This window comes from Treponema sp. JC4 (assembly GCF_000260795.1).
Lineage (GTDB): Bacteria > Spirochaetota > Spirochaetia > Treponematales > Treponemataceae > Treponema_D.
On sequence record NZ_AJGU01000017.1, the window covers coordinates 1 to 50,268 of the forward strand.

Annotated in this window: 44 protein-coding genes and 1 rRNA gene; 34 read left to right on the forward strand and 11 right to left on the reverse strand. The window is 39.3% G+C overall.

Going from position 1 to position 50,268, the window contains the following annotated elements; all coding sequences use genetic code 11:
* Positions 1-15 precede the first annotated feature (15 nt).
* Positions 16-126, forward strand: a 5S ribosomal RNA gene (gene rrf, locus MSI_RS07990).
* 713 nt (positions 127-839) lie between these two features.
* Here rrf and MSI_RS07995 read toward each other — a convergent pair.
* On the reverse strand, positions 840-1,538 hold the full coding sequence (locus tag MSI_RS07995) for a hypothetical protein (RefSeq protein ID WP_009105623.1): 699 nt from the start codon (positions 1,536-1,538) through the stop codon (positions 840-842).
* 320 nt (positions 1,539-1,858) lie between these two features.
* Here MSI_RS07995 and rplU point away from each other — a divergent pair, with 320 nt between their 5' ends.
* From rplU to rsfS, 7 genes are all read left to right on the forward strand, one after another.
* On the forward strand, positions 1,859-2,173 hold the full coding sequence (gene rplU, locus MSI_RS08005) for a 50S ribosomal protein L21 (protein WP_009105625.1): 315 nt from the start codon (positions 1,859-1,861) through the stop codon (positions 2,171-2,173).
* 15 nt (positions 2,174-2,188) lie between these two features.
* Complete coding sequence (locus MSI_RS08010; protein ID WP_009105626.1) at positions 2,189-2,443, forward strand: 50S ribosomal protein L27; 255 nt, start codon at positions 2,189-2,191, stop codon at positions 2,441-2,443.
* 101 nt (positions 2,444-2,544) lie between these two features.
* Complete coding sequence (gene obgE / locus MSI_RS08015) at positions 2,545-3,672, forward strand: GTPase ObgE (RefSeq protein ID WP_009105629.1); 1,128 nt, start codon at positions 2,545-2,547, stop codon at positions 3,670-3,672.
* A 24-nt stretch (positions 3,673-3,696) separates the two neighbouring features.
* On the forward strand, positions 3,697-4,380 hold the full coding sequence (nadD, locus tag MSI_RS08020) for a nicotinate (nicotinamide) nucleotide adenylyltransferase (protein WP_009105631.1): 684 nt from the start codon (positions 3,697-3,699) through the stop codon (positions 4,378-4,380).
* A 4-nt stretch (positions 4,381-4,384) separates the two neighbouring features.
* The gene (gene yqeK, locus MSI_RS08025; protein ID WP_009105633.1) at positions 4,385-4,969 is read left to right on the forward strand and encodes a bis(5'-nucleosyl)-tetraphosphatase (symmetrical) YqeK; all 585 of its coding nucleotides are present in this window, start codon (positions 4,385-4,387) and stop codon (positions 4,967-4,969) included.
* Positions 4,969-6,177: an LCP family protein gene (locus MSI_RS08030; RefSeq protein WP_009105636.1), complete on the forward strand. Its 1,209-nt coding sequence runs from the start codon at positions 4,969-4,971 to the stop codon at positions 6,175-6,177. The genes yqeK and MSI_RS08030 overlap by 1 nt, the downstream gene beginning before the upstream one ends.
* Positions 6,178-6,205: 28 nt before the next feature.
* Positions 6,206-6,562 carry a ribosome silencing factor gene (gene rsfS, locus MSI_RS08035; protein WP_009105638.1) on the forward strand — a complete coding sequence of 119 codons (357 nt, stop codon included), beginning with the start codon at positions 6,206-6,208 and terminating at the stop codon, positions 6,560-6,562.
* Positions 6,563-6,667: 105 nt separating this feature from the next.
* Here rsfS and MSI_RS08040 read toward each other — a convergent pair whose 3' ends face one another.
* Positions 6,668-6,961, reverse strand: coding sequence for a hypothetical protein (locus MSI_RS08040; protein WP_039924580.1), 294 nt, complete (start codon positions 6,959-6,961; stop codon positions 6,668-6,670).
* A gap of 142 nt (positions 6,962-7,103) precedes the next feature.
* Here MSI_RS08040 and MSI_RS08045 point away from each other — a divergent pair, with 142 nt between their 5' ends.
* Complete coding sequence (locus tag MSI_RS08045; RefSeq protein WP_009105642.1) at positions 7,104-8,927, forward strand: hybrid sensor histidine kinase/response regulator; 1,824 nt, start codon at positions 7,104-7,106, stop codon at positions 8,925-8,927.
* A gap of 84 nt (positions 8,928-9,011) precedes the next feature.
* A complete protein-coding gene (locus MSI_RS08050) occupies positions 9,012-10,883 on the forward strand; it encodes an alpha-amylase family glycosyl hydrolase (RefSeq protein ID WP_009105644.1) in 1,872 nt (623 codons plus the stop codon).
* Here the strand turns inward: MSI_RS08050 and MSI_RS14515 are convergent.
* Positions 10,870-11,268, reverse strand: coding sequence for a hypothetical protein (locus MSI_RS14515; RefSeq protein ID WP_009105646.1), 399 nt, complete (start codon positions 11,266-11,268; stop codon positions 10,870-10,872). The two genes, MSI_RS08050 and MSI_RS14515, sit on opposite strands and share 14 nt — an antisense overlap.
* 416 nt (positions 11,269-11,684) lie before the next feature.
* Here MSI_RS14515 and MSI_RS08060 point away from each other — a divergent pair, with 416 nt between their 5' ends.
* The 6 genes from MSI_RS08060 to MSI_RS08085 all read left to right on the forward strand — a co-directional run bounded on the left by MSI_RS08060 (position 11,685) and on the right by MSI_RS08085 (position 24,288).
* A complete protein-coding gene (locus MSI_RS08060) occupies positions 11,685-11,933 on the forward strand; it encodes an OadG family protein (protein ID WP_009105648.1) in 249 nt (82 codons plus the stop codon).
* Positions 11,934-11,952: 19 nt separating this feature from the next.
* Positions 11,953-14,052, forward strand: a complete 2,100-nt coding sequence (gene oadA, locus MSI_RS08065; protein WP_009105651.1) for a sodium-extruding oxaloacetate decarboxylase subunit alpha — start codon at positions 11,953-11,955, stop codon at positions 14,050-14,052.
* A 94-nt stretch (positions 14,053-14,146) separates the two neighbouring features.
* Entirely contained in the window at positions 14,147-15,583 is a 1,437-nt protein-coding gene (locus tag MSI_RS08070) for a sodium ion-translocating decarboxylase subunit beta (RefSeq protein ID WP_009105653.1), read from the forward strand.
* Positions 15,584-15,795: 212 nt separating this feature from the next.
* On the forward strand, positions 15,796-17,958 hold the full coding sequence (locus MSI_RS08075; protein ID WP_369759194.1) for an HD domain-containing phosphohydrolase: 2,163 nt from the start codon (positions 15,796-15,798) through the stop codon (positions 17,956-17,958).
* 36 nt (positions 17,959-17,994) lie between these two features.
* The gene (locus MSI_RS08080) at positions 17,995-22,014 is read left to right on the forward strand and encodes an ATP-binding protein (RefSeq protein ID WP_009105657.1); all 4,020 of its coding nucleotides are present in this window, start codon (positions 17,995-17,997) and stop codon (positions 22,012-22,014) included.
* A complete protein-coding gene (locus tag MSI_RS08085; protein WP_009105658.1) occupies positions 22,015-24,288 on the forward strand; it encodes an HD domain-containing phosphohydrolase in 2,274 nt (757 codons plus the stop codon).
* Between the two features lie 87 nt (positions 24,289-24,375).
* Here MSI_RS08085 and MSI_RS08090 read toward each other — a convergent pair whose 3' ends face one another.
* The 4 genes from MSI_RS08090 to MSI_RS08105 form a co-directional block, all read right to left on the reverse strand.
* The gene (locus MSI_RS08090; protein WP_009105660.1) at positions 24,376-25,203 is read right to left on the reverse strand and encodes a hypothetical protein; all 828 of its coding nucleotides are present in this window, start codon (positions 25,201-25,203) and stop codon (positions 24,376-24,378) included.
* Between the two features lies 1 nt (position 25,204).
* The gene (locus tag MSI_RS08095; RefSeq protein WP_009105662.1) at positions 25,205-25,441 is read right to left on the reverse strand and encodes a type II toxin-antitoxin system MqsA family antitoxin; all 237 of its coding nucleotides are present in this window, start codon (positions 25,439-25,441) and stop codon (positions 25,205-25,207) included.
* Positions 25,438-25,758, reverse strand: a complete 321-nt coding sequence (locus MSI_RS08100) for a DUF4258 domain-containing protein (RefSeq protein WP_009105665.1) — start codon at positions 25,756-25,758, stop codon at positions 25,438-25,440. The genes MSI_RS08095 and MSI_RS08100 overlap by 4 nt, the downstream gene beginning before the upstream one ends.
* A gap of 87 nt (positions 25,759-25,845) precedes the next feature.
* Positions 25,846-26,163 carry a helix-turn-helix domain-containing protein gene (locus MSI_RS08105; protein WP_009105666.1) on the reverse strand — a complete coding sequence of 106 codons (318 nt, stop codon included), beginning with the start codon at positions 26,161-26,163 and terminating at the stop codon, positions 25,846-25,848.
* Between the two features lie 144 nt (positions 26,164-26,307).
* Between MSI_RS08105 and MSI_RS08110 the strand changes: the two genes are divergently transcribed.
* The 6 genes from MSI_RS08110 (at position 26,308) to MSI_RS08135 (ending at position 32,892) form a co-directional block, all read left to right on the forward strand.
* Complete coding sequence (locus MSI_RS08110) at positions 26,308-27,636, forward strand: hypothetical protein (protein ID WP_009105669.1); 1,329 nt, start codon at positions 26,308-26,310, stop codon at positions 27,634-27,636.
* 167 nt (positions 27,637-27,803) lie between these two features.
* Positions 27,804-29,219 carry an argininosuccinate lyase gene (argH, locus tag MSI_RS08115; RefSeq protein WP_009105671.1) on the forward strand — a complete coding sequence of 472 codons (1,416 nt, stop codon included), beginning with the start codon at positions 27,804-27,806 and terminating at the stop codon, positions 29,217-29,219.
* A 34-nt stretch (positions 29,220-29,253) separates the two neighbouring features.
* Positions 29,254-30,057 (forward strand): amino acid ABC transporter substrate-binding protein, encoded by an 804-nt coding sequence (locus MSI_RS08120; RefSeq protein WP_009105673.1) that lies wholly within the window; start codon positions 29,254-29,256, stop codon positions 30,055-30,057.
* A gap of 17 nt (positions 30,058-30,074) precedes the next feature.
* A complete protein-coding gene (locus MSI_RS08125; RefSeq protein WP_009105675.1) occupies positions 30,075-30,752 on the forward strand; it encodes an amino acid ABC transporter permease in 678 nt (225 codons plus the stop codon).
* A 38-nt stretch (positions 30,753-30,790) separates the two neighbouring features.
* A complete protein-coding gene (locus tag MSI_RS08130) occupies positions 30,791-31,549 on the forward strand; it encodes an amino acid ABC transporter ATP-binding protein (RefSeq protein ID WP_009105677.1) in 759 nt (252 codons plus the stop codon).
* A 74-nt stretch (positions 31,550-31,623) separates the two neighbouring features.
* Positions 31,624-32,892, forward strand: coding sequence for an acyltransferase family protein (locus MSI_RS08135; protein ID WP_009105679.1), 1,269 nt, complete (start codon positions 31,624-31,626; stop codon positions 32,890-32,892).
* 19 nt (positions 32,893-32,911) lie between these two features.
* Here the strand turns inward: MSI_RS08135 and MSI_RS14010 are convergent, their stop codons facing one another.
* From MSI_RS14010 to MSI_RS08150, 3 genes are read right to left on the reverse strand one after another with little or no spacing between them, the layout of a single operon-like run.
* Entirely contained in the window at positions 32,912-33,736 is an 825-nt protein-coding gene (locus tag MSI_RS14010; RefSeq protein ID WP_009105681.1) for a FecR domain-containing protein, read from the reverse strand.
* A 23-nt stretch (positions 33,737-33,759) separates the two neighbouring features.
* Positions 33,760-34,956, reverse strand: coding sequence for a hypothetical protein (locus MSI_RS08145; RefSeq protein ID WP_009105683.1), 1,197 nt, complete (start codon positions 34,954-34,956; stop codon positions 33,760-33,762).
* Entirely contained in the window at positions 34,953-35,429 is a 477-nt protein-coding gene (locus MSI_RS08150; RefSeq protein ID WP_009105685.1) for a hypothetical protein, read from the reverse strand. Before MSI_RS08150 ends, MSI_RS08145 begins: the two co-directional genes overlap by 4 nt.
* 53 nt (positions 35,430-35,482) lie before the next feature.
* Between MSI_RS08150 and MSI_RS08155 the strand changes: the two genes are divergently transcribed.
* The 12 genes from MSI_RS08155 to MSI_RS08210 all read left to right on the forward strand — a co-directional run bounded on the left by MSI_RS08155 (position 35,483) and on the right by MSI_RS08210 (position 48,556).
* Positions 35,483-38,278: a CHASE2 domain-containing protein gene (locus MSI_RS08155; protein WP_009105687.1), complete on the forward strand. Its 2,796-nt coding sequence runs from the start codon at positions 35,483-35,485 to the stop codon at positions 38,276-38,278.
* 44 nt (positions 38,279-38,322) lie between these two features.
* On the forward strand, positions 38,323-39,228 hold the full coding sequence (locus MSI_RS08160; RefSeq protein WP_009105689.1) for a tyrosine-type recombinase/integrase: 906 nt from the start codon (positions 38,323-38,325) through the stop codon (positions 39,226-39,228).
* A 51-nt stretch (positions 39,229-39,279) separates the two neighbouring features.
* Entirely contained in the window at positions 39,280-39,825 is a 546-nt protein-coding gene (gene hslV / locus MSI_RS08165) for an ATP-dependent protease subunit HslV (protein ID WP_009105692.1), read from the forward strand.
* A gap of 8 nt (positions 39,826-39,833) precedes the next feature.
* Entirely contained in the window at positions 39,834-41,204 is a 1,371-nt protein-coding gene (hslU, locus tag MSI_RS08170; RefSeq protein ID WP_009105693.1) for an ATP-dependent protease ATPase subunit HslU, read from the forward strand.
* A gap of 137 nt (positions 41,205-41,341) precedes the next feature.
* Positions 41,342-41,758: a flagellar basal body rod protein FlgB gene (flgB, locus tag MSI_RS08175; protein WP_009105696.1), complete on the forward strand. Its 417-nt coding sequence runs from the start codon at positions 41,342-41,344 to the stop codon at positions 41,756-41,758.
* Positions 41,759-41,793: 35 nt separating this feature from the next.
* A complete protein-coding gene (flgC, locus tag MSI_RS08180) occupies positions 41,794-42,252 on the forward strand; it encodes a flagellar basal body rod protein FlgC (protein ID WP_009105698.1) in 459 nt (152 codons plus the stop codon).
* A gap of 30 nt (positions 42,253-42,282) precedes the next feature.
* A complete protein-coding gene (fliE, locus tag MSI_RS08185) occupies positions 42,283-42,678 on the forward strand; it encodes a flagellar hook-basal body complex protein FliE (protein ID WP_009105700.1) in 396 nt (131 codons plus the stop codon).
* Between the two features lie 223 nt (positions 42,679-42,901).
* Positions 42,902-44,611 (forward strand): flagellar basal-body MS-ring/collar protein FliF, encoded by a 1,710-nt coding sequence (gene fliF, locus MSI_RS08190; RefSeq protein ID WP_009105703.1) that lies wholly within the window; start codon positions 42,902-42,904, stop codon positions 44,609-44,611.
* Between the two features lie 12 nt (positions 44,612-44,623).
* A complete protein-coding gene (gene fliG / locus MSI_RS08195; RefSeq protein WP_009105706.1) occupies positions 44,624-45,718 on the forward strand; it encodes a flagellar motor switch protein FliG in 1,095 nt (364 codons plus the stop codon).
* A 35-nt stretch (positions 45,719-45,753) separates the two neighbouring features.
* Entirely contained in the window at positions 45,754-46,686 is a 933-nt protein-coding gene (gene fliH, locus MSI_RS08200) for a flagellar assembly protein FliH (protein WP_009105708.1), read from the forward strand.
* An 18-nt stretch (positions 46,687-46,704) separates the two neighbouring features.
* Complete coding sequence (locus tag MSI_RS08205) at positions 46,705-48,135, forward strand: FliI/YscN family ATPase (protein ID WP_009105711.1); 1,431 nt, start codon at positions 46,705-46,707, stop codon at positions 48,133-48,135.
* On the forward strand, positions 48,122-48,556 hold the full coding sequence (locus MSI_RS08210) for a hypothetical protein (protein WP_009105713.1): 435 nt from the start codon (positions 48,122-48,124) through the stop codon (positions 48,554-48,556). The genes MSI_RS08205 and MSI_RS08210 overlap by 14 nt, the downstream gene beginning before the upstream one ends.
* A gap of 134 nt (positions 48,557-48,690) precedes the next feature.
* Here MSI_RS08210 and MSI_RS08215 read toward each other — a convergent pair.
* Positions 48,691-50,268 (reverse strand): nucleoside kinase (locus MSI_RS08215; protein ID WP_039924585.1); only part of this gene is annotated, 1,578 nt, incomplete at its 5' end.

Below are 50,268 nucleotides of genomic sequence, written 5' to 3' on the forward strand. Positions count from 1 at the left end.
AAACTGGATTAAAATACTGGTGGCCATAGTGGAGAGGCAATACCCGTTCCCATACCGAACACGGAAGTCAAGCTCTCTTACGCCGATGATACTGCTCTTCAGCGGGAAAGTAGGTAGCTGCCAGTTTTTTTATTTAACTTGCTTTTTTCAAGGCTCCCTAAAACTTGGGAGTTTTTTCTTTTTAACCCGCTGAAGAGCAGTGTAGGACCCCTAGAGCGCCGGAGGCGCGAGCGCTCACAAGCGGCCGTAGGCCGATTGTGAGTAAGCAGACGCATAGCGGCTGCGACGCCTAAAACACGAAGTGTTTTAGGGTAAGTAAATGCGAAGCATTTACGACGAAAGTAAGTAGGGAGTTTGAACTCCAATGTGTAAATTAATTCTCCAGACCTCGCTACCAGTGAGGCAAAAAGCTTACATTTCTTAAGTTTCGTTTACATTTTAAATCTTCTAAAGGGGAAATTATCTCTCTCATTTTTAACTTCCCCCGGCGGGAGAAACGGAGGACTTGTTCGGGAGCGTAGCGGACGAATGAGCGTCAGCGAACCCGTAGTTGCGACTGGGAACGGCGACTCGCCCGTATTTTTGTTTAATATGTAAGTGAAGTTTCGAGTCGCCTGGCTTCGGTAGAACCGAAGCCGTATAGCAGAAATAAGTTGTAGAAACTCGCCTATATTTTGCTTAATTATGAAAGTTGTGTTACGAGTCGCCTGACTTCAGCAGAGCTGAAGTCGTATAGTGCCAGGTAAATGTAATAACTCGCCTAAAATCTCTATAGAAACAAAAAAAAGTCGCCCTTGTGTAAGGACGACTTGTAGTGTTAGAAAAATATTTCTAATTTGTTAGCGGTCGAATCCGCGGTCACCGAAGTTCAAGCATAAACCTGCGTAAATCTTGAAATCAGCCGCACCAGCGCCAAAACCCTGACTTTCTTCGTTTGTTCCATATGTTGTTTTGTATGTGCTTCTTGCAGTTCCAAAACCAGCTCCAAGATCAACCATAAAACCATAATCAATACCAAGGTGGAAGCCATCAACATTCAAAATCCAGGAACGTCCGCCAATATTAAGGTTAATATTGAAGAGATCGAACTCTGTAAACTTCTGTTTAGTTTCATTATCTGCTTCAAAATAGTAAAGATTAAATCCAAGTGCAGGACGAATGTACAAAGAGAAAGGATTTGCAAAAGTAATACGGAAAACTGGTCCGATACCTGCTCCCAGATTAAATCCAGAACCTGTTACAGTGTTAGTAATACCACTAAATTTTGCTTCTGTTTTACTAAAGAAATCCATGTTTACATAGATTCCTAAACCTGCATCAAACTTGCCTGCTCCACTTCCAAAATAGAAGTTTGCATCAGTTTCTGAACCAAAAGCAAAAGGTGCTGTTAATGTACCTTCATTATCATCTGTTACATCGTACATTTTATAGGCAATCGTTTTGCCTAAATTACCATAAAGGTTTTCGTCCAACTCAATATTTGCAAAAGCACATACTGAAGCAAACATCAATCCTACTGCCAGCAAAATTTTTTTCATAATTTACTCCTTTTTATACTAAAGTTTAGTATAAAAATATTATAACATAGGTTTATATTTATATCCATAAAAAAATTATTGTTATTTTCTGACAGATTAAATCGAAAAATTCTTTTATATCTCCATATAAAGTATTGAATAAAGACGACTTTTTTGATAATATTTTTGCTACACATGAACATAGAAGTTTTGCCGGCGTTTAATCCCCGTTTTATGCTGCTTAATTGCTTGTTTATGCCAGTCGTTGTATTGACGGATTTATGTTTCCTCAGATCCTCTGCAATCGATGAATAATTTGTAATCATTAATTGAGGTATTTTATGTACGCAACTATTGAATTTAAAGGAAAGCAGTACAAAGCAGAGAAAGGTGTTGTGCTTACAGTTGATAAGCTTGACGCTGAAAAAGGTGCAAAACTTGACATTGATACAGTTCTTTTGGTAAGCGACGGTGACAAAATTAGTGTTGGCGCTCCTTACGTAAAAGGTGCAAAAGTAAAGGTTGTTGTTGAAGATTCTTTCCGCGACAAGAAAGTTTTGGTATTCAAATACAAATCAAAGAAAGACTATCACCGTACAATCGGTCACAGACAGCAGTACACAAAAGTACGTGTTGAAGACATTGTTATTGCATAATTAAAGGAGACTACAATGGGAAGAACTAGAGGCGGAAGCGGTGCCAAGAACGGCCGCGATTCAAATCCAAAATCTTTGGGTGTAAAAAAATATGCAGGTGAATTTGTAACAGCTGGTTCAATTATCTTGACTCAGCGCGGAACAAAAATATATCCTGGCAACAATGTAAAGAAAGCAGGAAACGACAGCTTGTTTGCAGTTGCTGACGGTACTGTTGTTTACCACGAGCGTATGAATCACAAATACGTTTCTGTAAAAGCTGCTGAGTAGTTTACATAAATATGTTTGAAGAGCCCGGTGTTTGAGTTGCCGGGCTTTTTTGTTTTTATTTTTAGGGGTGGTCGGGCCAATCCGGCTGTGTAGGTATTTTTATGATTAATTTTGCTGATGAGGCGCTGATTGAAGTTCGTTCTGGTAATGGCGGTAACGGTTGTGTTGCTTTTCGCCGTGAAAAGTATATTCCGCATGGTGGTCCTAACGGCGGCGACGGCGGTAAGGGCGGAGATGTTATTTTTACTGTAAAACGCAATATGCGAACTCTTTCTAATATCCGCCACAAGCATTGTTTTAAGGCTAAAAACGGTGGAGACGGTCAGGGCTGGAACCGCTTTGGTGCAGACGGAGAAGACTGTATTATTCCTGTTCCTCCAGGAACTACTATCCGTGATGCTGAGACCGGGGAATTTATTTACGACTTTACCGGTAAGGAAGAAAACGAATCTTTTGTTTTTTTGAAAGGCGGTAACGGCGGCTGGGGAAACGTTCATTTTAAATCTTCTACAAATCAGGCGCCTAAACATGCAAATCCCGGACAGAAGGGCGAAACCCGCTTTTTGAAGCTGGAACTTAGTATTATGGCTGATGCAGGTCTTGTGGGATTTCCTAATGCGGGAAAATCTTCTCTTTTGACTGCATTTACAAATGCCCGTCCTAAGATTGCGCCATATCCTTTTACTACTATTATTCCAAATCTTGGTGTACTTCGCGTTGATGATGAAAACGATATCATAATTGCAGATATTCCGGGAATTATTGAAGGTGCTTCTGAAGGTCTTGGTCTTGGAGATACCTTCCTTAAGCATATTACAAGAACTTCATGTCTTATCTTTATGATTGACTGTTCTGATGATAATTATCTGACAGCTTACGAAACTCTTTGCAATGAACTTTCAAATTATTCTGATCTTCTGATGGAAAAGCCTCGTATAGTTTTGTGCAATAAGGTTGATATTCCAGGCGCTCATGCCCGTGCAGTGGAAATTGCTGATAAGATTCATCAGACAGAAGCTGAAACTCCAGTTGTACCGATAAGTGTTCTTACTGGAAACGGCATGAAAGATGCAAGAAATCATATAATTTCTCTTGTAGACAGACTTGAAAAAAGAACTGAAAGCAAAGAAAATAAAGAAGAGAAGGCTTTTGGTTCCAGTTTTATGGAAGCAAGAGCTGGCTTTGAGGATGATGACGAAAACGTTCAGTATCCGGGAAGTGAAAATTAATAAAGTCGGGTTTAGGTTTTATAGATGAAACTTGCAATTCTAGGCGGCAGTTTTAATCCTCTTCATATAGGGCATGCAATGCTTGCGGATGTAATTATCCGCGAGATGCATTACGATAAGGTTCTTTTTATTCCGACTTTTAAGCCGCCTCACAAGGAAATTACAGCAAAAATTACGACTGAACAGCGGGTGGAAATTGTAAGACGTTTCTGCGAAGCTGTAGGTGACGGAAAATTTGAACTTGAAACCTGTGAGGTTGACCGAGGGGGAATTTCTTACACTGTTGATACCCTGGAATATATAATAGAAAAATATAAGGATGAACTTGAAGGAAAGCCTGCCCTCTTGATGGGTGAAGAAATTGCGGCAGAGTTTTCTAAATGGAAATCTCCGGACGTGATTGCTGCTAAGGCAGATCTGATTGTTGTTCCCCGCTATCCGGATGTTTACGGAAACTCTATTAGGGCTGGAAATTCAGCTATACCGGTTACGAATATAAAAAATAATCCGACAGGCAGTTATCTTGGTGATTTTAGGGCTACTTTTAATCCTAAAAAATTTCCTTATCCTCATAAATTTCTGGATATTCCGATTCTGACGATTTCCTCAACAGAAATCAGGGCTAGAATTGCTGCCGGAAGAAGTTTTAAATATCTTATTCCAAAAGTTGTTTATGAATATATAGAAGAAGCTCAGTTGTACAGATAAAAATATGGATAGATTTGTTGAAGTTACTGAAAAAATCCGCTCCTTTACAGAGCGTTCTGTGAAAAAAACACGATATGAACATTCGGTACGTGTTGCTGAAATGTGCGCAAGAATCTGCCGCTTTTACAGGCTTGATTCAGAAAAAGGCTATCTTGCGGGAATCGGTCATGATATGTGCAAGGATTTCCCTATTGATCAGATGATGGAACTTGCCGCTGCTGACGGCTGCGAAATTTCTGATTTTGAAAAAAATAAGCCGTCTTTACTGCACGGCCGGGCTGCTGCTGTTTTGATGAAGCGGGATTTTGGAATTACAGACAGTGATATTCTGGAAGCTGTTGCTTATCATACTTCGGGAAAGAGCGGAATGTGTGATTTGACAAAGGCGCTTTTTATTGCAGATAAAATTGAACCTGGTCGGCCTCAGGCTACTCCAAAATATATAGAAAAAAAATTTTCCTATACTTTTGACGGAATGCTTTATTCAGTACTTAGAGAAAACTATAATTATCTGACTAAAAAGGGCTATCAGGTTTTTCCAGGAACAGAAGGGCTTCTGGAAGAATATAAGGTGGAGGGAGTAGAGTAATGCGAAAATTCCGGGATGAGCAGAAAGGTCTTGTTTTTATTCTTTTGATTGTGCTTATTATGGCATCTGCAGTGGCTATTTTTTCTGTTTCGCTTCATACAGATGTCGTTCAGGATACTTTGGACAAAGATAAAAAAATCCAGATGCTGATTGGGGTTGAAGATACTGACCACACGCTTTTGTTTGCAAGTGTTATTATCTATTATCCGTCTTCTCAGAAGGCTGCCCTGATTAATATTCCGGGCTATACAGGCTCTATTTACGCCTCTTTGAACCGTACTGACCAGATTAAAAAGGTTTATGAGGAGAGAGGAATTGAAAGTTACCGGGAAGAAGTCCGAAAACTGATTGGTATTCAGATTCCTTTCTATACGATTATCAGTATGGAAAATTTTGCCCGCCTTACAGATTATTTTGGCGGCCTGCGTGTTTTTATTTCTGAGCCGATTGATTATATGACAGAAGAGGGGGCAATGTACCTTTTGCCGTCCGGAGCTGTAAATCTTGACGGAGATAAAATTCTTACTTATCTTCATTACAAGCTTACTGATGAAGATGAAACTGATTTACAGGAACGCTATCAGAATGCAATGACGGCCTTTATTACGGCTTTAAGCGATAAAAAATTCCTTTTGTTTGATGGTGATAATTTTAAGAGCTATGCAAGCTGTTTTACTTCTAATTTGAAGACACCTGAAGAGGAAAGACTCTTTAAGCTTATTTCGGACGTTGATTCTGAATCTATTATCCGTCAGACAATTACAGGTTCTTTCCGTAATGTAGACGGTCAGAGCCTTTTGTTTCCGCTTAACAACGGTGAAAATGTGCGAAATAATGTAAGACAGGTTTCTAACATGCTGGTTTCTTCTGAAGGTACTTATAACAGCCGTGTTTACGTGCTTGAAATTCAAAACGGTACTACAACTCAGGGACTTGCAAGAAATACTTCGATTTTGTTCCAGAATGCAAGTTACGATGTATTGAGCGCCGTTAACGCAGACCGCAACGATTATGAAGAAACTGTAATTATTGACCGTCTTGGTAATGCGGAAGCAGCAAAAGCTATTGGAGATTTTATTCATTGTGATAATATTATTAAAGCCGATTCAGAGAATGCAGAAACTACCGCTCGTTCTTCTGATGTTGACTTTACTATCATTTTGGGACGTGATTTTAACGGTCAGTACGTTATTAAGCGTCGTAAATAACTTATAAAAAGATTTTGGAGAAATACGAATGAAAACAATGCGTGAAAAAGCAATTGAGATTGCAAAACTGATGGAAGACGGCAAGGGAAAAGATGTTGTCCTTCTTAATATCAGTGAATTGAACAGCTGGACAGATTATTTTGTAATTGTAACTGTAAACTCTTCTACCCACTGGCAGGGACTTTTTAAAGATGTAAAAAATTATATTAAGGACAATGACCTTGAAATTCATCTTACAAACAAAAAGAGTCCAGATGGCGATGACTGGAATTTAATTGACCTGGGACCAATTGTTGTGCATCTTATGTCAGAATCGGCTCGTGAATTCTATGACCTTGAAAAATTGTGGCATGCCGGAGAAAAAATTGATTATTCTGCAGAGTAGTCTTTAGAAAATTTGAAATGCATAAAAAAAGCAGACCTGATAAACAATTTTTGTTTTTAGGCCTGCTTTTTTTTGTTTCTGGGCTTGTGAGCCCTATTTGTATTATTAGAAATCCAGATCGTCGTTAAGAAGCTCGTCTGATGCATCCGGGCGGTAATTTGAATAACCGTCTTCCGGCTCTACATCATCGTAAGGCTCGTCTACGTCCTCTTCTTCCTTGAAAACATCATCATAATAAAGATCGGCATCATCATCAAACTCGTCTAAAGAGTCATCTGATTCACCGTAGTCTTCGTCAAAATCATCTTCAAAATCATCATCATAATCTGAAAAATCATCGTCATAAGACAAAGACATCTCTAACTCAGAATATTCTGATTCGGAATTCAAAAAAGACATAGGATACCCCATTAATAAAAGTGTTAATAAACAACTCGCACAAGAAATGTAATTTGAAGTGCTTTTATTGTCAATAGGAATTTTGATTTCATTTTGTTATATAGTATGGATTGTATGGATTTTTTTTGCAAAATACTTTTTTATGACTTATAATAAATTATTGATTTTGAACTTCTTACAAAGGGATTTGAATTTGAATATTTTTAGCAGAATAAAAAATATAATACTAAAAGATAATTACTCAATCAGCCGCAAGATATTTAATCTTATGTCTGTGGTTCTCTTTTTTATAGGAATCATCACAGTAATTACAGATATCATAGTCGGTCTTTCTTTGAGTGCAATTATTTTTTCCGGAGTAGTAGCGCTGACTACTCTCCTGTGTGTTTTTATTTCTGCAAAATTTAATAAAACTGTTCTGGCCTGTATTATCCTGACGGTTTTTATAAATGATTTTTGTCTGCCGATTCTTTATTTCTCTTCTGACGGTATGAACAGCGGTATGCCTATATGGATGGTTTTGGGGCTTGTTTCTACGCTGCTTCTTTTAAAGAAAAAAACTTGCGTAATAATCTTTATAATTAACTCGGCTGTAAGTATTGGAACTATTATTGCGGGCTATTGTTACCCTCAGCTTTTTACTCCTATGCCTTCACCTTTAGTTTCTGTATTTGATATGCTTGTGGCCTTTATCTGTGTAACTATTTCGGTTGGATTTTTCTATAAATATTCGGCTTACACTTACGAGGAACAGCAGAAACGTATTATTTCCGCAATTCGTCGTGCAGATGAAGCAAACCTTATAAAATCGGAATTCCTTTCTAATATTTCTCACGATATCCGTACTCCAATGAATGCAATTGTTGGATATTCTGAAATTGCAAGGCAGAATTGTGATGACCGTAAAAAACTGATGGACTGCTTTGAGAAAATCAGCATAGCAAGTGACCATCTTCTTGAGCTTATTAACGGAATTCTTGATATGTCGCGGCTTGAGTTGGGCGGTACTCAGCTGCTGGAAACAGAATGTTCTATTCAGCAGATTATAAATGATGTTTCGGATATTCTTGAAAACCAGATGATTGAAAAACAGATTGACCTGCAGCTTGATTATTCCGAAATCTGGGAAGATAAGATTATTGCGGATAAGGTAAAGCTTACCCAGATTCTTCAGAATATTCTTTTAAACGCAATTCAGTATTCGAATAATGGCGGAAAAATCTATGTTTCTGTTAAGCAGCCGGAAATTGATGATGAGCAGGGAATTGCAAAAACTGAAATCAGAATAAAAGATGAAGGCTGTGGAATTTCAAAAGAATTCCTGGATAAGATTTTTGAGCCTTTTGAACGCGAAAGAACTCTCGGAAAGACTGAAGTTTCGGGAATTGGACTTGGACTTTCGATTTGCCGCAAAATCATTCATATGATGAACGGTGTAATCAAAATTGAAAGTGAAGAAGGAAAGGGAACAGAAGTATTTATTTCTATTCCTCTTGTAATTCAAACTCTTACTGAAATTGCAGAAGAAGTTCCGGATGAAGAAATCCTTATAAGTGGAAAACGCATTCTTGTGGTTGAAGACAATACTCTTAACCGTGAAATTGTTAAGGATATGCTTGAAAGTGCCGGTTGTATCGTAGAAGAAGCAAAAGACGGTTCTTTTGCAGTTGATATGGTAAATCTTGCAGGAGATGGATATTACGATTTAATTCTTATGGATATTCAGATGCCGATTATGGACGGTTATGAAGCTACAAGAATTATCCGTTCTTTCCCTAATGAAAGTCTCAGTAAGATTCCAATTGTTGCGCTTTCTGCAAATGCCTTCCCTGATGACAAGAAAAAGGCTTTTGATAACGGAATGGATGCCTTTATCTCAAAACCAGTTTCATCTGATAAGCTTGCCCGGGTTTTAAATGTAATTTTTAACAGCGACATTAAGAAAACCTCTGATGAAATGAACTAAGTTTATATTTTATTTGCATTACTTCCGATTATGCTGTATCCTTATATTTAGATTTAGCGATAAACCAATTATAAGGCGGTATTTATGAATCAGGATTTTTCTAAGTTTGAAGAGATTGATGTAAAAAGACTTGGTTTTAAAAACGGTGGCTTTGCTGCCTGGTCACCTTTTGCAAAAGAGGTTTCTCTTCTTTTTTACAAGGATTTCGGGGCTGTAAAAGAGGGGGCTGTGGCTGACCTTTGTAAAATGACAGGAAATGCTGATGGAGTATGGACTCTTTCTGCCGGCAAAGCCTGTGATTTTGTAAAAAATAATCAATATTATAAATACCGTTTTACTTTTAATAATTCTAAATACGAAGTTTGTGATATCTGGTCTAAATGCGCAAGCCCGGATTCTCTGGCTTCTGAACTTTGCGAACTTCAGCCTCTTGCTTACTATAACCCCTTTGGAAAAAACGGAAAAGAAGATAAAGTTTTTTCTGATGCTGTAATTTTTGAAATGCATATAAGGGACTGGTCCCGGGCTTTTGTAAAAGACAGCTCTGGAAAATTTATTGAAATTGCGGATGCTGAAAAACTTATGGAGCATTTGAAGGAACTGGGAGTTACTCACGTTCAGCTTCTTCCTTCTTTTGATTATGCAAATAAAAATGAAGATTTGTCTTATAACTGGGGCTATGATCCTTTTAATTTTAATGTCCCGGAGGGCCGCTATGTATCTTCCGGTTATGAAGATGGAAAAGCTGCTGTAGAAGAAATGCGGAAGATGATTAAGGCTTTTCATGATAATGGAATTGCCGTAAATATGGACGTAGTTTATAACCACACAAGCGGAACTGGCAGTTATTCTCTTTACGATATGACTGTTCCCGGATATTTTTACCGCCTGAAAAAAAATGATGAAGAGGGTATAGAATATTTTAATGGTTCTGGCTGTGGAAACGAACTTGCTTCTAATCATAAGGTCGTGCGGGAATTTATAATTGATTCCCTTAAACACTGGATGCTGGATTACGGTATTAACGGCTTCCGCTTTGACTTGATGGGAGTTTTTGAACCTGAGACGATGAAGGAGATTTATGCCCGGCTTAAAAAAATAGATAAGAATGTTCTTGTTTATGGGGAGCCCTGGTGCGGTGGCGAGTGCGGAGTTGAAAAATCCTGCACTAAGGAAGTGATTGACCAGGCAGAAGGTGTAGCCTGCTTTAATGATAACTTTAGGGATGCAATAAAGGGGGCGGAATTCTGTGGCTTTAAGATGGGACAGGTTCAGGGAGTTTTTAATGACAAAGCAATTTGTACGGGACTTACTGGTTCTCTTAAGTCTAACGGAGGTTTTACTCAGAATTCAAACCGGACTATAAATTATGTTGAGTGCCATGACAATTATACGCTTTTTGATAAGCTTGCAATTTCCTATCTTGGAAAAACTGAATTTTCCGGAGACTTATATAAGGCAATTGGAAAAGAAGGGCTTGAACTTGTCCGTAAGCAGAATATTTTGAGCGCAGCTTTTGTTATTCTTGCCCAGGGAGTACCTTTTATAAACGGCGGTCAGGAGTTTATGCGGACAAAGCAGGGCGATGAAAACAGTTATATTTCTTCTGATGAGATTAATGCAATTGATTTTACTTTTAAGGAAAAAAATGCAGAGGTTTTTTCGGCCTATATAGGGCTCTTTGCCCTGCGCCGTGCAAACCGTGCTGCCTTTGGTCATAATGAAAAGGCTCAGGCAGAAGTTTTAGGAGAAGGCCTTGTTCTGTATAAAACTGAAGATTTTTGCGTAATTTTTAATTCTACAAAAAATATTTTTGAAACTTGTGTAGAAGGATATTCTGTGGAAGTAGATGTCCTTTCCGGCGAGATACAGGAAAGACCCCTTGATTGTAACAAGGATGGTTACGTGACGGTTAAGGTAAGACCTCTTTCTTTCATCATCCTTAAAAAATCATAATGAAGGCCGCTGAAGAAATTAAAAGTTCTGCAGAAATAAGGGCCATATTCATAATCATCTGAGAATGTTTTTTCTGAGTCCATTTTGGGCGGGCAGAAGTAAAGAGCAGGTCAAGAAGCATTGTAAGGGTGCCTATGAATAAGGGAATTCCGTAGAGCTTTTTGCCAAAAATCAATTCTGCCAGAGAGGTAAAGCATAAAAGACCGCTTATGGCAAAGGCTGCAAAGTAGAAAAAGTAGATTTTTATAATGCGGGGGCGGGTTACAAGACAGAAGGTAATGAAACCTGCAAATAAATCAATAATAATAAGAATATTAAACCAGTCCGGAATGCGAACCAGGTAAATTGCAGAGAAGAAAAGATTGTTCCAGACTTCAATTGCCATAAAAAAGAGGCAAAGGCTGCAATTTCCAGCGGACGACGCTGTTTTTTTTGAAAAAGCAATTGCAATATAAGAAATGCTTCTGAAAAAATAAATGACAGAATTAATATGCTGATAATATGGAAGGAATCTGGAATACGTATTGTAAGGCGGGAAACTAAAAAAGCTGCCGAAAAGGGCAGGAGAAGAAGCTTGAAAATATCTTTTGGAATACTTTTTCCTTTTATATAGAAAAAAATATAGAGCCCAAGTGAAACTACAAAAAGTGAAAGAAATGTCCAGTCCAAATAATTCATAATAAAAATATATCATACCCTTTAATTGTTTGCACCTGCTACTTTAAAAAAAAATAATATTCCAATATAATTTTGCGTATTAAAATCGGGTCAATTTTCGGTTTTTTTTAGGAGTAACTTTTTATGACAATTACAGAAATGCTAGGTCAAGGTGGACTTTTGACACTGCTTGGAATGTGTGTTGTCTTCAGTTTTATTATCATTTTGATTATCTGCATGACAGTGCTTAAAGCTGTTATTCATGCATTTAAACTTGATAAAACTGCAGAGCCAACTAATAATGCTGCTCCGGCTGCAAGCGCGGCTGCGGGTAATGACGGTGCAATTATTGCTGCAATAGCTGCCGCTATCCGTGAAAAACAATCTGTCTAAATAAAGGGGAACAATAAATATGTCTAAAGTAGGAATTTCTGAACTTGCTATCCGTGATGCTCACCAGAGTCTTCACGCAACTCGTATGACAACAGCTGATATGCTGCCAATCTGCGATAAACTTGATAAAGTTGGTTATAAATATATTGAAGGTTGGGGTGGAGCAACTTATGACTCTTGTATCCGCTTCTTGAACGAAGATCCATGGGAGCGCCTCCGCAAACTTCACGCAGCTCTTCCAAACAACAAAATCATGATGCTTCTTCGTGCTCAGAACCTTCTTGGTTACAAGCACTATGCTGATGATGTAGTAGAGAAGTTCGTTGAAACTGCTGCAAAGAACGGTATCGGATGTTTCCGTATTTTCGATGCATGTAACGACCCACGTAACATGGAATGTGCTACAAAGGCAGCTAAAAAATCTGGAGTTGATGTTCAGATGGCTATTTCTTATGCTGTTACTCCATTCCACACAAATGAAAAATATGCAGAGCTTGCTAAGACTTATGCAGACTTTGGTGCAGATTCTATCTGTATTAAAGATATGTCTGGTCTTCTTAAGCCATATGAGGCTTATGACCTCGTACAGAAAATCAAGGCAAAGGTTGATCTTCCTGTAGAAATCCACTCACACGCTACAACAGGTCTTTCTGTTGCAACACTTTTGAAGGCTGCTGAAGCTGGTGCAGACTGGCTTGATACAGCAATTTCTTCTATGTCTATGGGTACTTCTCACTCTCCAACAGAAACAGTTGTAGAAATGCTCAAGGGCACAGATATGGATACTGGCCTTGATACAAAACTCCTTCTTGAGATTGCTGCTTACTTCCGCGAAGTTCGCAAACACTATTCATCTCTTGAATCTGCATTCCTTGGTGCTGATACACGTATTCTTCTTTCTCAGGTACCAGGCGGAATGCTTTCTAACCTTGAATCACAGCTCAAACAGCAGAATGCAGGCGACAAGATGGACGCTGTACTTGCTGAACTTCCAAAGGTTCACAAGGCTGCAGGTTACGTTCCACTTGTAACTCCAACATCTCAGATTGTTGGTACACAGGCTGTTATGAACGTTCTTATGGGACCATATAAAGTAATGACTCAGGACTTCCGTAACCTTATTACAGGTAAGTTCGGTAAACTCCCAACTGATGCTGATCCAGAGCTGGTAAAAGAAGCTCTCAAGCAGAATGGTATGGAAAAAGTTATGACTTGCCGTCCTGCTGACGAAATTGCTCCAGAATGGGACAAAATGGTTGAAGAATCAAAGAAGGCTGGTGGTAACGGATCTGATGAAGACGTTCTCACATACGCAATGTTCCCTAATGTTGCTCCAAAATTCTTTGCTGAACGTGCAAAAGGTCCTGTTGATGCAGCCGCAACATTCGCTAAGAAAGAAGCTGCTCCTGCTGCCGCTAAGGAAAACAAGGGTGGTTCTTACACTGTAAACGTAAACGGTACTGCTTATAACGTAACAACTGGCCCAGCCGGCGATTCTATGAACGTAAACGTAAACGGAACTGCTTATAATGTTACTTTCGGGGCTGCCGGTGCTGCTCCAGCTGCTGCTGCCGCTCCTGCTGCACAGGTAACAGGTGGTGTAGAAATTAAAGCTCCTGTTGCTGGAACATTGCTCCGCCACGCTGTTGCTGCCGGAACAAAGGTAAATAAAGGTGATACTGTTATCATCGTAGAATCTATGAAGATGGAACTTGAAGTTAAGGCTCCAGAAGCTGGAACTGTAAGCTTCTCTGTTCAGCCAGGAACACAGATTCAGGCTGGTCAGGTTCTTGGAAGTCTCGGAGGAGTTGCTGCACCTGCACAGCCTGCAATGTCAGCTGCGCCAGCAGCTGATGCTACGCCTAAAGCAAGTGCGCAAGTTGGTGGTGCAGCTAGCAACGGCGTAGCAGGAACTCCAGTAAAAGCTCCTGTTGCCGGTACTCTTCTTCGCTACGCTGTAGCTGAAGGTGCTGCAGTTCAGGCTGACACAACAGTAATCATCGTTGAGTCAATGAAGATGGAATTGGAAATCAAAGCTGGTGCTGCAGGAAAAGTTCACTTTGTAGCAGCTACAGGCTCACAGATTGCTCAGGGCTCAACAATCGCTGAAATTTTGTAACAAAAATACATCCATGTATTTTTGTTACTCTAATTGCTTACGCAATTAGCTAAGAATGTTACTAAAAGCCGCCATCCATGGCGGAAGGTATTATATGGAAACAGTTTTGAACAAAAATAATAAATATAAAGTGTTCAGAGCAAGTGCTATTGTTTGTCTTATTGCTCTTTCACTTTCTTTTGTAGGTTGTGGTAAAAGCTCAGGTTCTTCAAACAAGAGTGCTGCTGCAACTACAATCGTAAAAGGTTCGGAAGGAATCAAAAAGATTTCTGTAAAATCTTTCTTCGGAAACGTTGCAAAGAACACTGGAATCTACAAGATGATTCACACCCCAACTCCAGAAGAAGCTGCAGAAGAAAAAGCTTCTAAAGAGCAGATGGAAATTGTAAAAGAAGAACAGATGGCTCAGGCTGCAGCTGACCTTGCCGCTCATCCTGTACAGGGATGGCAGCGCCTTGTTATGCTTGCAATCGGCTTCCTTATTGTTTACCTTGGAGCCGCAAAAGGATTTGAACCACTTCTTCTTATTCCAATCGGATTTGGTACAATTCTTGTAAATATTCCGGGTGCTGGTATGGGTGATGGTCCTGACGGTATGCTTCATATCATCTATTCTGCAGGTGTAGGAAACGAATTCTTCCCTATGCTGATTTTCATGGGAATTGGTGCTATGACAGACTTCGGTCCTCTTATCGCTAACCCAAAAACAGCCCTTCTTGGTGGTGCTGCTCAGCTTGGTGTATTTGCTACCTTGTTCGGTGTTGCTTCTATGAACTTTATTCCTGGAATCGACTACAACATGAAGCAGGCTTGTGCTATCGCTATCATCGGTGGTGCAGACGGTCCTACATCTATCTACGTTTCTGGTAAACTTGCTCCAGAAATGATGGCTGTAATTGCCGTTGCTGCTTACTCTTACATGGCTCTTGTTCCTATGATTCAGCCTCCTATTATGAAGCTTTTGACTTCTAAGAAAGAGCGCACAATCAAAATGAAGCAGCTTCGTCCTGTTTCTAAGACAGAACGCATCTTGTTCCCATTGCTCTTGCTCGTGGTAACAATCCTTCTTTTGCCTCCTGCAGCTCCACTTATCGGTATGCTTGCATTCGGTAACTTCATTAAGGAAATCGGCTGTGTTCAGCGTCTTTCTAAGACTGTTGAAAACGAACTTATGAACATCGTTTCTATTCTTCTGTCACTCGGTGTTGGTTCACAGATGACTCCAGAAAAGATTATGCACGCTAACTCTTTGGGAATTATTGTTCTTGGTCTTCTTGCTTTCTGTATCGCTACAATGGGTGGTCTTATTATGGCTAAGATTATGAACCTCTTCCTTAAAGAGAAGATTAACCCTCTCATCGGTTCGGCTGGTGTATCAGCTGTTCCAATGGCAGCCCGCGTTGCAAACAAGGTTGGTATGTCGGAGGATCCTACAAACTTCCTTTTGATGCACGCTATGGGACCAAACGTTTCCGGCGTAATCGGAACTGCTATTGCGGCAGGTGTGTTTATTTCAACATATGGAATGTAGCCTATAATGCTAACTTTGCGAATGCAAAGTAAGGGTTTGCGGTAACTGCACTGACTGTTTAGATGCCATTTTTACCGCAAACAAGAATGTAGTATTTTATGACAAAGCTGTCCTCTCCCGGGGGCAGCTTTTTTTTACCAAAATTTTCCATTAAATTTTATTATGTATACTTTTTATCTCGTGTTATAATTGTCATTAGACCTTTATATCAGGTGGATAAATTGGGGACAGCATCTAACAATAAAGCAATTCATAAAAATATAAACAGCGGGCTGAGGGGATTTTTTCTTGCTCTTGCAGGAATTTGTCTTAACGTTGTTTTTTCATATTTTATGAATAAATTGGGATTACCTTTATTCTTTGACTCAATCGGAACTATAACAGTTGCTGTAGTCAGCGGTCTGCTCTTTACAGGAATTCTTACTGCGGTTGTTTCAAGCGTTATATGTTCCTTTTTTTATCCAGCTTCAATCTATTTTGCCTTTTTTAATGCCCTTATTGCAATTTTTGTAGTCTGGTTTGTAAAAAATTATTCTTTCAAAAAAATTGAAAAAACACTGCTTTTTGCATTTGTCCTTGTTTTTGTTTCATCCTTTTGTAATTCTCTTGTTCAGTTTTATATTTTTGGTGATTCTCAGCTTTCTCTTGTTGCTCAGAATGCACGTTCTTTTTCTTCAGCGGTAAATCTTTCTTATTTACCATCTTTTTGTCTTGTTAATTTTTTAATTTCGCTTCTTGACAAGGGCTTTTCTCTTGTTTTTGCACTTATTATTTCAAATTTCATACCAAAGGGCTTTATTGATTCTCTTAGAAAAGGTGCATGGAAACAGAGACCTCTTGATGATTCAGAATTAAAATCAATAAAAAGCTGGAGCCGTGATATAAAAACTTCCATAAGAGTTCGTAATACTCTGACTCTTGTTATAACTTCAACGGTTCTTGTTCTAGTGATGGGCTGGATTGGAGTCAATCTTTATTTTGACAGTATTAAAAGTGTAAGAACTGAAACTGCAAAAAACTGTGTAAGATTTGCGGCCGAAGCAATTAATCCTGCCAAAGTTGATGATTTTATAAAATACGGAAAGCTTCTGCCGGAATACGAAAATACTGCAAGAGTTCTGAAGAATATTCAGAGTGTTTCCAGCGGTATTAAATATCTTTATGTTGTCAGAATTGAAGCTGATGGCTGCCGTTTTATTTTTGATAATTCGGAAGATGAATTTGACGCTTATAAACCCGGGCAGCTGGTTCCTTTTGACGAGGATTTTGAGCAGTATATTCCTGACCTTTTGGCTGGTAACGAGATTGAACCTGTTGAAAATCACACAATCTTCGGCTGGATGCTTACTGTTTACTATCCTGTTTTTGATTCTGTTGGAAGATGCGTCTGTTATGTCGGAGCAGATATTTCCCTGGATTATATGGCTGAATATATGGGAAAATTTATGCTTCGCGTAATGATGATTATGGCAGGCTTTTTCCTCCTTATTATTGCCTATGCGATTTTGACTACTGGTGTTTATACCTCGTATCCGATAAGTACGATTGCCGCCTGTGTAGACAGTTTTGCTCACGCCGGGGAAGATCAGGAAAAACTTGATGAAAACGTAAAAACAATCCGCTCGCTTGATATTCATACCGGAGATGAAGTTGAAAAGCTTTATAAATCTATCTGCCGAATGACGCTTAACCAGGCTGAACAGATGCGTGATATCATGCGGCTTTCTGATTCTACATTGAAGATGCAGGATGGTCTTATCATCACTATGGCGGATATGGTAGAAAGCCGCGACTCAGATACAGGTGCCCATGTTCAGAAAACTTCTGCTTATGTAAAAATCATTGTTGAAGGACTTAAAAAGAAGGGCTATTACGCACAGAAAATCACCCCGAAATTCATGTCGGATGTTGTCCGCTCGGCACCTTTACATGATGTTGGAAAAATTAATATCCCGGACGGCGTTTTGAACAAGCCTGGAAAGCTAACTGATGAAGAATTTGCAATTATGAAAACTCATACAACTGCGGGAAAGCATATTCTGGAAAATGCAATCAGTACGGTTCAGGGAGAAAGTTATCTTAAGGAAGCCAGAAATATGGCGGCCTACCACCATGAACGCTGGGACGGAAAGGGCTATCCGGAAGGACTTCACGGAGAGGTAATTCCTCTTTCTGCCCGTATTATGGCGGTTGCAGATGTATTTGATGCCCTTGCTTCTCCCCGCGTTTATAAACCTGCCTTCCCGCTTGAAAAAGCGCTTGCAATTTTACAGGAAGGAGCTGGAACTCAGTTTGATCCAAAATGTGTTGAAGTATTTATGGATGCGCTTCCTGAAGTTAAGATGATTTTGAAAAAATATAGCAGTGGTGTTTAGTTTTTTTTGTCAGGACGGAGGTCTTTTTTACTGAGTATGAATAAGCGAAGATTTTTTGCAAACCTGATTTCTCTTTCTTTTGCCTTTCTTTTCCTGGCTATGCCAGCCTTTGCCCAGCACAGTAATAAAATAGGGGGAGGCTACGCTGCTACAGGTCAGATTGAAAAGGTGAGTTTTACTTCTGAAATCTATGATGCTACAAACGGACTTCCAACTTCTGATGCAAATTTTATTTTAGGTGCAAAAAACGGTTACGTTTGGGTTTGCGGCTACAGCGGTGTTTTTCGTTATAATGGTAGTACATTTGAAAGACTTCCAACTTATTTTGGTTTAACAAGCGGGCGCGGACTTTTTGAAGACAGTCGTGGAAGGGTCTGGGTTGCAACAAATGATAATGGTGTTGTCGTTTTGTATGATGGTAAATCGCGACATTACACTTACAGGGACGGTCTTCCTTCTTCATCAATAAGAATTTTTGCGGAAGACAATAATGAAAATGTTTTTATTGGAACTACAGCCGGCATTTCCTATATAAATAAAAATGGCCAGCTCTTTACAATTTATGATGAGCGCATAAATGATCAGAGGGTGCTGAAGCTTTCTACAGATTATAACGGCAGGATTTACGGTCAGACAAAAAATGGTCTTGTATTTGCTATTGATAACTGTGTAGTTACAGAGGTTTATTCAAGTGAAGAACTTGAAATGGAAAAAATTACAAGTCTGATGCATGACCCTCTTAATCCCGGAAAGATTTATCTTTGTACACAGGGAAGTTCCATCTATTATGGTGAATTCGGTAAAAAGGCTTCCCAGATGAAAAAAATAGATGTTGCCCCGCTTTCTAATATTCACTGGATAAGTTTTGACTGTGGTCGAATCTGGCTTTCGTCTACTTCGATGATTGGCTATCTTGATGAAAAGAACAACTTCTGCCAGTTAAAAAATATTCCCATGAACAGCGCCATTGAAATGACGACCTCGGATTATCAGGGAAATATCTGGGCTTGTTCCGCAACCCAGGGTGTAATGAAGCTTGTTACAAATAATTTTGTAAATTTAAGTAATGCGGCAGGACTTGAAAAGGAGACTACAAATGCCGTTTATCTGCATAATTCTTTAATTTATGTAGGAACTGATAATGGACTTAGAATTATTGATGAAAATGGAAGAAGCCTGACTAATAAGCTTACGGACTTTGTCGGAGATTCCAGAATCCGTTGTATATATGAAGATAAAGCTAACAATCTCTGGCTTGCTTCATACACAAATCATAAGGGACTCATCTGTTATGGCTCTGATGGAAAAATAACTTCCTTCACAACAAAAAATGGCATGCCAAGTAATCAGGTGCGATGTATTTCCGAAAGTAAAAACGGCGAAATACTTGTGGGAACAAATGGCGGCCTTGTAGTTATAAAGGACGGAAAAATAATAAGAAAAGTCGGCTCTGAAGACGGAATTAAAAATACAGAATTTCTGACTGTCAGCGAAGGTTTTGACGGAAATGTTTATGCAGGAAGTGACGGTGATGGTATTTATGTAATCGGAAAGTCTTCAATAAAGCGGATTGGCCGAGAAGAAGGCCTTACAAGTGATGTCGTTATGCGAATAAAAAAGGATGAATCGCATGGCGTACTCTGGCTTATAACTTCAAATTCAGTTCAGTATATAAAGGGTGGAATTGTAAAGAATATTACAACCTTCCCTTATAACAATAATTATGACCTTTATTTTAATGACAAAGAGGAAAGCTGGATTCTTTCTTCTTATGGTATTTTTAATGTTAACGTAGCGGATCTTCTTGCTGATAGTGTACATGAATACCGCCATTATACCATTTCCAATGGACTTCCTTGTGCCATAACAAGTAACTCCTTCAGTGCCCTGTCCGACGATGGAACTCTTTATATTGCGGGGCGTGAAGGGGTAATCCGGGTTAATATCAATCATTATTTTGACAGAAACTCTCAGATAAAAGTTGATTTGAATTCTGTATATTGTGATGATAAAAAGATTTTTGAACATCAGGATGGAGGCTATGTTCTTCCGGCTACAAAGGGACGAATTAAACTTACGCCTTCTGTAATGGATTATACGATGGCAAATCCTTTTGTCCGTGTTTTCCTTGAAGGTTCTGGTGAAAGCGGAATTACAGTTCCAAGAAATGAACTTACATCTCTGGAATATACCTCACTTTCTTATGGAAATTATACCTTCCACATTCAGGTGCTTGATAATAATAAGAAAGACGTTCTTCTTGACCGCAGCTTTAAACTCTTTAAAAGACCTAGAATAACAGAACTTTTTATCTTCAGACTTCTTTTCCTTTGTGTGCTTTTGCTTTTCGGCGGCTTTATTGTATGGCGTGTTATGAAATCAACAGTAGTTACCCGCCAGTATGAGGAAATCCGTCTGGCAAAGGATGAGGCAGACCGGGCAAATACTGCAAAATCCCGCTTCCTTTCAAATATGTCTAAGGATATTCTGGGGCCTATTAATACGATTATGGCCATGAATGAGATGATTTTGCGGGAAGATGCAAGAAATGTTCCAAAATCCTATTTTCTTTCAATCATTAATTATGCATTTGATATAAAATCTTCATCAGATTCTCTTTTGACGCTTGTAAATGACCTTCTTGAAATGACAAAAATTGAAACAGGTAGTCTTCAGCTTGTTCAGCAGGAATACGATGTAAAAAACTTCCTTTCTGCCATTGTTTCATTAGTTAGGGTTAAGGCTGTCGAAAAGGCAATTAAGTTTGAAATAATTGTAGATGAAATGATTCCAAAGCGCCTTTACGGAGATGTGGGAAAAATAAGACAGATTGTAATGAAGCTTCTCTTAAATGCCGTAAGATTTACAAATGAAGGCGGAGTTGAGTTAAAGCTGACAATGGAAAGCCGAAATAATGATATCTGCGGTCTTTGCTTTTCTGTAAAGGATACGGGCATTGGAATTGAGCAGGAAGAAGTAGAAAGTCTTTTTGGTTCATATGATGCAAAAGAAAATCTGCATAATCAGGGCCATATGGCAGGACTTGGCCTTATTATTTCAAGAAGATTTGCTGAGCTTATGGGAGGTGTTCTGGTTTGTCAGAGTACTCCTGGTGAAGGTTCAGAATTTATCTTCTCTCTTGAGCAGAAAATTGTTGATTCAAGTCCTATTGGAAGTTTTTCAGAAGAAGAAAAAGCTACTGTAAGAGGACTTTATCTTCCTCAGTTTATTGCGCCTGATGCAGATGTACTTGTCGTTGAAGATAATCCTATGATACTTAGTGTTATAAGAGAACTATTAAAGGCAACAAAAGTTTTTGTAACTACAGCTGAATCTTGCGAAGACTGTCTTGCTAAAATAAAAAATACTTCCTTCAATGTAGTATTCGTGAATAACTCTATGTCTGGAATGGACGGAGAGGAAATGATAGACAAAATCCGTTCTGTTTCCGAAGATCTTCCTGTTTATGCCCTTACCGAAAATACAAGTTACGGCGAGGAATATTATAAGGAGAAGGGATTTACAGGTTATATTACCGTTCCTTTTTCTTTTGATGTTCTTGAACGTACGATTATGCGTCATCTGCCACAAGCAATGATGGCTTTACCTTCTAAAAATGAAACTATAGATGTGCTTTCAGAAATGCCTGAGGAGCTTTCCTGGATTTATAAGGTAGAAGGAATTTCAGTTCAGAATGGAATTGCAAATGCTGGTGGAATAGGTTCTTATATTTTTGCACTAAAACTTTTTTATGACACAATTGATGATACTTCAAAAGGCATTGATCAGGCCTACCAGAGCGGAGACTTTGCCCGCTTTAGTGTAAAAATAAGAATATTAAAAACGTCAGCAAGAATTATTGCTGCCCTTCCATTAATGGAGTTTGCTGCAAAGTTTGAAGAAGCCTGTCTTAAAGATGACAGAATTTTTATTGCCGCAAATATAAATAAACTTTTGGAAATGCACAGGTCATTCAAAGAAAAATTGAGCGGCTTTGCTGCAAATTCCGGGGCTGATGAAGCGGTGGTAGGTGGCTCAGGGCAGGGGGATAAATAGATGTTTGATTTTATCAGAACTTATCAACTGGATATAATGCTTTTTCTCTGCGCAACCAGCACTATAATGGGTGTGCTCCTTCTTATAACGCACTTTCTTCCTGGAAGACGAAAATGGATTTTAATTGGAATGGAAACGATTGCAACCATTCTTCTGGGCTTTGATAGACTTGCCTATGTTTATTCAGGAAACCTGGGTTCTCTTGGCTACGTTATGGTGCGTCTTTCAAATTTTCTAGTCTTTTTTATGACTTCAGGAATTGTATTCTGCTTTAATCTTTATATTTCTGATTTAATTGAATCTAAAGTTGGCAAGGAATTTTCTTCTATAAGATTAAAGCTTGTAGGACTTGCGACAATTCTTGGAATGCTTCTTGCAGTTCTGACAGTTTTTACGGGGCTCTATTATTATTTTGATTCTCACAATTATTATCACAGGGGAAGGGGCTTCCTTCTTGCTTATGTTATTCCTGTTCTGGGACCACTGGTTCAGTTTACTGTAGTTCATAAATACAGAAAAGTTATAAGCCGCTTTATTTATATTGCCCTTTTGCTTTATATCTTTGTGCCTATTGCTATGGGAATTGTGCAGATTTTTGCTTACGGAATTTCCATTGTTAATATGGCCATGGTTCTGGTTTCTGTTTCCCTCTATATATTTACTTATCTTGATATTAATGATGAAGTCCAAAATGCGCATCATATGGAAATGGAAGTCCTTATTGAAGAACAGAAGAACATGAAAACTGTTTTTTCTCAGGCTGCGGATGCTTTTGTTGAAACTCTGGAAAGCGGTAATGAATTTTATAAGGGACATTCAAAAGCTGTTGCTGAAACCGCGTTAAAAATTGCAAAAGAATGTGGAAAAAATGAGCGGTTTTGTAATGAAGTTTATTATACAGCCCTTCTTCATAATGCAGGTCTTACTTCGCTGCCAGAAAATCTTATAAATAAGGTAGAGGATGTTACTGAAGAAGAAGAAAAAATGATTAAAAATCTTCCGGTTTCCAGTGCAAAAATCCTATCAAAAATTTCTGCCTTTCCTTATTTGAGTAAAAATGCCCGTTATGTTTATGAGCGCTATGATGGAAAAGGCTATCCTGAAGGTTTGAAAGGAGAGTCAATCCCTGAAGTTGCAAGAATTGTTGCCGTTGCGGAAGAATATGCAACTGTAACAAGCAGAAATAAATACCGCAATTCAATTCCTATTGCTCTTGTACGCGAAGAATTTGTTAAGGAAGGCGGGCTGCGCTTTGATCCTGCTTTCTCAAGTGCCATGGTACGTCTTATGGATTCTGACACAAAAGAACATAAAAATGACAGCAATGAAAGTCTGGAAAACGAACTGGTATGCGGACAATATCGTGATAAGGTTTCAACTGGTATACCTGTTTTCAATAATTATGTGGATATTTCCTTTAAATGCAGAGCCGGCTCAGAGGAAGGTAAATTTTCTTTACCGTCTATCATTCTTTACGATTCCTTTGACCGCCATGTTTATAACAGTCAGAAGCTTATAGAAGCCTATCATTATCTTGAGTATGGAGAAGTATGGTTTGATGGCCATGTTATTTCTACCAGTGCAAGAAATATGAAGGTTAGTGTAACAGAAAAAGAAGCTGCAGAAGGTCAGGAGGATTTTTATAAAATTTCTGCCGCACGCTTTGAAGACCATCTTATTCTTAAAATGGAAAGTCCTGTAAAGAGTGTAGAGGTAATTATTGCCCTTCCTGATGTTTCAAAGGCCTCTTATATTTCTTTGACGGGGGAAAACTGTACTCTTTCTGATATTAAAATGGAAGTAAAAGCCGAAAAGGTTAATGAAAAATCTATTCCTAGAATTGCAGAGCCAATCAGCTATATCAATCATATTGAATCGGATGTGCCTAACATTCAGATTAATACTCCTTGTGCAGAATATACTCAGGGACTTGAAATAAACGATGGTATGACCCTCTGCTTCCATACAATGACTCTGCCAGAAGCAAATCTTGTTTGGCACTGTCCTTATGTTCTTCTTTATTACTCTGAAGACGGAAAGGTGGGTGGAAAGGATTACCGGCAGTATGCATTTTTCAAGTTGAACGGAGAAGATAACGGTTCAAATGAATATGCAGAAAATAATTTTTCTATGCATCACAGTGAAAATTTTGATAACTGGAAAAAATGGAATGATTTAAATAAGGCCGGTTATGAATGCAAGATTGAATTTACAAAAAAGGTAACCGGATTGCCCTTAAGACAGAAAATGTCGGAATCGCAATTGAAAATATAACTAAAATCCTGGATCTAAAGGATAATGTTTATGTTGCCCTGACAGGAGATCAGTGCGCGCTGACAGATATAAGGATTTTTTAATCTTCTATATAATTTCAGCAAGTTTTAAACCGCACAAATATTTAATGCGTTCTTCGTGCTTCATATTCTTAAAGTCTGGGCTCTTTGACCACTTTTCAAAATATACAGCTGCGGAACTTGCTGCTTTTTTCAGCACTTGGAAAAGTTCCGGGGAACAGTCTGGAATATAGCAGGCAAGCCGGCTTCCTTCCTTTCCTTTTATGCCCATAAAATATTCAAAATATTCTGCCTTGTATTCTCCAAAGGCAGAATAGAGCCCGAAAAAGTCTGCAATCAGTTCATCGTGAAGATGATTTTGAGAGCAGCCGAAAAAACGTTTTGTGTAGTAGTGAGTACATTCATGTTCCAGCCTGATTGTCATTGACTTTATCTGCCAGTCTTCCTCAGAAAGTCCCAGAGTTTTTGCAGTAACGTTACTGTAGGGTTTTGCTGAAAGAATTATAAATCGCGTTGTCTTTCCAAAAACAAAGGCTGCTCCTGTTGCAGAAAGATTTTGCGGACGTACGCCCTTGTGAAGCAGGTTTGTAACAAGATTTTCAAAATCTTCAGTATTTTTTATTTTTATGACAGGAATTTCTCCTGCGCAGGAAGGGTAGATTTCTGCACTGATATTTTGCTCATCCTTAAAATCAAGTGGCAGCTGGGGAATCAGCATTGAATTTATTGCCTTTTCCGCCCCCTTAGCCTTTACCTGGCCTACAAAATTTCTCCAGAAATCAAGAAAAGATAAGTCATCTCCGGGCTGTGGATTAAAATTTTCAAAATGATTCTTGAGGTAATTCGAAAAAATTGCCTTGTCCTGATCGTTTAGGGTAGAGATATCTATATTCATCTTATGCGGCAGTTTTTGAAGATTCAAAATCAATGACAGAAAACTGTTGCATTTGTTTTTTTGCTAAGGCAATAATGTTTTCCAGTTGTTTTACAACATCTCCGGTAAAGTGGATTTCATCACAAACTTCACATTTGTAACAGGGAATATTTCTGATTACAAGTACTCCATTTCCAAGTTCAATTGCCTCTGTTGTTGTGCTTTTATATGTTTCGTTTCCGCATCTAATACATTTCATTTTTTAGCCTCCTTTCGAGTCTTAAAATCTGCTTCCCATTTATCCTTTTGTGGGATATAAGCAGTTATCAAATATATTTTGTCTTCGTTCATGCTTACAACGATATGAATGTACGTATCCTGAACAGATAATCCTAATATAAGACAACTTGGAAAAGGAAAATCATCAGGATATTGTTCAATAATATCGCCGTTATTTATTGCATTCATTACATCATCAATTGTAATGCCCCGTTCATTTAATCGTAATTGTCCATGCAGAGTTATGATAATGTTTTCACTTTTGTTGATTTTTCTAAAATCTTCAATTGTGTACAATGAATACTCCTTATTTTATTGCATTCATTTTAACACATTGTTTTAGGATTTTAAAATAATAAATTTAATTGAACAAAGGAAGAAAGTCTATTCGTTTTTGATAACCGAACAAAGCTTTATATTTTCTTTTACTACTTCTGTTAGTGATGAGATTAATTTTTCTTGAAGGGAATTGGTATCAATTAATAAAAGGCTTTGTTTATCAAACAGATCAAGAGTATCTACGTTTAGGGCATTAGCTATCTTTTCAAGCATTTGGAGTGACGGAAAGTTTTTACCAACTTCGATTAACGCAATGTAATTTGGTGCGGTTCCAGCTTTTTCTGCTAAGGCTGCCTGAGATAATCCTTCTTTTTTGCGAAAAAGTTTCATGTTTGAAGCAAGACATTTTTGTAAATTATTCATCTGCTTTTTATTACCTATGCATTAACTATACTTTTAAATATTTTTATATAACTAACAGATATTGACAATAAAACAATAGGTATGCGAAAATTAAAATATACTTAAATATCAGTTATGTAAATTTTTATTTGTTTGGGGGTATCTATGAATTTTAAAATGAATTATTTATTCAGAGTATTTATTTTGGTTCTGTTTGTATCGTGTGCAAATGGATCTTCAGATTCTGGCAGTCAATCCTCTAATTATGAGCGACAAAATCTAGCAAATTTTCATGTTGCAAACTGGTCAAAATACACAGCAATAGGTGCTGGCATAGAAAAACATTCTTCTTCCCGTGCTGTAATTTCTATAGAGCCTGTTTCTCGACTTGTTGGTATAACAGAAGATGGAATATATGAAACTGTAACCTTTAATGATGAAGAAGGAAATCTTGTTGAACAAAAAATGAATCTTGCCGGATTTAAAGCTTTTAAAAAATTTACTTTTATTGCTTTTTCTTTTGAAGATGTTAAAGAAATTGGTGCATTTAATAACAGAGGACCTAATACTCCAGATTATGTTTTGTATAATCCGACAGGTAAGATTTATTCATTGGATATGTTTGAAGATATAAATTTATTTACACACAGTGTTTATGATGAAAGTGAAAATGAATTTTTCTTTTATGGTAGAACAAAGAATGATAATAGTAGTGAATCATGGATATATGAATTATCTGTGGAGAATGAAAAATTAGCCGTAAGAAAACGTATTGATACTGAAAAGATAAATGGTTGGCGTATGCTTGCTGCTGATCGATTCGGAAATTTATATTCATATACGAATAATTGGGATTTTTTTAATTATATTTTAACAAAAGAAGGAGAGTTGAAAACTCTAGATGGTGGTTTTTATAAGGGAATGAATAATATAGTTTATGAATTGCAGATGAATGAATGGAATCATCCTGAGGGGTATAAGTCAAATTGGATTAATAATGAAGGCATTTTAGAACCTGCAAGTTTTATACCTGAAAATTATTTTTATAATGGTATTTCATATACTGATGCAGAAACTTATAAAACCAGAATCTTAAAAAAAGAAAACTATTCTTATTATGTTGATTGGCCAACTGAGGGAATGAAAATTATTGAAATCGCTTTTTTGGATGATGAAGGAATAAGTTATAGTTATAAAGAAGTTTTATTACCTTTTGCCACAGGCACATACTTAGTTGCTAATGAAAGGCTCTATTTTTTGGACAATGATAAAATATTTTATGTTGATATAAAAAAAATGGATGGTGTAAAGCATACTATAACCTCTGCTTATTTCTTTAAAACTATTACTGCAGATAAACTTGGAAATATATATTTTACAGGAGTGGATTCAAAATTAAATGATATTACAGGAAAAATAGATATAAGCGATAATGTTGAGGTAACCACAACTGAAACTTCATTTGAAATCATTTATTTAAATCCTGTTAATTAAACTTCAAACTAGAAAAGCAGGCGTTGCGGGCGGCGTCTGAGCCCGCAGAGAGGGTAGCGGAAGACCGCTTGCGGGCTGAAGCGAGGGAGAGTCTTCTCCCTCCTTTTTTATTATTATTTAAGATATTCACTTTTATTAAAGACGCGTTTTCATTATAATTTATATATATGACTCAGCACGGAACAATGACTAAGGATAACCATGCTGCTTTGTGGCATGGACGTTTTGAAGAGGGGCCGGACGCACAGGCGGTGGCTTTTGAGACTTCCATTCATGTTGATGAGCGGATGGCCTTTGATGATATTCGCGGAAGTATTGCACATGCAAAAATGCTTGCTCATGTCGGGCTGATTTCAAAAGATGAGGCTGACCAGATTGTAAGCGGACTTGAAGGCATTAAGGCAGATTTAGAAAGCGGAAAACTTTCTGTTGATTATTCTGCGGAAGATATTCATTCCTTTATTGAAGCAACTCTTACAGACCGCATTGGTGAGGCCGGCAAAAAGGTTCACACAGGACGCAGCCGTAACGATCAGATTGCCCTTGATGAGCGACTTTATTTGCGCCGTACAATCCCGGAAATTCAGAATGCGCTTCTTACTTTAATTGATGCGCTGACACAGATTGCTTCTCAGCATAAAAATTCTCTTATTCCGGGTTTTACTCACATGCAGCATGCCCAGCCGGTAACTCTTGCTCATCACGTTTGTGCCTGGAGCTGGATGCTGGTTCGTGACTGGCAGCGTCTGGAAGATTCCCTTAAACGAATCTGCATTTCTCCAATTGGTTCCTGCGCTTTAGCTGGCAGCGGACTTCCGCTTGACCGCGCTTTTGAAGCAGAGCAGCTTGGTTTTGACAAGGTTACTCAGAACTCTCTTGATTCAGTTTCTGACCGCGACTACTGTATTGAAACAGCTTCTAATTTGAGCCTTATTCAGATGCACCTTAGCCGCTTTTGCGAGGAAGTGGTACTCTGGTCTACCGTTGAGTTTGGCTTTATTGATTTGAGCGAAAAATGGTCTACGGGCTCTTCAATCATGCCGCAGAAAAAAAATCCTGATTTTGCAGAATTAATCCGCGGACGTACAGGAAAGGTTTACGGTGATTTATTTGCCCTTATGACTATGATGAAGGCGCTTCCTTTGGCTTATGACCGCGACATGCAGGAAGATAAGGAACCGCTTTTTGATTCAATTGATACTGTTCTTTCTTGTATTAAGGTCTTTACCTACATGATTTCTACTGCAAAGTGGAATACCAAGGTAATGGCTGATGCATGCGAAGGCGGCTTCCTGAATGCAACAGATGTTGCAGACTATCTTGTTCGTAAGGGAATGCCATTCAGAACTGCTCACGGAGTTTCTGCCCGTGCGGTTCGCATTGCAATTGAAAAAAACTGCCGTCTGGAAGATCTTCCGATTGCAACCTATAAAGAATGTTCAGAACTTATTGATGAGGATATTTATTCTTTCATCACTTCTAAGGCTTGTGTTGAGGCCCGTAAAACAATCGGCGGTCCTAGCGCAGAGAGGGTAGAAGTGCAGATTTCTGAACTGAAAGAATTTATTAAAAATGTAAAATAAGCGTGTAAACGCGAAAAAAAATAGAGGTGGATTTATGAAAAAAATTACTGGTCTTGTACTTGCATGTGCAGCTGTACTCAGTCTTGCAGGATGTAAAAAAAAGGTTTCTAATGGAAATGCTGTTGACGCTTTGAAAGCACGCGGAACTTTTGTTCTTGGTCTTGATGACTCTTTCCCTCCGCTTGGCTTCCGCGATAATGATACAAACGAAATTACAGGTTATGATATTGACCTTGCTAAAGAAGTTGCAAAACGTCTTGGCGTAGAATTTAAAGCTCAGCCTATTGACTGGGATGCTAAGGAAATGGAGCTTGAAACTGGTAAAATTGACTGTATCTGGAACGGCTTTACAATCACAGAAGAAAGAAAGGCTGCTTTGAGCTTTACAGAAGCTTACCTCAATAACGAGCAGGTGCTTGTAGTTCGCGCAGACAGCGGAATTAAATCTCTTGAAGATATGAAAGGAAAAATTCTTGGTCTTCAGAGCGGTTCAAGTGCACAGGAAGCTGTAGATGACAATCCTTCTTTTGCAGCTCTTATTGGAAAAACAATTTTCTTCAAAGATAATATCACAGCTTTGAATGACCTGGACATCGGCGGTATTGATGCTGTTGTAATGGACAGTGTTGTGGCTAACTATTCTATTGCTCAGACTAAAAAGCCTTTTGTTGTAGTTGAACAGGCACTTGCAAACGAAGGTTACGGTGTTGGTTTCAGAAAGAATGAACCAGAACTTCGTGACAAGGTTTGGGAAATCCTTAAAGAAATGACTGCTGACGGAACTGTTGCTGCTATTTCTAACAAATGGTTTGGTAAAAACATTTCTGTAATCAAATAAAAATTCTGGTTGGTCTGATGTCTCCTAAATATGTTAAAATGCTTTATGCGATGTTTGACGGATCTCTTACATCGCTTGAAGTATTCTTTCTTACACTGATTTTTTCAATTCCTCTGGCTCTGCCTATTGCTTTGGGCAGAATGAGTAAAGATAAGGTTCTTTCTGCAATCGTAAATGTTTTCCTTCTGATAATTCGCGGAACCCCGCTTATGCTTCAGCTTCTGGTTGTTTACTTTGGACCGGGACTCTTCGTGCGCTGGCTTGTTTCTAAGGGATACGACGTTTCTTTCAGATGGGACAGATTTACGGCGGCTATTATCGCTCTTAGCGTAAACTACGCTGCCTACTTTGCAGAAATCTATCGTGGTGGAATTGAATCTATTCCAAAAGGCCAGTATGAAGCGGCAAAGGTTTTAGGCTATACCCGTGCCCAGACTTTTTTCCGCATCGTTTTGCCTCAGCTGATTAAACGCATTGTTCCTGCAATGGGTAACGAAGTTATCACCCTTGTAAAGGACACAGCCCTTGTCAGCGTAATTGGTGTAAGTGAACTTTTGATGGTTGCAAAGGAGCGTCAGGGCGCATTATTCTCTTTTGTGCCTCTTTTTATTGCCGGTCTTTTCTACTTTATTATGAACTGGTTTGTTTCTTTTGCCTTTGCGCGTCTTGAAAAGAAACTCAGTTATTATAACTGATAAAGAAGGCTGGCAGAAAAACTAAAAAGGGGCGTAAAATGGAAAATCAGGAAATTATAAAAGTAGAAAATCTAAAAAAATCCTTTGGTGAAAATGAAATCATTAAAGGTATTTCTTTTTCTGTAAAAAAAGGCGAAGTTCTTGGAATTATCGGACCTTCTGGAAGCGGAAAGTCTACAATTCTCCGCTGTATTTCCCAGCTGGAAAATGTTAGCGGCGGAAGTATTAGCATTTGCGGACTTCCTCTTGTAAGCGACGGCACCTATTCAGATAAAAAACTCCGCCATGAAATCACCTTAAAAAGCGGACTTGTATTCCAGAACTTTAATCTTTTTCCTCATTATTCAGTTTTGCAGAATGTTATGGAGCCTCAGATCCGCGTTCTAAAAAGAAGTAAACAGGAAGCAAAAGATAAGGCTGTTGAAATCCTTGAACGCATTGGGCTTGGACATCGTCTCAATAATTACCCATGTGAACTTTCCGGCGGTCAGCAGCAGCGGGTTTCTATTGCCCGAGCCCTTGCCATGGAGCCTCAGGTGCTTCTTTTTGATGAGCCTACTTCTGCCCTTGACCCTGAGCTTACCGGCGAAATCTTAGCCGTAATTAAGGAGCTTGCTGCGGAAAAAATGACTATGGTTGTAGTTACCCACGAAATGGCATTTGCCCGTGATATTTCTACCGAAATTATTTTCATGGACGGCGGTCTTATTGTAGAGCAGGGTAAACCTGAAGATGTAATCAATAATCCTAAAACTGAGCGTACAAAGGCCTTCCTTTCCCGCTTCAGTAACGTATAACTTAAAATTATTTTCCAAAGTACTTTAAGCATGATATCATTTTAAAATAATTAAAAATCTATGCTGGAGTACTTATGCTTACTTCTTACGTTATCTACGCGCTGTGTGTCCTTTTACTTATCTGGGGCGGAAAATTTGCCGGCTTCAAAAAAAATCAATTTCATGAAGATTCCTCTTCACTTGAAGTAACAAAAGCTTTGAGGGGATTTGCCGCAATTGGTGTAATCATTCATCATATTTCACTTGAACAGGCCTTTCAAAAAGCCAACGGAAGCGGTATTCCTGGGGAACTCTCCTTGTTTTTAAATGCAGGCTACCGCTGTGTTGCAATTTTCTTTTTCTGCTCGGGCTACGGGCTAATCAAAAGTTTACAACTGAAACCTGATTACCTTAAATCTTTTATGAGGAAACGCGTCGTAAACTCCATGATTATTCCCTATTATGTGAGTATTGTCATTTACGCTCTTTTCCGATTTGCAATGGGAGAAAGACTGGCTCTTCCGGTCTGGCTCTTAAATTTTTCCGGTTTTACCATGATGAATAATTATGCCTGGTATCCGGTTGTTGCCGTAATTGTTTACATTACTTTCTACCTGACCTTTAGCCGTATAAAAAATCAGAAGGTCTGCTTTACCATAATGGCAGCCGTAATTCTTCTTATGGGAGTAATTTTTTGCCTGAACGGTCATTTTGTCTGGTGGACAGGTGAGAAAAACTGGTGGCTGGACTGGAATAATGAACTTCATAAAAAGTGGTGGTCTGGTCATAATTTGTGGTGGTTTTCCGGCGAATGGTGGGTAAATTCTGTACCGGCTCTTTTAGTTGGAATGCTTTATGCCCGCTTTGAAAAAGAAATCCGCAACTGGTTTCAAAAACTTTACTGGCTGAAGCTTTTCTGTGTTCTTGTCCTTATGCTGGGCTTTTACCTTCTTACAGGCTTTGCCCTTACAAAATTCGGTTACTGGACTGAATACAGCGGACAGGGTGAGGGAACCTTAAATAAACTGATTACTTATTTTCTACAGATTCCAGAATCTATGTGGCTTTGTGTAACGCTCTTTGTAATCATGCAGAAATATTATGTTATTAACCCTGTTGCAAAATTCTTTGGAAATCTTTCTTTTGAAACTTACATGATGAATTTGATTGCAATTACAGTCTGCAGAGTGCTTTTATACACAAAAGAAACTTATAAAATGCAGTTTGGAATGCTGCCTTATTACTGGGCAGGCAGAATAAATCTTCTTCTTTATGCTGCCTGTGTTTTTGCCCTTTCGGTAATACTTGGTATAACTTACAGAATTATTTATAGAAAGTTTTACTTTAAGGAAAAGACTTTGTAATTCTGTAAGCTTTAATGGATTAATGCTTGAAAATCGGAATAATAATTACAGTTCCGCTTGTTGCCTGGTCTTTACCAGAATCAGAGGTTGTAGTTCCTGCCGCTGCAGAAAGTGCTGCTAGACCGTTTTCGCTTACTGAATCTCCTGTTGCTGCTGTATATCCGCCGACAGAAGTATTATTTGTAACCATGCTTACCTGAGTTGAAACAACGCGGCCTGAAAATTCATCAGTTTCTGTTGACTGTCCTTCGTAAACAGGAACTCCGCCGCTTTCTCCACTTACGTTTGCAGTTGATGAAAAAATACTTGTTGCCCGCTTTAGTGGAAGGGTAGCGGTAACAGTATCATCAGGCGCTACTTCTGCAGTAGTTGATGTTGATTTTGTAGTTGCAACCATTCCTTCATCACTTTCTACAAGACCTGTTGCGGCATAAACTGTTGGAATTGTACCTCGTACAGAAGCGGTAGAAACAGGAGAGCGGATTTTAAAATCCATTCGTTTGTTTTCAGAATGTTTTACATTTGCAGTAAGTTTTCCTGTATCAATAAAGAGAGAGGTCTGCTCTTTTACTTCATTTTCTGCAAGTTTTTCTACCGTCATTCGGGTTAATGCCCCAAGTGTAACTACAGACTCTTTTATTGATAAAACTGCCTGCGAGTTAAAGCCGGTAGAAATGATATCTCCTCTAGAGAGAGTTTCTCCTTCTGCCAGAGCTTTCCAGCTTTCTCCTTTTAGAACTTCAACTTTTCCTGTAATTGAAATAACCTTTGCTGTCATAGCCTGTGCTGAAAGTGAAAAGGCAAGTCCTGTTGAAATAATTAATAATGTTAATAATTTTTTCATAATTTCCTCTCTTATGTAATTTATTAGAATGCAAGCGTTGCTGTAAGTGTAAAGGTTCCTTTTGAAGCTTTTTCTTCTTTTGCAAAGAACTGGCTGATGCTTGCATTGATATTAAAATCACTAAAAAGTTGAAGGTTTGCATTAAGGCCTGCTTCTGTACCCTTGTATTTGATTTCTGAATCAGGATAGTCAAATACTGCATTACCTGAAGCAGCAAGCAGAAGCTGCTTAACAGGTTTTATAGAAAGGGAAAGACCACCTTTTACAAGGCTTGTGTATTCAGGCTCATCAATAGAGTTTACTGCTGTCTGACTTGTAAAGCCTCTGAAAGGTTTTAAGCCGTTCTGATCACCGGATGCATAAAGACCTGAAAGGCTTATAACCATAGATTTATAGCCCGGAAGCAGCATGAACGAAAGTTTTGTAAGGTTTGAAAGGTCTGAATCAAGCTGACTGCCAAAGGTTGTTGTAAGAACGTAACAAAGGTTCTTGTGAAGGAAGCCGTTTAAGCCTAATGTCCCCCAGATTCTATTGTAATCAGCAGAGCCTTTTTCAATTCCGTCAAAGCCTATGCTTGCAAGAAATTCTGCGCTTATAGTCTGGTTTGCAATAAAATATGGCAGTTCAAATTGTGCGCCAAAGTTTGCATAAGAGGCTGCACATTGCCAGCTTTTCTTTGAATCAAGATTATATTCAGAACCTGCTTTGTTGAGAATTGTAACATTCTGAGCATTTAAAAGGCCTGTATAATTTGCATAGGCCTTTGCGTAAAATCTTCGTAAATCAAGAGAAATGCTTAAACCGTCTGCCGGCTGAGAAAGAACAGTACCTGTTAAATCTGAAAAGAAAAATCTTCCTGCATTAAAAAGCATTGTATTTTGTTTTAAGTCGATGCGTTTTGTAAGGCGCAATACCTTTAAATCAGGAATTATTACATCGTTATCAGCAGAATCTGATTTTCCAAGCTCACGGCGGGTAGAACGGAATCTTGCATCTGCTTCAAAAGCAATGAAGGTTGTCGGGTCAATATTCTGCCTGAGCCAGAGGGTAAGAATTTCTTCCTGCTTTAAACTGAAATTTTTAAATTCATCATTTCCAGCTGCTATTGGACTACCAAGCTTTGTATAAGTTCCAAGGCTGCCGCCAAAATCAAGGGCGTGGAGGGAAATAAGGGAGGTAAAAATACCAGATATAATAAGTAGAAGTTTTTTATTTTTCATTTTGAAGCCTCCATTGTATAGCCGCAGGTATTGAGAATGTGTATCATCTGTTTTCCACTGACTATAGTATTTGGATCTGCGTCGTTTGAAACAACCTTCATTGCTTTTAGTTCACGCAAGGCATAGCGGGGACTTTTTGTAATTCTATACATAAGTCCTCCTTTTATCTTATAGGCCCTCAAACAAAGGCTGGCAAAATCTTTTATTTTTATTTCATCTTCTGCTGATGGAATAAGTCTTTCGCCTGTAGCAGAAGGCTTTTGACTGATATAGTCATTTTCAACAAGGATTTCAAAGGTCTCTTCATCTGTGTTGGTATCCTGAGCCAGACCTGTCTGAACTGCAATCAGCCAGCTTGCGTTACCGTAGTTTGCTTTTTCGGTGGCAATTAGTTCTGTGATTTTTTGAGCTGACTGGGCACTAAGGCAAAACCCTGCAGCGGCAAGTAAAATTGATAAAAAAAATCTTTTCATTTTTAAACATCCTTATATGTTAAAAAGTATAACATGGGTTTATAATTAATGCTATGAGAAAACTTTTGGAAATACTAAAAAAACAGGCAGAGTTTGTCATAATTATTCTTGCAGCCCTTATCAGCGTTTTGCTCTGGGCCGTCGGAGCCTACAGAAAAGTTGAGTATAAGGCTTATGATGCCATGCTGCCTTTTACAAAAGAAATAGATGAAGATAGTCCGATACTTCTTGTTGAAATTGATGATTTTGCCATAGAGCAGGTTGGTGACTGGCCCTGGACCCGTGATATTATGGGAAATGCCCTTCTTAGGATGAAGGAACTGGGGGCTGAACGCCTGGTATTCGATATTGAATATCTTTCTTCTTCAAGTCTTGCCTTAAATCAGAAAACCCTTGAAAAAATCAATCAGTATAATGATGTTAATTCTCTTGTTAATAATCTTGTAATTGATACGGATGATTATCTTTCCCGCTGCGTGCAGTTTTTTGGAAATTCCTGGCTTACTTTTAATATGCAGAATATGGGCCTTGAACGTAGTGAAGAGGCTCAGGATTATGCCCGTAAGCGCTTTGGACTTGATATTAAAGATGAAAAAGACCTTGTATTTGCCGGAAATGAAAAGGTGCGACATATGGAATATATTGCCAGCGGAATTAAGGTTGAAAAATATCTGACTCCGGCAGTTTCTCCAATTATAAATGCCGCAAAGGGAGCTGGTTTTACCAACTGTTTTGTAGACCTAGACGGTATTCGCCGAAGAATCCAGCTTCTTGAAAAAAATGAAGATTCATATATCGGGCAGCTTGTATTTGCGCCTCTTGTAAACCTTATGGATGTAAAAGAGATAGAAAGAACCCGCTCCCATATGATTTTAAAGGATGCCCTTCTTCCGGGGACAGATAAGCGTCATACAATCAGGATTCCTCTTGATGATGCCGGCTGTATGCTCATTAACTGGCTTCATTCTTCCTATAACGAAAGTTTTGGAGGAAAACTTGGAAATGTAAGGGAAAATCGTCATGAATCTTTAGCATTCTTGAATCAGCTGGATAGCATTGAAGATAATATAATAGATAATATTTCAGCCTTACTTGAACTTAGTTTTATAGATAAAGAAATTTATAGCAAGGCGATTGCCCTTTATGATTCATATTCTCAGATTTCTCAGGCTAAAAACTTTCTTCTTGCTGCCTGCAATGGTTATGAAGCAGACGGTAGCGCTGTTGAAGGTGGATTAAATCCCGACTTTACAGACCAGTATTTTTCAATGCGCAGGGATTTTTTTGCTTCTCTTTCTGATTTTACCCCGGAACTTTTATCTTATGGCGAGGAACTTTTCTTTAATCAGGATTCAGAACTTGGTCAGGAGAAAATAGCTTATTTATGCGAACTGATTTCTGCTCTTGATGATAATACTAAACTTTACAATTCATATATTTCTGAAATGAAGGAAAAATATGAGGGAGCTTTATGTCTTATCGGCTTTACGGCAAATGCCTCTACTGATTTTGGAATTACACCTTTTGACCGTATTTATGCAAATCTTGGTGTTCACGCCAATGTTGCAAATACAATTCTTCATGAAGACTTTATTACTCCTCTTTCTGAATTCTGGGGACTTTTATTTGCCTTTATTCTTGTTATCCTTGTTGTATTTTTAGTCCGAAAATGCACTCTTGCCCAGAAAATCACTTTCGGCCTGATTTATGTTTTTCTTGTAATTGCCCTGCTTGTTGTGCTCATGGTAGGCTTTAAGATTTTTATTCCTCTTGTAATGTCCTCTGTTTTTGTTCTTCTGAGTTTTATAGGAAATACCAGCTTTAATTTTATTCAGCTTGAAAAAGACCGTAGAACCCTGCGACGTGGATTTGATGCTTACGTTGCGCCGGAAGTTGTAAGCCAGATTGTAAAGAATCCTGATAAGCTTAAGCTCGGTGGTGATAACAAGCGTCTTACAGCCCTTTTCAGTGATGTAAGAAAATTTTCTGGCTTTACTGAATGTGTTAATCAGGAAGAAGGAGAAGAAAGGGGAGCTGTACGTCTGGTAGAAATATTGAACGGCTATCTTGGTGTGCTTAGTGATGCAATTATGGCTCAGCACGGAACAATTGATAAATATGTAGGAGATGAAATTGTTTCCTTCTTTGGAGCTCCTGTTGATGATCCGGAGAATGCCTATCATGCCTGCCTGGCAGGAATCAGAATGCGTCAGGCAGAGGCTTACTATAATCAGGAACATCAGGAGGACTTGCCTTTCCATCCAAAAACAGGAACACCTTTTCTTTTAAAATCCCGGGTTGGTTTGAATACCGGTGATATGGTTGTTGGAAATATGGGTACCCAGAAAAAACTCAACTATACGGTTATGGGAAATAACGTAAACCTTGCCAGCCGTCTGGAGGGAACAAACAAGGAATATGACAGCTGGATTATTGCAAGTGAATCTACCTGGCAAGATGCAAATAAGGGGGCTCATAAGGGGGAACTTATTGCCCGTCAGCTGGATTGTGTAAAGGTAGTAAACGTAGAAAAGCCTGTTCAGATTTACAGCATCATTGGTCTTAAAAATGAACTTTCATCTGCAGAAATTGAAGGCGCTGACATTTTTAACCGTGCAATGGAATTTTACCTGAAAGGCCGTGAAAATCCTGACCAGCCAAAAAATCCGGATGATTTCAGGGAAGCAATTAAGCTTTTTGAAGACTCATACAAATGCTTCCATATAGTTGACCCTCAAGATCCTGGCTTTATTTCTATGGAAAAAAAGATGATTGCCCGCTGTAATGAATTCCTGCAGAAGGGAATTCCAGGTCCTTGGGACGGCGTTTATACAATGACTACAAAATAGAAGTCAGCAGTAAAATCAGGCGGATTTTCTCCGATAATTACTGTATGAAACTTGCAGCTGCAATTGATGAATTTCTTCTCTATATCGCTTCGGTAAAAGGGCTTAGCGGAAATACTGTAACCGGATATAAAAACGATTATGCTCTTTTGCTGACTTTTCTGGGGCAGGAGAGGGAACTTAATGATATTGTGCGTGAAGATTTGAATGTCTGCATTGGAGAACTTTCAAAGCTTAAACGCAAAAGTACAAGTATCAACCGCTTTATTTCGTCGGTGCGGACTTTGTTTTCTTACTGCCATAAATTTAATTATATTTCTGTAAATCCTGCCTTGTCGCTGAAAACTGTAAAAATTTCTAAGCTGATGCCGCGTTTTATGACAGAATCAGAAGTTGATACTCTCTGTAATCTGCCGGAAAAAAATGAGCTTTTGTGGGAAAGCCGGGATAAGGCTTTGTTTGAAATGCTTTATTCTTCCGGCTGCCGTGTAAGTGAACTTGCTGCCCTTAAGATTTCTGATTTTAACGGCGGAATCGGGCGTGCCGTGGTAAGAGGTAAGGGAAATAAAGACAGAATTGTTTATTTTGGAGAGGCGGCTCAAAAAGCCTTTTTAGAATACCTGAAAGACAGAAAAAAAGTGATTGTGGAAAAAGGACTTGATCCTAAAGATGTTCAGAATGTTTTTGTAAATCAGAAGGGAAGTGCCCTTACAACCGGCGGTATTAGATATATTCTTTCCCGTTACACTGGAGTTGAAGGAACAAAGCATCATATAAATCCTCATGCCTTCCGTCATACTTTTGCAACCCAGCTGCTTTCTAACGGTTGTGATGTGCGTGTGGTTCAGGAGCTTTTGGGGCATTCAAGCATTTCTACAACCCAGCGTTATACTCACGTTACGACAGAAAAACTGATTGAAACTTATAGGAATGCACATCCTCACAACAGGTAATGGGGATTTTTTTTATTTGCCTACCGACCATGAAATCATTATATTTAAACTATGGGAAATAAGATTAAAATTAGAAGCACCACGATTCTTGCTGTACGCAGAAACGGACAGGTTGCTATGGCGGGTGACGGACAGTGTACTCTTGGCGAAACAGTATGCAAGGGTAATTCCCGCAAAGTCAGAAAAATTTACGACGGAAAGATTCTTACAGGCTTTGCAGGAAGTGTTGCAGATGCTTTTACACTGCTTGACCGCTTTGAAACTAAGGTAAAAGAATATAACGGTGATATTATGCGCTCGGCTGTTGAGCTTGCAAAAATGTGGCGAACAGACCGTATGCTGCAGAAGCTTGAGGCAATGCTCCTTGTTGCAGATAAGAACAAGATTCTTTTAATCAGCGGAGACGGTAATGTTATTGAACCTGAACATGATGCAATTGCAATCGGTTCGGGCGGAAACTATGCATATTCTGCGGCTCTTGCTTATCTTGATTCTTCTGATTTGAGCGCAAAGGAAATTGCAGAACGTTCTTTGAAAATTGCCGGCAGTATTTGTATTTACACAAACCAGAACCTGACAATTGAAACTCTTGAGTAGGATTATTTATGGAAGAAATCGAAAATAAGACAGAACTTACCCCAAAACAGATTGTAGAAAAACTTGATCAGTATATTATCGGGCAGAAAAAGGCTAAAAAGGCTGTGGCTGTTGCTCTTCGTAACCGCTTCCGCCGTCTTAAGCTTGCAGAAGAAATCCGCGACGAAGTTGCCCCAAAAAACATTTTGATGATTGGTCCTACAGGTGTTGGTAAAACTGAAATTGCCCGCCGTCTTGCAAAGCTTTGCGGGGCACCATTTTTGAAGGTTGAGGCTACAAAATATACAGAAGTCGGATACGTTGGGCGCGACGTTGAATCTATGATCCGAGATCTGATGGCTGTTGGCTATAATGACGTAAAGGCAGAGATGGAAGATCAGCTGCGCGAAAAATCAGTTTCTGTTGTAGAAGAAAAGCTTCTTGACCTGCTGGTTCCAGGCTCTGATACTCCTGATCAGAATCCTGAACAGAAGAAAATTGAAGAGGAAAGCGTAAAATCTACCCGAGAAAAGTTCCGCACTATGCTGCGAGAAGGAAAGCTTGAAGACCGCGAAGTTGATATGGTTGTTCACCGTCCTGCAGGCATGCCAAGCATGGAAATTATTGCCGGCGGTTCAATTGATGACCTTCAGAACAGCATGCAGGGTATTTTGAACATGATGAACGGTTCAGGACGAGGTAAAAAGCGTTCTGTTACAATCCGCGAGGCCCGTAAAATCCTTACAGAAGAAACTCTGGACAATATGATTGACCACGATAAGGTTGCAGATGAGGCAAAGCGTCGTGTAGAGCAGAGCGGAATCATCTTTATTGATGAAATTGATAAGATTGCCGTTCATGGTGAGTCGCACGGTCAGGATGTAAGCCGAGAAGGTGTTCAGCGCGATATTCTTCCTATTGTAGAAGGAAGTAACGTAAATACAAAAATGGGTGTTGTAGATACAACTCACATCCTCTTTATTGCTGCCGGTGCCTTCAGTGTTGCCGCTCCTAGCGATTTGATTCCTGAACTTCAGGGACGTTTCCCACTTCGTGTTGAACTTGAATCCCTTCATAAGGAAGATTTCAAGAAAATCCTTATGGAGCCTAAAAACTCCCTTATTAAACAGTACACAGCCCTTTTGGAAACTGAAGGCCTTAAACTTGAGTTCACTGAAGATGCCCTTGATAAGATGAGTTTTATTGCCGAGGACGTAAACTCTAAGGCAGAAAATATCGGTGCACGCCGTCTTCATACAATTATGGAAAAGGTGCTTGATGAAATTGCCTTTGACGCAGATGAGCACGCCGGCGAGACAATCACAATTGATGCAAAATACGTTGAAGAAAAACTCAACGACGTTGCATCAAGCGAAGACCTTTCAAGATATATCTTATAGATTATAGCCACAGATAAACACAGATAGGACACAGATGGTGATTTTTATCTGTGTTTATCTGCGTCCCATCTGTGGCTAATTTTTTTCTTAACTTTTCTTTTTTGATTCCGATGATGTAATCAAAGGATGTCAAAAATATGAATAGTTTTACACGCTCAATCGATTTATTACAGCGCGAAATGGATGTATCGAGTTTGCGTTATCAGGTTACTTCTAATAACCTTGCAAATGCCGAAACACCTAACTTTAAGCGCCAGACCGTGAACTTTGAAAGCGAATTAAAACGCGCTTTTGAATCAGAAAAAATGGCGAAAGATTCTTTTCAGCTCACACGTACAGACGACCGCCATATTAAAATCAACCAGCCATACGATTACCGCGAAGTCCAGCCTCGCCGTGTAACAGATTATCTTTCTACATCAAAAGCCAACGGCAACAACGTAGATGCTGAATACGAAGCTAACAATATCCTTCAGATTCAGATGCAGTACCGTTTACTCACACAACTGACAGCATTTGAATTTGATCAGGTTAATACGGCTATGAAGAAATAATGAGTAAGGCCGCCAAGTTAATAGGGAGATAAAATATGGGATTGTTCACCAGTATAAATATTGCGGCAACAGGAATGAGTGCCGAACGTCTTAGAAGCGACGTAATTTCAGATAACATTGCAAACGCAACAACAACAAGAACTCAGAAAGGAGGAGCCTTCAAACGCTCTTCTGTAATTTTAAGCCCTGTTTCGGATTCACATCCTCAGTGGAGAATGCCTTTTGTGCCGTCTGACCTTGATAACGGTCCTGGACGAGGTGTAAAGGTAATGGAAATTGTAAAGGATAACAGTGAAGGCACCTTTGTTTATGATCCTGACCATCCTGATGCAATAAAATCGGGCCCACACGCAGGTTATGTTGAATATCCTAACGTAAACATCGTAAATGAAATGGTAGATTTGATTTCTGCCAGCCGCGCCTACGAAGCAAATGCTACTGTTGTAGACGGTGCAAAGGATATGTTCAACGCTGCATTGGACATTGGCCGCTAGTTGATGTAGAATAAAAACGGGTGGTGGAATATGAAAATTGCAGAATTTGGCGCTCTTCAGATGACGCGCACTGATGCTCAGCATTTTGGAAAATCTAAGCTTTCTTCGGTAACTAATGCAGCTTCTATGCCGGCTGTAAATTCTATAAAAGGCGTTTCTAAGGACGAGGAACTTTATTCTCTTAGCGGAGTAAAGGAAGCTTCTTCGCGTTCTTTTCAGTCTTATCTTATGGAAGCGCTGAATTCTGTAAACGGCAGCCAGCTTGAGGTAAATGCCGTTCAGGAAAAATTAATCACAAATCCTGATGATGTAGATATTCATGACGTTACAATCGCCATGTCAAAGGCCAGAATGAGTTTGAATCTTGCCCAGAACGTAATTGACAGAATTACAACCAGCTGGAACGAGATTACAACAACGCGATAATAGAAAATAAAAAACGCACTTTGTTCAAAAGTGTGTTTTTTATTTACGTGGAAATGCGTCGTCGATTAAAATTGCGAAAGCAATTTTAATCCAGCTCGTTAGGCTTTTTACCCCGTTGCGATAATTTTTCGTTGTCAAATTTCCCCTCATATGTTATAATTAACTAAATTTATATAAATTTCTTTAAAAAATAGAAAAGAAATTCGTTCACGGGAGGGGACAGATGAACGAATGGCTTAAAAAACTTACCGAAAGGGTAAAAAACCTTTGGAAAAACGGTAAGCCGATTCAAAAAGTCATAATTATTGGTGTAATTGCAGTTATCATAATTGCTGTTGTATCTGCGGCTAAGGTGTCTTCAAAGCCGACAACAGTAAAGGTTTTTACACAGGCAATTTCAGATCCGGACACTCTTACAAAAATCACAGACAGAATTGATGAAGAACATATCCCTTGTTCAGTTCAGGATGGCTATATTATTGTTGAAGATGAACGTACTGCACGTAAACTTCAGACTCTTTTAGTGAGCGAAAATCTTGTCCCTTCTTACGTTCAGCCTTTTTCTGCAGCAATTTTTAAGCGTGACTGGTCAACAACAGATGCTGATCAGCTTATGAAGATGAATAAGGAACTTCAGAACGAAGTCCGCAATATGATTATTACAATTGACGGCATCCGGGACGCAAAGGTTGTAATTGTACGTCCTGAAGATAAGCTTTTTGCCGCTGATCAGAGACCTGTTTCTGCCTCTGTAACCCTCTTTTTGAACAGCGGAAGTGATTTTGCTTCAAACCGCCGCCGAATTTTAGGTTTACAGCGCCTTATTCTTTCTGCCGTTGAAGGCCTTACAGAAGATAACCTTGTAATTACAAACTCACAGGGTGAACAGATTAATGATTTTGAAGGCATGGCTGAAAGCGACCGCATTGATTTAGTCGCAAAACAGCAGAAAAATATCAATAAAATGGAAATTCAGATGACTGCAGACATTCTTACAACTCTGCAGGGAATTTTCACAGAAGACAGAATCCGTAACCTCAACGTAAAGCTTGAGATGGATTATTCTCAGAAAACAATTGATTCTACAAAATATTCTCCAATTGTCCGCAAGGAAGATAACCCCGACACTCCTTACGACGATTCAGACTATGTAGATTATCTTCCTATTTCCAGCCAGACTGTTACAAACGAATGGCAGGGAACAGGTTATAATCCGGAAGGTCCAGCAGGCGTAGAAGGTCAGACTCCTCCGGTTTATTCAGATATGAGTAATGTAATCGGTCGTTCTACTCAGACTGGCGTTACTCAGAATAACGTAATCAACACAACTACAACTCATGAAGTTTCGGCTCCAAAGCCAGAAAAATGGTCTGTTTCTGTAAACGTTGACGGTGTATGGAAGAAATCTAAAGATCCAAAGACCGGTCAGTGGGAATTTGATGAGTTTGGTGCAATTAAGCGTACATATGTAGAACCAACTCAGGCAGAACTGGACAGTGTTAGAAGTTATATCGAAGGTGCAATCGGCTATAACAGAAGCCGCGGTGATATTGTTAGTGTAACCGCTTTGCAGATTGACCGAACAAAACAGTTTGAAGAAGAAGATGCTGCTTATTTTGCAGCAATTCAGCGCAGAAGAACAATTATTCTGGTTCTTGTTTCAATTGCCGTTATCCTTGTCGGCTTTATCCTGTTCAGAATTATTTCCAAGGAAATGGAAAGACGCAGACGCGAACGCGAAGCTCGTCTTCTTGCAGAACAGCAGGCTGCACGCGAACGTGCCCTTTGGGAAGCAAAAGACGAAGGTATGGACGTTACAATGTCTGTTGAAGAAACAAGACGTATGGAACTTCAGGAAAATGCAGTTGCTATGGCAAAAGAGCATCCTGAAGATGTTGCAATGCTCATACGTACATGGCTGATGGAAGAGTAGGGAGGAAGATAGATGGCTGATGAAGCAATGGAAGTAAAATCATCACCAAAACCGGTGTTAAAGCCAGCTGGAGCCGGTGGTTCTTCAAAAAAGAACAATAAGGATTATAAAAGCCTTACTGGCCGTCAGAAAGCGGCTATTTTCTTAATCTCTATTGGACCTGATGTTTCTGCTGAAATCATGAAGCATCTGCGCGAAGATGAGGTTGAAACCCTTACTTTTGAAATTGCACGCCAGGAAAAGGTAAATCCTGAATTTAAAGATGCCGTTCTTGAAGAGTTCCAGGAGCTGATGAATGCTCAGAACTTTATTACAACCGGTGGTATCGACTATGCCCGCGAGCTTTTGGAAAAATCTTTGGGAAGCCAGAAGGCTATCGATATTATCAACCGTCTTACAAGTTCCCTTCAGGTTCGTCCTTTCGACTTTATCCGCCGTACAGACCCGGCTCATTTGTTAAACTTTATTCAACAGGAATATCCGCAGACTATTGCCTTGATTCTTGCTTATCTTGAACCTGGTAAAGCTGCCGTTATTTTGCAGAATCTTCCTGAAGAAATGCAGGCCGAAGTTTCTAAGCGACTTGCAACCATGGACCGTACATCTCCTGACGTTTTGCGCGAAGTTGAACGCGTATTGGAAAAGAAACTTTCTACTCTGTCTAGCGAAGACTATACTGCAGCCGGTGGTGTTGAATCTATCGTTGAAATCCTCAACCTTGTTGACCGTTCTTCTGAAAAGGCAATTATCGAACAGCTGGAAGAGGACGATCCAGACCTTGCAGAGGAAATCAAAAAGCGAATGTTCGTATTCGAAGATATCGTTATGCTCGACGACCGTGCTATTCAGAAGGTACTCCGCGATGTCGATCAGCAGGAACTTGCAAAAGCCCTCAAATCTGTCGATACAGAAGTACAGGACAAAATCTTCCGCAATATGTCAAAACGTGCGGCTTCTATGCTTAAGGAAGATATGGAATTCATGGGACCTGTCCGCCTGAAGGACGTTGAAGAGTCTCAGCAGAAGATTGTATCTATCATCCGTCGTCTTGAAGACTCTGGTGATATCGTTATTGCTCGTTCTGGTGAGGACGAACTGGTTTCATAAATTAATCTGTAAAAAAAGTAGAGAGGTAGTTTAAAGTGGCAAAAGCAGTTTTCAGACCCGGCGAAGCAAAAGAACTAGAAAAGAAGATGGTTTTGCCGCTTTTTAAAGATTATACTCCGGTAGAAGAAGAGCCTGAGGTTGAAGAAGAAGTTTATGATGGTCCTACTGTTGAAGACCTGAAAAAAGAAGCTGAAGAATTCAAGGCTCAGTGGGAGCAGGAAAAACTGCAGATGCAGAATGAGGCTCAGCTTCAGGCTGATGCTATCATTAAAAAAGCTGAAGATGCCGCTTTTGAAGAAGTTCAGCGTCAGACAAACTCTGCTGCAGAAATTAAGGCAAATGCAGAAAATGAAGCAAATCAGATTCTTTCTAAAGCCCGTGCAGAAGCAGAACAGATTGTTGCAGAGGCTGAAGCAAAAAGAGAGCAGCTGGAATCTGCCGCACATCAGAATGGTTATGAAGCCGGTTATAAAGAAGGATATGATAGCGGAGTTGCAGAAGTAAATCGTCTTGTTGAGCGAATGCACAAAATGGTTGAATCTGTTATGCAGCGTCGTGAAGAAATTCTTTCTGAAACTGAAAGCCAGATTGTAGAACTTGTAATTTTGATGGCAAGAAAAGTTATCAAAATCCTTTCCGAAAGTCAGAAAAATGTTGTAATGGCAAATACTCTTGCAGCCCTTAAAAAGGTAAAGGCACGAGGAAAGGTAACTTTGCGCGTAAATCTTGAAGAAGTAAAGCTTACAAGCGCACATATTCAGGAATTTATTCAGCACGTAGAAAATATTGAAGCAATAAAGGTTCTTGAAGATTCATCTGTAGAAAAAGGCGGATGTATTGTTGAAACTGACTTTGGTGCAATTGATGCCCGCATTTCAAGTCAGCTTACCGAACTTGAAAATAAAATCCTTGAAGTTTCTCCTCTTAAGACAATTAAGCCGCAGGATAATCTTACTTCTGCAGAGTAAGGCTTGAGGGAGGGGAAAATGTTATCTTCTTATCAGGGTGATTTTAATTTTACAAAATATCTCGAAAAAGTTTGCGATGCAGAAACAATTTTATATACCGGCCGTGTATGCGGTGTTAAGGGACTTGAAATTGAAAGTGAAGGTCCCCGTTCTGTAATCGGTGAAATCTGTACTATAAAACTTCCCGATGGAAAAACAATTAAAGCTGAAGTTGTTGGTTTGCAGGGGAAAACTGTCCGCCTTACAGCTTTTGGCGAAACTAAGGGAATTGAAATCGGCTGCGAAGTTATTGCTTCCGGTGCAACCCTGCAGGTTCCTGTAGGAATGTCTCTTCTTGGAAGAACCATTGATGCAACCGGAACTGCCATTGACGGTAAAGGAGAAATAAGCCCTGAAACTTATTACCCTGCAATTGAAGTCTCTCCTGATCCTATGAGAAAGGCTCCAGTAAACAAGAGAATTACAACCGGAGTCCGTGCAATTGATTCGCTTTTGACAATCGGAAAGGGACAGCGAATTGGTATTTTTGCGGGCTCTGGTGTCGGAAAATCAACTCTTCTTTCTATGATTGCCCGCAATACTGATGCAGATATAAACGTAATCGGTTTGATTGGTGAACGAGGCCGCGAGGTTCTGGATTTTATTGACCGTGACCTTGGAAAAGAAGGTTTAAAGCGTTCTGTCGTTGTAGTTGCAACCGGCGACCAGCCTGCAATCTGCCGAGTCCGCGCTGCCTATGTCTGTACTGCAATTGCAGAATACTTCCGCGACCAGGGAAAAGACGTTGTTCTTATGATGGATAACGTTACCCGTTTTGCCAAGGCTCAGCAGGAAATCGGCCTTTCAAATGGCGAACTTCCAGGAAACGGCGGTTATCCTCCTTCAGTTTTTGATATGCTTCCAAAGCTTATGGAACGTACCGGAACAAACGATAAGGGCTCTATTACAGCCTTCTATAATGTACTTGTTGATTCTGATGATATGAACGAGCCTATTACTGATGCTGTCCGCGGTATTCTGGATGGTCATATCGTTCTTTCCCGCCAGCTGGCCCAGGCTTATCACTATCCTGCAATTGACGTGCTTGCTTCCATAAGTCGTCTTTCTAAAAGGGTAACCGGAAGACAGACTCAGACTGCTGCTGGAAAAATAAGAACTTTGATGGCAACTTACCGGGATAACTCTACAATGATTACTGCGGGAATTTATCAGAAGGGTAATTCTGCAAGCATTGATGCGGCTATTGATAAGCATGATGAAATTGAAGATTTCTTAAAACAGGAAGAATTTGAACCGTGTCCAATGAGCGACACTCTTGATAAAATGTCTGTTGTAGCAGGAATCGAAATACCTGAAGAGGAGTATTCAGAAACTCCTGCTTTGAACCGTCCTACTACCGCTCAAATTGTTGATGCCCAGAAGGCAGTAGCAGAAAGTGAAGAAATTTAAGTTTGAACTTGAAAAAATTCTTGAATACCGCGATTTTGAAAAGCAGCAGGCTGAAGGAGAACTTGCAAAGGCGCTTGCTGTTGAAACTGAAATTCAAAACAATTTAAAGAAAATTGCAGAACAGTATGCTGCTTTGGATAAATATATGTCCGGCTCCCTTGATTTTTCTGATATGGTCAGCATGAGTCAGAATAAGAATCTTTTAAATTATCAGAAGGAAGAACTTCTTAAGCAGCTTGCCGAAGCAAAGCTTGTAAGCGAACAGAAACGCGAAGTTCTTAAAGAATGTATGAAAAAAACTTCCGCACTGGAAAAAATGAAGGAAATCCAGCTTGCCCAGTATAAAGAAGAAGTTAAGCACGCAGAAAATAAAAGGCTGCAGGCGATTGCGAACAGTAAAGTGTCAGCGGATCACAGATAGCGCCCTCGCTAGTCTCGGGCGTGAGCGGTTCTATCGATGAACCTAAACTGACCCGCTGTCGCAGCTCGCTTTTTAAGTCGCAGCAAGCTGCTTACCGAGTTTTGTTCCAAAACTCGCGGGTTTCCGATTATCATCTAATACTTGAAAGCAGATCCTCCAATAAACTCACGTATAATAGATCTCGGCGGTACGGCTTCCGGGGAAACTGTGGTGAAGTTTTCCAGGAAGGAGAGCAGGCGACGGGCTTCGGCGTATTCAGGCATTGAAGGATTTACCTGACGCAAAAGCGGCGCTGCATAAACTCGCAGAACAGAAAGTTCGTAGTCCAGGGCTGTATTCAAAACTGCATCTGCATTGTTCTGGAATGGGAAGATATGAAGTTCTTCTCCCTTTCGTACACTAGGCCACATCTGAATTGTTCCTTCTGCAGGCTTTCCGCGGAAATTATTGTCGCGTACAATACGGCGGATAAGACGGTTATCACTTGTAGAAACCCGGTTATGGTCATTTAAGTTCAGCTGTGTTAAGGCAGAAAGATAAATCTTAAATTTATATTCTGCAGGAACCTTTGGCGTAAGCTTATCATTCAAACCATGAATTCCTTCCATAATAAGAATTTCATTTTTACCCAAAGACATTGTGTTGCCTTCTTCAAAGTAACTTGTTCCTGTATGGAAGTCGTAGCTTGGAAGATTAATTTCTTTTCCTTCGAATAAATCAATAAGATTCTGGTTCAAAAGCTCAATGTTCAAAGCTTCAAGACATTCAAAGTCTGGTTCGCCATTTTCATCAAGAGGAGTTTTATCCTTGCCGGCATAGTAGCAGTCAAGGCTTATAACTTTTGGAGTGTAGCCAAGTGCCTGAAGTTCCAGTGCAAGTTTTTTTGCAGAGGTTGTCTTTCCTGAAGAGGAAGGACCCGCAATCAAAACTACGCGTACGGTTTTTCTTTCAATAATCTGGCTTGCAATTTTTGAAAAGTTTTTCTGCTGGAAAATCTCTGTAATATCAATAAAGTCATTGATTTTTCGCTGGGCAATCAGTTCGTTAAGGGATGCTGCCGAGGTAACGTTCATGCGGCGTCCCCAGTTCTTGTACTTCTGATAAACTTCAAAAAGTTTTGGTTCATCCTTGAATTCTGGAAGTTTATCCGGAGTTGCATGGCTAGGGAAGCGCAGTAAAAAGCCTTCTCCGTATTTTTTCAGTTCGAAGGTTTTTAAGATTCCTGTGTGCTGAACCATAGGTCCAAAATACATGTCAGAGAATTCCCCGATTGTATTGATTTTTACAGAAGGAAGGCTTAAATATTCCAGCTGCTTTCTGGTTTCTACAAGTCCCAGTCTGTCAAAAAGTTCTGTCGCTTCCTCATAGGCAATGCGCTCTGTTTTAATTTCCAGATCCTGCTCAACGATTTTTCGCATTTCTGCCTGCATGGCATCAATTACTTCCTGAGTATCTTCTTTTCCGTCATCAAGATTGTAATAATAGCCATAGCCAAGACTGTGTCCTACAAGAAGTCTTGTTTTTGGATAAAGTCTGTGGGCGGCAGCTGCCAGCAGAAGGCAGAGGGATCGCTTGTAAATTGCAGAACCATCTTTTGTAGCCAGCATAATCGGTTCAATTTTAGCTGTATACTGAATTCGCTTTTCCAGAGAACAGATTTCATTATTTAGTTTTACACCTACGACATTTGCAGTTTCCTCTGGTGATAAGTT

Coding starts and splice junctions, on each gene's coding strand:
- MSI_RS08205 (WP_009105711.1), top strand. CDS start 46,705: ATGTTATCTTCTTATCAGGGTGATTTTAATTTTACAAAATATCTCGAA.
- MSI_RS08090 (WP_009105660.1), bottom strand. CDS start 25,203: ATGAATATAGATATCTCTACCCTAAACGATCAGGACAAGGCAATTTTT.
- MSI_RS08130 (WP_009105677.1), top strand. CDS start 30,791: ATGGAAAATCAGGAAATTATAAAAGTAGAAAATCTAAAAAAATCCTTT.
- MSI_RS08150 (WP_009105685.1), bottom strand. CDS start 35,429: ATGAAAAGATTTTTTTTATCAATTTTACTTGCCGCTGCAGGGTTTTGC.
- MSI_RS14010 (WP_009105681.1), bottom strand. CDS start 33,736: ATGAAAAAATTATTAACATTATTAATTATTTCAACAGGACTTGCCTTT.
- MSI_RS08135 (WP_009105679.1), top strand. CDS start 31,624: ATGCTTACTTCTTACGTTATCTACGCGCTGTGTGTCCTTTTACTTATC.
- MSI_RS08085 (WP_009105658.1), top strand. CDS start 22,015: ATGTTTGATTTTATCAGAACTTATCAACTGGATATAATGCTTTTTCTC.
- MSI_RS08030 (WP_009105636.1), top strand. CDS start 4,969: ATGCGAAAATTCCGGGATGAGCAGAAAGGTCTTGTTTTTATTCTTTTG.
- fliF (WP_009105703.1), top strand. CDS start 42,902: ATGAACGAATGGCTTAAAAAACTTACCGAAAGGGTAAAAAACCTTTGG.
- MSI_RS08145 (WP_009105683.1), bottom strand. CDS start 34,956: ATGAAAAATAAAAAACTTCTACTTATTATATCTGGTATTTTTACCTCC.
- MSI_RS07995 (WP_009105623.1), bottom strand. CDS start 1,538: ATGAAAAAAATTTTGCTGGCAGTAGGATTGATGTTTGCTTCAGTATGT.
- MSI_RS08070 (WP_009105653.1), top strand. CDS start 14,147: ATGGAAACAGTTTTGAACAAAAATAATAAATATAAAGTGTTCAGAGCA.
- MSI_RS08080 (WP_009105657.1), top strand. CDS start 17,995: ATGAATAAGCGAAGATTTTTTGCAAACCTGATTTCTCTTTCTTTTGCC.
- MSI_RS08125 (WP_009105675.1), top strand. CDS start 30,075: ATGTCTCCTAAATATGTTAAAATGCTTTATGCGATGTTTGACGGATCT.
- fliE (WP_009105700.1), top strand. CDS start 42,283: ATGAAAATTGCAGAATTTGGCGCTCTTCAGATGACGCGCACTGATGCT.
- MSI_RS08095 (WP_009105662.1), bottom strand. CDS start 25,441: ATGAAATGTATTAGATGCGGAAACGAAACATATAAAAGCACAACAACA.
- MSI_RS08045 (WP_009105642.1), top strand. CDS start 7,104: ATGACTTATAATAAATTATTGATTTTGAACTTCTTACAAAGGGATTTG.
- argH (WP_009105671.1), top strand. CDS start 27,804: ATGACTCAGCACGGAACAATGACTAAGGATAACCATGCTGCTTTGTGG.
- nadD (WP_009105631.1), top strand. CDS start 3,697: ATGAAACTTGCAATTCTAGGCGGCAGTTTTAATCCTCTTCATATAGGG.
- MSI_RS08060 (WP_009105648.1), top strand. CDS start 11,685: ATGACAATTACAGAAATGCTAGGTCAAGGTGGACTTTTGACACTGCTT.
- MSI_RS08110 (WP_009105669.1), top strand. CDS start 26,308: ATGAATTTTAAAATGAATTATTTATTCAGAGTATTTATTTTGGTTCTG.
- MSI_RS08010 (WP_009105626.1), top strand. CDS start 2,189: ATGGGAAGAACTAGAGGCGGAAGCGGTGCCAAGAACGGCCGCGATTCA.
- oadA (WP_009105651.1), top strand. CDS start 11,953: ATGTCTAAAGTAGGAATTTCTGAACTTGCTATCCGTGATGCTCACCAG.
- MSI_RS08120 (WP_009105673.1), top strand. CDS start 29,254: ATGAAAAAAATTACTGGTCTTGTACTTGCATGTGCAGCTGTACTCAGT.
- MSI_RS08040 (WP_039924580.1), bottom strand. CDS start 6,961: ATGTCTTTTTTGAATTCCGAATCAGAATATTCTGAGTTAGAGATGTCT.
- MSI_RS14515 (WP_009105646.1), bottom strand. CDS start 11,268: ATGGCAATTGAAGTCTGGAACAATCTTTTCTTCTCTGCAATTTACCTG.
- MSI_RS08105 (WP_009105666.1), bottom strand. CDS start 26,163: ATGAATAATTTACAAAAATGTCTTGCTTCAAACATGAAACTTTTTCGC.
- MSI_RS08050 (WP_009105644.1), top strand. CDS start 9,012: ATGAATCAGGATTTTTCTAAGTTTGAAGAGATTGATGTAAAAAGACTT.
- fliG (WP_009105706.1), top strand. CDS start 44,624: ATGGCTGATGAAGCAATGGAAGTAAAATCATCACCAAAACCGGTGTTA.
- rplU (WP_009105625.1), top strand. CDS start 1,859: ATGTACGCAACTATTGAATTTAAAGGAAAGCAGTACAAAGCAGAGAAA.
- hslV (WP_009105692.1), top strand. CDS start 39,280: ATGGGAAATAAGATTAAAATTAGAAGCACCACGATTCTTGCTGTACGC.
- MSI_RS08155 (WP_009105687.1), top strand. CDS start 35,483: ATGAGAAAACTTTTGGAAATACTAAAAAAACAGGCAGAGTTTGTCATA.
- flgC (WP_009105698.1), top strand. CDS start 41,794: ATGGGATTGTTCACCAGTATAAATATTGCGGCAACAGGAATGAGTGCC.
- obgE (WP_009105629.1), top strand. CDS start 2,545: ATGATTAATTTTGCTGATGAGGCGCTGATTGAAGTTCGTTCTGGTAAT.
- MSI_RS08160 (WP_009105689.1), top strand. CDS start 38,323: ATGAAACTTGCAGCTGCAATTGATGAATTTCTTCTCTATATCGCTTCG.
- flgB (WP_009105696.1), top strand. CDS start 41,342: ATGAATAGTTTTACACGCTCAATCGATTTATTACAGCGCGAAATGGAT.
- yqeK (WP_009105633.1), top strand. CDS start 4,385: ATGGATAGATTTGTTGAAGTTACTGAAAAAATCCGCTCCTTTACAGAG.
- hslU (WP_009105693.1), top strand. CDS start 39,834: ATGGAAGAAATCGAAAATAAGACAGAACTTACCCCAAAACAGATTGTA.
- rsfS (WP_009105638.1), top strand. CDS start 6,206: ATGAAAACAATGCGTGAAAAAGCAATTGAGATTGCAAAACTGATGGAA.